General features: G+C 70.4%; 47 protein-coding genes, 1 tRNA gene and 1 rRNA gene (1 of these 49 running past the window's edge). 32 read left to right on the plus strand and 17 right to left on the minus strand.

Annotated elements, in window-relative coordinates:
• From rrf to IG99_RS37165, 3 genes are all read left to right on the plus strand, one after another.
• Positions 1 to 96, plus strand: a 5S ribosomal RNA gene (gene rrf / locus IG99_RS44505); the annotation flags it as partial.
• A 114-nt stretch (positions 97 to 210) separates the two neighbouring features.
• A complete protein-coding gene (locus IG99_RS37160; RefSeq protein ID WP_037682246.1) occupies positions 211 to 873 on the plus strand; it encodes a DegT/DnrJ/EryC1/StrS family aminotransferase in 663 nt (220 codons plus the stop codon).
• A 74-nt stretch (positions 874 to 947) separates the two neighbouring features.
• Positions 948 to 1,023: transfer RNA gene (locus IG99_RS37165), tRNA-Thr, on the plus strand.
• A 46-nt stretch (positions 1,024 to 1,069) separates the two neighbouring features.
• Here the strand turns inward: IG99_RS37165 and IG99_RS37170 are convergent.
• A complete protein-coding gene (locus IG99_RS37170) occupies positions 1,070 to 3,820 on the minus strand; it encodes a SpoIIE family protein phosphatase (RefSeq protein WP_037682248.1) in 2,751 nt (916 codons plus the stop codon).
• Positions 3,821 to 4,207: 387 nt separating this feature from the next.
• Between IG99_RS37170 and IG99_RS37175 the strand changes: the two genes are divergently transcribed.
• From IG99_RS37175 to IG99_RS37215, 9 genes are all read left to right on the plus strand, one after another.
• Positions 4,208 to 9,688, plus strand: a complete 5,481-nt coding sequence (locus IG99_RS37175; protein ID WP_107056120.1) for a HAMP domain-containing protein — start codon at positions 4,208 to 4,210, stop codon at positions 9,686 to 9,688.
• A 340-nt stretch (positions 9,689 to 10,028) separates the two neighbouring features.
• Entirely contained in the window at positions 10,029 to 10,709 is a 681-nt protein-coding gene (locus IG99_RS37180; protein WP_037682251.1) for a response regulator, read from the plus strand.
• A gap of 124 nt (positions 10,710 to 10,833) precedes the next feature.
• Positions 10,834 to 13,629 carry a DNA translocase FtsK gene (locus IG99_RS37185; protein ID WP_107056122.1) on the plus strand — a complete coding sequence of 932 codons (2,796 nt, stop codon included), beginning with the start codon at positions 10,834 to 10,836 and terminating at the stop codon, positions 13,627 to 13,629.
• A gap of 269 nt (positions 13,630 to 13,898) precedes the next feature.
• Positions 13,899 to 14,738 (plus strand): helix-turn-helix domain-containing protein, encoded by an 840-nt coding sequence (locus IG99_RS37190; protein WP_037682252.1) that lies wholly within the window; start codon positions 13,899 to 13,901, stop codon positions 14,736 to 14,738.
• An 84-nt stretch (positions 14,739 to 14,822) separates the two neighbouring features.
• Positions 14,823 to 16,316 (plus strand): 30S ribosomal protein S12 methylthiotransferase RimO, encoded by a 1,494-nt coding sequence (gene rimO / locus IG99_RS37195; protein WP_037682253.1) that lies wholly within the window; start codon positions 14,823 to 14,825, stop codon positions 16,314 to 16,316.
• Complete coding sequence (gene pgsA / locus IG99_RS37200; RefSeq protein ID WP_037682255.1) at positions 16,313 to 17,080, plus strand: CDP-diacylglycerol--glycerol-3-phosphate 3-phosphatidyltransferase; 768 nt, start codon at positions 16,313 to 16,315, stop codon at positions 17,078 to 17,080. Before rimO ends, pgsA begins: the two co-directional genes overlap by 4 nt.
• Positions 17,077 to 17,622, plus strand: a complete 546-nt coding sequence (locus IG99_RS37205; protein ID WP_037682256.1) for a CinA family protein — start codon at positions 17,077 to 17,079, stop codon at positions 17,620 to 17,622. The genes pgsA and IG99_RS37205 overlap by 4 nt, the downstream gene beginning before the upstream one ends.
• Before the next feature lie 109 nt (positions 17,623 to 17,731).
• The gene (locus tag IG99_RS37210; protein ID WP_030178264.1) at positions 17,732 to 18,106 is read left to right on the plus strand and encodes a helix-turn-helix domain-containing protein; all 375 of its coding nucleotides are present in this window, start codon (positions 17,732 to 17,734) and stop codon (positions 18,104 to 18,106) included.
• Between the two features lie 166 nt (positions 18,107 to 18,272).
• Positions 18,273 to 18,743 (plus strand): Dps family protein, encoded by a 471-nt coding sequence (locus tag IG99_RS37215; protein ID WP_037682258.1) that lies wholly within the window; start codon positions 18,273 to 18,275, stop codon positions 18,741 to 18,743.
• A gap of 511 nt (positions 18,744 to 19,254) precedes the next feature.
• Here IG99_RS37215 and IG99_RS37220 read toward each other — a convergent pair.
• Genes IG99_RS37220 through IG99_RS37230 form a run of 3 tightly spaced genes read right to left on the minus strand, consistent with a single transcriptional unit; the run spans position 19,255 to position 25,899 of the window.
• Positions 19,255 to 20,019 (minus strand): SDR family NAD(P)-dependent oxidoreductase, encoded by a 765-nt coding sequence (locus IG99_RS37220; RefSeq protein WP_037682262.1) that lies wholly within the window; start codon positions 20,017 to 20,019, stop codon positions 19,255 to 19,257.
• A gap of 48 nt (positions 20,020 to 20,067) precedes the next feature.
• Complete coding sequence (locus IG99_RS37225; RefSeq protein ID WP_037682264.1) at positions 20,068 to 20,910, minus strand: Fpg/Nei family DNA glycosylase; 843 nt, start codon at positions 20,908 to 20,910, stop codon at positions 20,068 to 20,070.
• A gap of 39 nt (positions 20,911 to 20,949) precedes the next feature.
• The gene (locus IG99_RS37230; protein WP_037682266.1) at positions 20,950 to 25,899 is read right to left on the minus strand and encodes an ATP-dependent helicase; all 4,950 of its coding nucleotides are present in this window, start codon (positions 25,897 to 25,899) and stop codon (positions 20,950 to 20,952) included.
• Positions 25,900 to 26,237: 338 nt separating this feature from the next.
• Here IG99_RS37230 and IG99_RS37235 point away from each other — a divergent pair, with 338 nt between their 5' ends.
• Genes IG99_RS37235 through IG99_RS37245 form a run of 3 tightly spaced genes read left to right on the plus strand, consistent with a single transcriptional unit; the run spans position 26,238 to position 28,146 of the window.
• Positions 26,238 to 27,188: an AraC family transcriptional regulator gene (locus IG99_RS37235; RefSeq protein WP_037682268.1), complete on the plus strand. Its 951-nt coding sequence runs from the start codon at positions 26,238 to 26,240 to the stop codon at positions 27,186 to 27,188.
• A complete protein-coding gene (locus IG99_RS37240) occupies positions 27,101 to 27,838 on the plus strand; it encodes an AzlC family ABC transporter permease (RefSeq protein WP_051866368.1) in 738 nt (245 codons plus the stop codon). The genes IG99_RS37235 and IG99_RS37240 overlap by 88 nt, the downstream gene beginning before the upstream one ends.
• Complete coding sequence (locus tag IG99_RS37245) at positions 27,835 to 28,146, plus strand: AzlD domain-containing protein (protein WP_037682271.1); 312 nt, start codon at positions 27,835 to 27,837, stop codon at positions 28,144 to 28,146. The genes IG99_RS37240 and IG99_RS37245 overlap by 4 nt, the downstream gene beginning before the upstream one ends.
• A gap of 8 nt (positions 28,147 to 28,154) precedes the next feature.
• Here the strand turns inward: IG99_RS37245 and IG99_RS37250 are convergent, their stop codons facing one another.
• Positions 28,155 to 29,099: a hypothetical protein gene (locus IG99_RS37250; protein WP_037682273.1), complete on the minus strand. Its 945-nt coding sequence runs from the start codon at positions 29,097 to 29,099 to the stop codon at positions 28,155 to 28,157.
• A gap of 80 nt (positions 29,100 to 29,179) precedes the next feature.
• On the opposite strand from IG99_RS37250, the gene IG99_RS37255 reads away from it, so the two are divergent.
• Both IG99_RS37255 and IG99_RS37260 read left to right on the plus strand, forming a co-directional pair.
• Positions 29,180 to 29,374: a DUF3046 domain-containing protein gene (locus IG99_RS37255; RefSeq protein WP_037682274.1), complete on the plus strand. Its 195-nt coding sequence runs from the start codon at positions 29,180 to 29,182 to the stop codon at positions 29,372 to 29,374.
• 60 nt (positions 29,375 to 29,434) lie between these two features.
• Entirely contained in the window at positions 29,435 to 30,694 is a 1,260-nt protein-coding gene (locus tag IG99_RS37260; RefSeq protein ID WP_078948140.1) for an AI-2E family transporter, read from the plus strand.
• Between the two features lie 58 nt (positions 30,695 to 30,752).
• Here the strand turns inward: IG99_RS37260 and IG99_RS37265 are convergent, their stop codons facing one another.
• Positions 30,753 to 31,541, minus strand: a complete 789-nt coding sequence (locus tag IG99_RS37265) for a hypothetical protein (RefSeq protein ID WP_234312085.1) — start codon at positions 31,539 to 31,541, stop codon at positions 30,753 to 30,755.
• Between the two features lie 357 nt (positions 31,542 to 31,898).
• Between IG99_RS37265 and recA the strand changes: the two genes are divergently transcribed.
• Entirely contained in the window at positions 31,899 to 33,032 is a 1,134-nt protein-coding gene (gene recA, locus IG99_RS37270; protein WP_037682275.1) for a recombinase RecA, read from the plus strand.
• 3 nt (positions 33,033 to 33,035) lie between these two features.
• Entirely contained in the window at positions 33,036 to 33,863 is an 828-nt protein-coding gene (gene recX / locus IG99_RS37275; RefSeq protein WP_037682276.1) for a recombination regulator RecX, read from the plus strand.
• An 88-nt stretch (positions 33,864 to 33,951) separates the two neighbouring features.
• On the opposite strand, the gene IG99_RS37280 is transcribed toward recX, so the two are convergent.
• The 7 genes from IG99_RS37280 to IG99_RS37305 all read right to left on the minus strand — a co-directional run bounded on the left by IG99_RS37280 (position 33,952) and on the right by IG99_RS37305 (position 39,847).
• Positions 33,952 to 34,494, minus strand: coding sequence for a cupin domain-containing protein (locus IG99_RS37280; protein WP_037682277.1), 543 nt, complete (start codon positions 34,492 to 34,494; stop codon positions 33,952 to 33,954).
• A gap of 79 nt (positions 34,495 to 34,573) precedes the next feature.
• Positions 34,574 to 34,621 (minus strand): hypothetical protein, encoded by a 48-nt coding sequence (locus tag IG99_RS52160; protein ID WP_309506048.1) that lies wholly within the window; start codon positions 34,619 to 34,621, stop codon positions 34,574 to 34,576.
• Positions 34,622 to 34,739: 118 nt separating this feature from the next.
• A complete protein-coding gene (locus IG99_RS37285; RefSeq protein ID WP_037682278.1) occupies positions 34,740 to 36,341 on the minus strand; it encodes an FAD-dependent monooxygenase in 1,602 nt (533 codons plus the stop codon).
• Positions 36,342 to 36,515: 174 nt separating this feature from the next.
• A complete protein-coding gene (locus tag IG99_RS37290; RefSeq protein WP_037682279.1) occupies positions 36,516 to 37,412 on the minus strand; it encodes an amino acid ABC transporter permease in 897 nt (298 codons plus the stop codon).
• Positions 37,409 to 38,077: an amino acid ABC transporter permease gene (locus IG99_RS37295; RefSeq protein WP_037682280.1), complete on the minus strand. Its 669-nt coding sequence runs from the start codon at positions 38,075 to 38,077 to the stop codon at positions 37,409 to 37,411. Before IG99_RS37295 ends, IG99_RS37290 begins: the two co-directional genes overlap by 4 nt.
• 77 nt (positions 38,078 to 38,154) lie before the next feature.
• Positions 38,155 to 38,991, minus strand: coding sequence for a glutamate ABC transporter substrate-binding protein (locus tag IG99_RS37300; protein ID WP_037682282.1), 837 nt, complete (start codon positions 38,989 to 38,991; stop codon positions 38,155 to 38,157).
• 79 nt (positions 38,992 to 39,070) lie between these two features.
• Positions 39,071 to 39,847, minus strand: a complete 777-nt coding sequence (locus IG99_RS37305; RefSeq protein WP_037682283.1) for an amino acid ABC transporter ATP-binding protein — start codon at positions 39,845 to 39,847, stop codon at positions 39,071 to 39,073.
• Between the two features lie 296 nt (positions 39,848 to 40,143).
• Between IG99_RS37305 and IG99_RS37310 the strand changes: the two genes are divergently transcribed.
• Both IG99_RS37310 and IG99_RS37315 read left to right on the plus strand, forming a co-directional pair.
• On the plus strand, positions 40,144 to 40,830 hold the full coding sequence (locus IG99_RS37310) for a response regulator transcription factor (protein ID WP_037682284.1): 687 nt from the start codon (positions 40,144 to 40,146) through the stop codon (positions 40,828 to 40,830).
• 184 nt (positions 40,831 to 41,014) lie between these two features.
• A complete protein-coding gene (locus IG99_RS37315) occupies positions 41,015 to 42,421 on the plus strand; it encodes a sensor histidine kinase (protein WP_037682286.1) in 1,407 nt (468 codons plus the stop codon).
• A gap of 21 nt (positions 42,422 to 42,442) precedes the next feature.
• Here the strand turns inward: IG99_RS37315 and IG99_RS37320 are convergent, their stop codons facing one another.
• Complete coding sequence (locus IG99_RS37320; protein ID WP_037682289.1) at positions 42,443 to 43,441, minus strand: TAXI family TRAP transporter solute-binding subunit; 999 nt, start codon at positions 43,439 to 43,441, stop codon at positions 42,443 to 42,445.
• 330 nt (positions 43,442 to 43,771) lie between these two features.
• On the opposite strand from IG99_RS37320, the gene IG99_RS37325 reads away from it, so the two are divergent.
• The gene (locus tag IG99_RS37325) at positions 43,772 to 44,179 is read left to right on the plus strand and encodes a pyrophosphohydrolase domain-containing protein (protein ID WP_037682291.1); all 408 of its coding nucleotides are present in this window, start codon (positions 43,772 to 43,774) and stop codon (positions 44,177 to 44,179) included.
• A gap of 84 nt (positions 44,180 to 44,263) precedes the next feature.
• On the opposite strand, the gene IG99_RS37330 is transcribed toward IG99_RS37325, so the two are convergent.
• Together IG99_RS37330 and IG99_RS37335 are read right to left on the minus strand one after the other, a co-directional pair.
• On the minus strand, positions 44,264 to 45,505 hold the full coding sequence (locus IG99_RS37330; protein WP_037682292.1) for a cation:proton antiporter: 1,242 nt from the start codon (positions 45,503 to 45,505) through the stop codon (positions 44,264 to 44,266).
• A 4-nt stretch (positions 45,506 to 45,509) separates the two neighbouring features.
• Entirely contained in the window at positions 45,510 to 45,995 is a 486-nt protein-coding gene (locus IG99_RS37335; RefSeq protein WP_037682294.1) for a cation:proton antiporter regulatory subunit, read from the minus strand.
• A gap of 273 nt (positions 45,996 to 46,268) precedes the next feature.
• Here IG99_RS37335 and IG99_RS37340 point away from each other — a divergent pair, with 273 nt between their 5' ends.
• From IG99_RS37340 to IG99_RS37365, 6 genes are all read left to right on the plus strand, one after another.
• Positions 46,269 to 47,213, plus strand: coding sequence for a sensor histidine kinase (locus IG99_RS37340; RefSeq protein WP_037682296.1), 945 nt, complete (start codon positions 46,269 to 46,271; stop codon positions 47,211 to 47,213).
• Entirely contained in the window at positions 47,210 to 47,641 is a 432-nt protein-coding gene (locus IG99_RS37345) for a TrbL/VirB6 family protein (RefSeq protein WP_158973315.1), read from the plus strand. The genes IG99_RS37340 and IG99_RS37345 overlap by 4 nt, the downstream gene beginning before the upstream one ends.
• Positions 47,638 to 48,309, plus strand: a complete 672-nt coding sequence (locus IG99_RS37350; RefSeq protein WP_037682300.1) for a response regulator — start codon at positions 47,638 to 47,640, stop codon at positions 48,307 to 48,309. The genes IG99_RS37345 and IG99_RS37350 overlap by 4 nt, the downstream gene beginning before the upstream one ends.
• Before the next feature lie 98 nt (positions 48,310 to 48,407).
• A complete protein-coding gene (locus IG99_RS37355) occupies positions 48,408 to 49,157 on the plus strand; it encodes a PP2C family protein-serine/threonine phosphatase (RefSeq protein WP_037682302.1) in 750 nt (249 codons plus the stop codon).
• 107 nt (positions 49,158 to 49,264) lie between these two features.
• A complete protein-coding gene (locus tag IG99_RS37360; protein WP_037682304.1) occupies positions 49,265 to 49,639 on the plus strand; it encodes a VOC family protein in 375 nt (124 codons plus the stop codon).
• Between the two features lie 35 nt (positions 49,640 to 49,674).
• Complete coding sequence (locus tag IG99_RS37365; RefSeq protein WP_037682305.1) at positions 49,675 to 49,953, plus strand: hypothetical protein; 279 nt, start codon at positions 49,675 to 49,677, stop codon at positions 49,951 to 49,953.
• Positions 49,954 to 50,019: 66 nt separating this feature from the next.
• On the opposite strand, the gene IG99_RS37370 is transcribed toward IG99_RS37365, so the two are convergent.
• Positions 50,020 to 51,477, minus strand: coding sequence for an FG-GAP repeat protein (locus tag IG99_RS37370; protein WP_037682307.1), 1,458 nt, complete (start codon positions 51,475 to 51,477; stop codon positions 50,020 to 50,022).
• A 461-nt stretch (positions 51,478 to 51,938) separates the two neighbouring features.
• Between IG99_RS37370 and IG99_RS37380 the strand changes: the two genes are divergently transcribed.
• From IG99_RS37380 to IG99_RS37395, 4 genes are all read left to right on the plus strand, one after another.
• Positions 51,939 to 53,873, plus strand: coding sequence for a CHAT domain-containing protein (locus tag IG99_RS37380; protein WP_158973316.1), 1,935 nt, complete (start codon positions 51,939 to 51,941; stop codon positions 53,871 to 53,873).
• Positions 53,870 to 55,072 (plus strand): hypothetical protein, encoded by a 1,203-nt coding sequence (locus tag IG99_RS49205; protein ID WP_158973317.1) that lies wholly within the window; start codon positions 53,870 to 53,872, stop codon positions 55,070 to 55,072. The genes IG99_RS37380 and IG99_RS49205 overlap by 4 nt, the downstream gene beginning before the upstream one ends.
• Positions 55,073 to 55,507: 435 nt before the next feature.
• Positions 55,508 to 57,037, plus strand: a complete 1,530-nt coding sequence (miaB, locus tag IG99_RS37390) for a tRNA (N6-isopentenyl adenosine(37)-C2)-methylthiotransferase MiaB (protein ID WP_051866370.1) — start codon at positions 55,508 to 55,510, stop codon at positions 57,035 to 57,037.
• Between the two features lie 153 nt (positions 57,038 to 57,190).
• Positions 57,191 to 57,671 carry the 5' portion of a class III extradiol dioxygenase subunit B-like domain-containing protein gene (locus tag IG99_RS37395; RefSeq protein ID WP_037682315.1) on the plus strand. The gene runs 233 nt beyond the window's last position, so only the first 481 of its 714 coding nucleotides appear in the window; it begins with the start codon at positions 57,191 to 57,193; the stop codon falls past the right edge of the window.

A 57,671-nucleotide genomic window follows, 5' to 3' on the forward strand; every position in this document is an offset into this window, starting at 1 on the left:
GAAACGCCCGGTTACATTCCGAACCCGGAAGCTAAGCCTCACAGCGCCGATGGTACTGCAGGGGGGACCCTGTGGGAGAGTAGGACGCCGCCGAACAATCATTCAAGGGTTGGACCCCGAACCTTAGGTTCCGGGTCCAACCCTTTTTTGTTTTCCGTTACTTGAAGTTCATGTTGCGCAACCAGCATCCACAGCATGGGTACTGCTGCAATGCTCAGGGCCGCCGGCATAGGTGTCGGCGACGAAGTGGTCGTGCCGGCCTTCGGCAACGTGGAAGTCGCCGAGGCGGTGACCCTGGCCGGGGCGCTTCCGGTGTTCGCCGACATAGACGCGGTGACCTACTGCCTTGATCCCGCCGCTGTCGAAGCGGTCATAACTCCGCGGACGGCGGCCGTGGTTGCCGTACACCGCTTCGGGCGGCCCGCCGACATCCTGCGGCTGCACGGTGTGGGGCAGCGGCACGGGCTGCTCGTGCTGGAGCAGGCGGAGTCCGAGGCGCCGTACGACGAGGTCGCTCAGCGCAGGGAGCGGGCCTCGTACCTCGATGCCAAACTGCGTGGCGTACGCACGCCCGATGGTGGGGACGGGCACACCTACCAGCAGTACGTCGTGCGGGTGCCGGGGAACGGGCGGCCGGATCGGGACGCGTTCGCGCGGGCCGTGCGGGGCAAGGGGGTTGACTGCCGGGTACCGGTGAAGACGCCCGTGCATCGCTTGCCCGAATTCCGGCGGTGTGTGTCCCTGCCGGAGACCGAGAGGGCCGCCGACGAAACGCTCGCGCTGCCGGTGGACGCCTTGCTGACGAAGCGGGACATGCAGCGGACCGTGGCCGCGTGCAACGCGCTCGGCGGGCTGTTGCAGCCGGCCTTCTGAACGGTTTGGGAGTACGGGTCTGTTCGGGGTACGATCTATTCCGTTGCCGCGAGGGAAACCTCAAAAGGCGACAGGCCCCTATAGCTCAGTCGGTAGAGCGTCTCCATGGTAAGGAGAAGGTCAACGGTTCGATTCCGTTTGGGGGCTCCAGAAAAAAGGCCTCGCCCTTTCGGGCGGGGCCTTTCTCATGTCTTCGTCAGTCCTTGTGGAGGCCCGGAACGCGCATCGCCAGGATCGCCATGTCGTCGGAGGGGGCGTCCGACGCGAAGCGTTCCACGGCGCGCATGATGCGGGCCGCCACCGCACCCGCCGTCAGGCCCGTGCAGGTGGTGAGGACGTCGGCGAGGCCGTCGTCGCCCAGCATGCGGGTGCCCTCACGGCGCTCGGTGACGCCGTCCGTGACGCACAGGAGGACGTCGCCGGGGTCGAGGGTGACCGTCTGCTCGTAGAGCTCCAGGTCGTCCATGACGCCGAGGAGCGGCTGGGGTTCGGCGGCCGCCTCGACCGTGCCGTCCTGGCGCAGCCGGAGGGGGAGGGGATGTCCGGCGCAGACCACCTTCAGTTCGGCGCTGCCGTCCTCCTGGGGGCGCAGTTCGCCGTAGAGGAGGGTGAGGAAGCGGCTGCGGGCGCCCTCGTCGAGGATCGCGGAGTTCAGGCGCTCCAGGACGGCCGGGCCGCTGAGGCCCTCGCGGGCCAGGAGGCGCAGGGCGTGCCGGGCGAGGCCGGTGACCGCCGCCGCGTTCGGGCCCGTACCGCAGACGTCGCCGATGGCGAAGCCGTACGCGCCGTCGCGGATGGGGAAGACGTCGTAGAAGTCGCCGCCGACCTCGTTGCCCTCGCCGGCCGCGCGGTAGATGACCTCGACCTCGACGCTGTCGATCTCGGGGAGCTCCGGCGGCAGGAGGCTGCGCTGGAGGGACTGGCTGATCGCCGTGCGCTCCGAGTAGAGGCGGGCGTTGTCCAGGGCCAGGGCGGCCCGGCGGGAGAGGTCCTCGGCGAGTTCCAGGATCTCCTGGCGGAAGTGCTCGTCCGTGGGCTTGCCGAGCGTGAGCATGCCGATCACGCGGTTGCGGGCGACCAGGGGGAGGACGACGGTCTCGCCGCCCACGGCGGAGGCGGTCGCCAGCGTGGGGCCGATACCGGAGCTGACCGTCGTGGGCTCGCCGAGGCCGAGGCTGCGCATGGAGGTGCGCAGGGCGGCCTGGTGGGCGGCCTCCGCGGGAGCCGGCCAGACGCGGGCGCCGGGGGTGGGGACCGGGTCGGGCGGTGAGATCTTCGACAGCAACGACTTGATGCCGTCGATGAGTTCCTCGTCCTCGTGCAGGACGTACGACAGGTAGGGCTCGGTGGCCTGGTCGGCGATCGTGTAGACCGCGCACCAGGTGGCCAGGGTCGGGACGGTCATCTGGGCCATCAGCGCCAGGGTCTGGTCGCGGTCCAGGGTGCCGGCGAGGAGGTCGGAGGCCTCGACGAGGAAACTCAGGGAGCCTCGGCGCAGGCGTTCCAGCTCGCCCAGGCGGGCCGACTCGACGGCCAGGGCGATGCGGTCGGCCGCGAACTGCAGCCTCAGGGCTTCCTCGTTGGAGTAGCGGCCGGGGCCCTCGGCGGCCACCCCGAGGGAGCCGGTGAGGCGGCCCTCCACCTTGAGGGGGACCGTCACCACCGAGCGCATGCCGGTGCCGTTCAGCAGGGGGACCGCGCCCGGAACGGCCGTCAGGTCCTCGTGGACGGCCGGCATACGGGCCGAGCCGTAGCGGCCGGGGCCCGCTTCGACGGGCACGCGGGCGAAGCGCTGGCGGGCGGAGGGCAGGCCGGTGGAGGCGCGGACCTCCAACTCGGTCTCGTCGTCGGTCGCGAGGAGCAGGAAGGCGGAGTCGCCGTCGAGCATGTCGCGAGCGCGTTCGACCGTGCGCTGGAGGAGGCCGTCGAGGTCGTCCGGCGCCGGGGAGCCGATGAACACCTCGAAGGGGTCACTGTTCGGGCCGTCGGAGGTGGGTGTCGCGTCGGAGGACGGGACGCGCAACGGGGTCTGCAGAACAGCCCGTTCGTGGTCACGTACGAGGAGGCACACGGTTGACGGCTCGCCACCGGTGTCGCGGACGCGCAGGTGGGAGGCGTACACGGGAGTCACGCGGCCGTTGGCGCCGCGAATGCCGTAACTGCCCTCCCAGCGGGAGAGTTGGAGGGCCTCGGCGATGCCGGTGCTGGTGCCCGGGGTGTGCGGCCAGGCAGCGAGGTCGGTGAGGGGCTTGCCGACGACCTGGTCGGCGGCGTAGCCGAAGAGTTCCTCGGCGTCCTCGTTCCAGGCGGAGACGGCGCCCTTGCGGTCGATCTGGACGACGGCGACGCGGACGCGGCTGTCGGCGAGCGGGAGCAGGTCGGCGGGCAGGGACGGGCCGGCCGCGCGCGTGCCCACCGGGCGTTCGGGGAGGTCGAGTCGGAACCACACGTGCTTGTGGGTGGGGGTGTACTCGACGCCCCAGCGGCCGGCGATGGCCGCGCACAGCTGGAGGCCGCGCCCGCCCTCTCTGTCCAGGTTGCCCATGCTGAGGAGCGAGCCCTGGAGCGGGATCTCGCGCTCGGGATACCGGTCGGCGACCTCGATGCGTACGCCGTCGTCGCTGCGCAGACACAGGACGTCGGCGTGTGTACCGGCGTGCACCACCGCGTTGGTCACGAGCTCGCTGGTGAGGACGACGGCGTCGTCGACGATGTCGCCGAAGCCCCACCCCTGGAGGGTGTCGCGGACGAACGAGCGGGCGGTCGCGACCGATCGCCCGACGGGCTCGAAGCTGGCGGCCGCGCGCGCGGTGATCACAGAACTCCTCGACCGGTTGTCGACGTACTGGGCTGCCTGGCCGGCCCGCTCGCACCGCTGGGGCGGTGGCAGCGTGCTCGTCGGCCTGGGTTCCGGGGTCTGTCCCCCCGGGATCAGTCCGGTGGTCATGTGTGCGGCCGCCCCTCCGATGCCCGCTCGTTCTCGTGCCACCGCCCATGCCGGACGGGCCGGCACGGCTGGACAGCCGCATGCAAGGTTACTTACCTTCCCCCACCGCGCGGATGCCGGTCGCCTGTGATTCCGTCCCCCGGGTGTGCGGACCGTGTGCGAAGCTGCCGAACTGTTATGGCCTGGTTGGGTGAGGGTGAAACACTGGGCAAGCTTCCTGTGAAGGTCCGGGCAGGTGGCGTGTCTTCTGTGGATGTCGGGAAGCAGCCCCTTGGCCCGGGCTGATTACATCGGGCATGAATACGCGGCAGTAGCACCAGCAACCGGTACGTCGAGCAGCACTACCCCAGTACAGCAGTAACGGTCGAGCCCTGCGGGAGGGACACAGTGGAGTCTGGCGCAGCGACGCGAAGCACGAAGGCGCGCGCGAAAGGCGGACAGTCCCCCAGCAAGCAGCGCACGTCCCGGAGTGGCACCACCGTTGTGGACACGGCGGCCCTGAACCGGCTGCTGGCGGCCCTGGTGTCCATGCGTGACGGGAACTTCCGCAAGCGGCTCACGGTGTCCGGGGACGGCGTGATGTCGGAGATCTCGGCGGTCTTCAACGAGGTCGCCGACCGTAATCTGCAGTTGACGGGCGAGCTCTCGCGGGTGCGGCGCATGGTGGGGCGTGAGGGAAAGCTCACGGAACGGCTTGAAACGGGCGCCTGTGAGGGTGCCTGGGCGACGGCGATCGACAACGCCAACGCGCTGGTGGAGGACCTGGCGCGGCCTGTTTCCGAGGTCAGCCGGGTGCTGTCGGCGGTGGCCGAAGGTGATCTGTCGCCGCGCATGGAGCTGCGGACGCACACTCCGGAGGGGCCCGGGCATCCGTTGCGCGGGGAGTTCCTGAAGGTCGGGCGGACCGTCAACAACCTCGTCGATCAGCTCTCGACGTTCACCGACGAGGTCACGCGTGTGGCCAGTGAGGTCGGTACGGAGGGCAAGCTGGGCGGTCAGGCCCAGGTGCGCGGGATGTCGGGTTCGTGGAAGGACCTGACGGACTCCGTCAACACGATGGCGGACCGGCTCACGGCCCAGGTGCGTGACATCGCGCTGGTGACGACGGCGGTCGCCAAGGGTGATCTGTCACGCAAGGTGACCGTTCATGTCGCCGGTGAGATGCTGGAGCTGAAGAACACCGTCAACACGATGGTGGACCAGCTCTCCGCTTTCTCGTCCGAGGTGACGCGCGTCGCCCGAGAAGTGGGTACCGAGGGCATCCTGGGCGGCCAGGCGCAGGTGTCGGGTGTCGACGGTGTGTGGAAGGAACTCACCGATTCGGTGAACACCATGGCCGGCAACCTGACGGCCCAGGTGCGAGGCATCGCCCAGGTGACCACCGCGGTGGCCAACGGTGACCTGTCACAGAAGGTGACCGTTCCGGCGCGTGGTGAGGTCGCACAGCTCGCCGACACGATCAACCAGATGACCGAGACGCTGCGGATCTTCGCGGACGAGGTCACGCGCGTGGCCAACGAGGTCGGGTCCCAGGGGGCTCTGGGCGGGCAGGCGAACGTGCCGGGCGCGGCGGGGACCTGGAAGGACCTCACCGACTCGGTGAACACCGTGTTCCGGAACCTGACCACGCAGGTGCGGGACATCGCCGCGGTGACGACGGCGGTGGCCAACGGTGATCTGTCGCAGAAGGTCACCGTGGACGTGGCCGGCGAGATGCTGGAGCTGAAGAACACCGTCAACGGGATGGTCGACCAGCTGTCCGCGTTCGGTGCCGAGGTGACGCGCGTGGCGCGGGAGATCGGTGTCGAGGGTGAGCTGGGCGGTCAGGCGCAGGTGTCCGGGGCGGCCGGTACGTGGAAGGACCTCACCGACTCCGTCAACACCGCGTTCCGCAACCTCACCGGACAGGTGAGGAACATCGCGCAGGTGACGACCGCGGTGGCCAACGGTGACCTGTCGCAGAAGGTGACCGTCGACGTCTCCGGCGAGATGCTCCAGCTGAAGAACACCGTGAACACGATGGTGGACCAGCTGTCGAGCTTCGCCGACCAGGTGACCCGGATGGCCCGTGACGTGGGCACGGAGGGCCGGCTGGGCGGTCAGGCCCGGGTGGACGGGGTGTCGGGCACATGGAAGGAGCTCACCGACTCCGTCAACTTCATGGGTGGCAACCTCACCTCTCAGGTGCGGCAGATCGCCCAGGTGACGACGGCGGTCGCGCGGGGTGACCTGTCGCAGAAGATCGACGTCGACGCGCGCGGCGAGATCCTCGAGCTGAAGAACACGATCAACACGATGGTCGACCAGCTGTCCGCCTTCGCCGACCAGGTGACCCGGGTCGCCCGTGAGGTGGGTACGGAGGGCCGGCTGGGCGGCCAGGCGCAAGTGCCCGGTGTGGCCGGTGTGTGGCGCGACCTGACCGACTCCGTGAACGGCATGGCGTCCAACCTGACCGGCCAGGTGCGCAACATCGCCCAGGTGGCGACGGCGGTGGCCCGCGGTGACCTGTCCCAGAAGATCACCGTGGACGCGCGCGGGGAGATCCTGGAGCTGAAGAACACCCTGAACACGATGGTGGACCAGCTGTCGTCGTTCGCCGAGGAGGTCACGCGTGTGGCCCGCGAGGTGGGCACGGAGGGCATCCTCGGTGGTCAGGCCGAGGTGCAGGGTGTCTCGGGCACCTGGAAGGACCTCACGCAGTCCGTGAACTTCATGGCGAACAACCTGACCATCCAGGTCCGCAACATCGCCGAGGTCACGACCGCGGTCGCCAAGGGCGACCTGTCGAAGAAGATCACCGTCGACGCCAAGGGCGAGATCCTCGAACTCGTCACCACCGTCAACACGATGGTGGACCAGCTGTCGTCGTTCGCCGAGCAGGTGACCCGGGTGGCCCGTGAGGTGGGCACCGAGGGCATCCTGGGCGGTCAGGCGCACGTGCCGGGTGTCACGGGCATCTGGAAGGACCTCAGCGACAACGTCAACCTGATGGCCAAGAACCTGACCGTCCAGGTGCGCAACATCTCCCAGGTTGCCGCCGCGGTCGCCAACGGTGACCTGACGCGGACGGTGACGATCGAGGCGCGCGGTGAGGTCGCGCAGCTCGCCGACACGTTCAACACGATGGTGAAGACGCTGAGTTCGTTCGCCGACCAGGTCACCAAGGTGGCCCGTGAGGTGGGCACGGACGGGATCCTCGGCGGTCAGGCGCACGTACCCGGTGTGGCCGGTACGTGGAAGGACCTCACCGAGTCGGTGAACCAGATGGCGTCCAACCTGACGGGCCAGGTGCGCAACATCGCCATGGTCACGACGGCCATCGCCAAGGGTGACCTGACGAAGAAGATCGACATCGACGCGCGCGGGGAGATCCTCGAGTTGAAGACGACCATCAACACGATGGTCGACCAGCTGTCGAGCTTCGCCGAGGAGGTCACCCGGGTCGCCCGCGAGGTGGGCACGGAGGGGCAGCTCGGCGGTCAGGCACGCGTGCGTGACGTCGACGGCACCTGGCGCGACCTGACGGAGTCGGTGAACGAGATGGCCGGGAACCTGACCCGGCAGGTGCGTGCCATCGCGCGCGTGGCGACCGCGGTGACCCGTGGTGACCTGAACCTGAAGATCGACGTGGACGCGTCCGGGGAGATCCAGGAGCTCCAGGACTACATCAACAAGATGATCGCCAACCTGCGTGACACCACGATCGCCAACAAGGAGCAGGACTGGCTCAAGGGCAACCTGGCCCGTATCTCCGCGCTGATGCAGGGCCGCCGGGACCTGGAGGACGTGGCCTCGCTGATCATGAGCGAGCTGACGCCGGTGGTCTCGGCGCAGCACGGCGCGTTCTTCGTGGCGGTGTCGTCGGCCGACGACACCGCCGGGGACCCCTACGAGCTGCGGATGCTGGGCTCGTACGGCTATTCGATGGGGTCGATGCCGACGTCGTTCCGGCCGGGTGAGGCGCTGGTGGGGACGGCCGCGGAGGAGAAGCGCACGATCCTGGTGGAGAACGCGCCGAGCGGTTATCTGAGGATCTCCTCGGGGCTCGGCGAGGCGCCGCCCGCGCAGGTGATCGTGTTGCCGGTGCTGTTCGAGGGCAGTGTGCTCGGGGTGATCGAGCTGGCGTCGTTCACGCCGTTCACGCAGATCCAGAAGGACTTCCTCAACCAGATCGCCGAGATGATCGCGACCAGCGTCAACACGATCTCCGTCAACACCAAGACGGAGCAGCTGCTGAAGCAGTCTCAGGAGCTGACCGAGCAGCTGCGTGAGCGGTCGGCGGAGTTGGAACAGCGGCAGAAGGCCCTCCAGGCGTCCAACGCGGAGCTGGAGGAGAAGGCCGAGCTGCTGGCCCAGCAGAACCGCGACATCGAGGTGAAGAACACCGAGATCGAGGAGGCGCGGCAGGTCCTGGAGGAGCGCGCCGAACAGCTCGCGGTGTCGATGCGCTACAAGAGCGAGTTCCTGGCGAACATGTCGCACGAGCTGCGGACACCGCTGAACTCGCTGCTGATCCTGGCCAAGCTGCTCGCCGACAACGCCGAGGGCAATCTCTCGCCGAAGCAGGTCGAGTTCGCCGAGACCATCCACGGCGCCGGGTCCGACCTGCTGCAGCTGATCAACGACATCCTCGACCTGTCGAAGGTCGAGGCGGGCAAGATGGACGTCTCCCCGACGCGTATCGCGCTGGTGCAGCTCGTGGACTACGTGGAGGCCACCTTCCGGCCGCTGACCGCGGAGAAGGGCCTGGACCTGTCCGTGCGGGTGTCGCCGGAGCTGCCGGCCACGCTGCACACCGATGAGCAGCGGCTGCTCCAGGTGCTGCGCAACCTCTTGTCGAACGCGGTGAAGTTCACCGACTCCGGATCGGTGGAGCTGGTCATCCGGCCGTCGGGGTCGGACGTGCCCGTCGGCATCCGGGAGCAGCTCCTGGAGGCCGGCTCGCTCACGGAGGCGGACGCGCCGCTGATCGCGTTCTCGGTGACCGACACCGGTATCGGCATCGCGGCCAGCAAGATGCGGGTGATCTTCGAGGCGTTCAAGCAGGCCGACGGCACCACCAGCCGCAAGTACGGCGGTACGGGCCTCGGGTTGTCCATCTCGCGGGAGATCGCGCAGCTGCTCGGTGGTGAGATTTACGCGCAGAGCGAGCCGGGGCGCGGTTCGACGTTCACGCTGTACCTGCCGCTGCACCCGAGCGAACTGCCCCCGCAGGGCTACCAGCAGCTCGTGTCGGCCCTGGCGCCGGGGGAGCTGGTGGCGGCGGCGGAGAGGCGGGCGGCCGATCTGACCGAGCTGTCGGACGCGGACATCGAGACGCCGGCCGAGGTGAAGTCGTACCGGGAGACGCAGAACGGCCCGGCCGCGCTGTTCCGGCGCCGACGCAGGTCGCTGCCGAGCAGCGCTCAGCACCGGCCCGCACAGCCGGAGCAGCAGCCGTGGTCGGTCGCCGAGCATGAGCCGGCGCCGCAGGCGCACCCCGGGATCCGGTTCGGCGGCGAGAAGGTGCTGATCGTCGACGACGACATCCGTAACGTGTTCGCGCTGACCAGCGTCCTGGAGCAGCACGGTCTGTCGGTGCTGTACGCCGAGAACGGCCGTGAGGGGATCGAGGTGCTGGAGCAGCACGACGACGTGGCGGTCGTGCTGATGGACATCATGATGCCCGAGATGGACGGGTACGCGACGACCACGGCGATCCGTCGGATGCCGCAGTTCTCCGGGCTGCCGATCATCGCCCTCACCGCGAAGGCGATGAAGGGCGACCGGGAGAAGGCGATCGAGTCCGGTGCCTCCGACTATGTGACGAAGCCGGTCGACCCCGATCACCTGCTCGCGGTGATGGAGCAGTGGATGAGGGTCGAGTGACCGAAGCGGCGGGACTTGTCGAGGCTTCGTTCAGGGTTGGTGCCGATGTGGCGGGAACCCTCGGGGTGCGCGACGAGTTGCTGGTGAAGTTGCTGACTGAGTGTGGTGGAAGCCGTGTAGAGACACGGGGTTCGGGGAACCTTCTGGTCTCCCGCTACGTTTCTGCTACGTGCACAGTGACATCACGGTGACAGGGTGTGGCGACGGGCGGGGTGCGGCTACGATGACCGGCACGAGGACGGGCGGCGCAAGGGAGTCGTCCCCTGGGGCGGCACCGGGCGGTGTCACCCCAAGTCCTGCGGACAGGGGAGGCCCCATGCCGGGGCGAGGAGGGCGGGCCATGGTGCAGAAGGCCAAGATCCTCCTGGTCGATGACCGGCCGGAGAATCTGCTGGCGCTGGAGGCGATCCTCTCTGCGCTCGATCAGACGCTGGTACGGGCATCGTCCGGGGAAGAGGCACTCAAAGCACTGCTGACCGACGACTTCGCGGTCATTCTGCTGGATGTGCAGATGCCGGGAATGGACGGCTTCGAGACGGCGGCTCACATCAAGCGGCGGGAGCGGACGCGGGACATCCCGATCATCTTCCTCACCGCCATCAACCACGGCCCCCATCACACCTTCCGGGGGTACGCGGCGGGTGCGGTCGACTACATCTCCAAGCCGTTCGACCCGTGGGTGCTGCGGGCCAAGGTCTCCGTGTTCGTCGAGCTGTACATGAAGAACTGTCAGCTGCGTGAGCAGGCGGCGCTGTTGCGGCTGCAGTTGGAGGGCAATGGCGGCAAGGCGGCCGACGGTGCCAAGGAGCCCGCGGGACTGCTCGCCGAGCTCTCGGCGCGGCTCGCGGCCGTCGAGGAGCAGGCCGAGGCGCTCTCCAAGCAGCTCGACGACGAGTCGGCGGACGCGGCGGCGGTGGCCACGGCGGCCCATCTGGAGCGCAAACTGACCGGGCTGCGCCGGGCGCTGGACGCCCTGGAGCCGGGCACGGGCGGCAGCGCGTCGGTGCCGTCACAGAACTGACGCATGCCGCGCACGCTGTTGCGGATGAGCGCGCGTCAGTTTCACGCCCCGATCGGGGCGACACGAACGGGTGAAGCAGCGGGCACACGTGTCCGCTGTCCTCTTCACCGGTAATCTCACACCCATGGCCTCACGTCCCTCCGCAGCCAAGAAGCAGCCAGCCAAGAAGGCAGCCGCTCCGGCGAAGGCTCCGACGAAGAAGGCCGCTGCGAAAAGGGCCCCGGCGAAGAAGGCTCCGGCGAAGAAGGCGCCCGCCCGGAAAGCCGCGGCCAAGAAGCCCGTGCCCCCGCCGGCTCCCAGCCCCACCGGGGGCGTGTACCGCCTGGTGCGCGCCCTGTGGCTCGGGCTCGCCCACGCCGTCGGCGCGGTGTTCCGCGGCATAGGGGCCGGTGCGAAGAACCTCGACCCGGCCCACCGCAAGGACGGCGTCGCGCTGCTGCTGCTGGCCATGGCGCTGATCGTCGCCGCGGGGACCTGGGCCGATCTGCGCGGGCCCGTCGGTGACCTCGTCGAGATCCTGGTGACCGGCTCCTTCGGGCGTCTGGACCTGCTGGTGCCGATACTGCTCGCGGTCATCGCCGTCCGGTTCATCAGGCATCCCGAGCAGCCCGAGGCCAACGGCCGCATCGTGATCGGCCTGTCCGCGCTCGTCATCGGCGTGCTCGGCCAGGTCCACATCGCCTGCGGCGCGCCCGCCCGCAGCGACGGCATGCAGGCCATAAGGGACGCCGGCGGCCTCATCGGCTGGGGTGCGGCGACCCCGCTGACGTACACCATGGGCGAGGTCCTCGCCGTACCGCTGCTGGTGCTGCTGACGATCTTCGGGCTGCTGGTCGTCACGGCCACCCCGGTCAACGCCGTCCCGCAGCGGCTGCGGCTGCTCGGCGTGAAGCTGGGCATCCTGCACGACCCGGCGGAGGACGCGTACCCGGAGTACCCCGAGTACTCCGCGGACGACGAGCGCTACGACGACCAGTGGCGCGAGGCGCTGCCCGCGCGCTCCCGCCGGCGCTCGAGCGCCCCCCAGGCCTACGACCCCGACAACGCCGAGCAGGAGGCCCTCTCGCAGCGCCGCGGCCGGCCTCGACGCTCCGCCGTGCCGCAGCCCGACATGGGGCGGCCGATGGACGCCGTGGACGTCGCCGCGGCGGCCGCTGCCGCGCTCGACGGCGCCGTCCTGCACGGCATGCCGCCCTCGCCGGTCGTCGCCGACCTCACCCAGGGCGTCAGCGTGGGAGACCGCGAGGACACCACGCCGACGCCCGTCCCGGCCCCGGCCGCGCGCCCCCGGCAGGAGAAGCCCCAGCAGGACGGGCCTCAGCAGGACAAGCCGAGGTCCAGGCAGGAGAAGCTCAGCTCCGGAGAGGTCCCCGACCTCACCAAGGCGCCGCCCCCGCAGGAGCGCGACCTGCCGCCGCGTGCCGAGCAGCTCCAGCTCTCCGGCGACATCACCTACTCACTGCCTGTCCTTGACCTCCTCACGCGCGGGGGCCCCGGCAAGTCGCGCAGCGCCGCCAACGACGCCATAGTCGCCTCGCTCACCACCGTCTTCACCGAGTTCAAGGTGGACGCCGCCGTCACCGGCTTCACCCGCGGGCCGACGGTCACGCGCTACGAGGTCGAGCTCGGCCCCGCCGTGAAGGTCGAGCGGATCACCGCGCTGACGAAGAACATCGCCTACGCCGTCGCCAGCCCGGACGTACGGATCATCAGCCCGATCCCCGGCAAGTCGGCGGTCGGCATCGAGATCCCGAACACCGACCGGGAGATGGTCAACCTCGGTGACGTGCTGCGCCTCGCGGAGTCCGCGGAGGACGACGACCCGATGCTCGTCGCGTTCGGCAAGGACGTCGAGGGCGGCTACGTCATGCACTCGCTGGCGAAGATGCCCCACATGCTGGTCGCCGGTGCCACCGGATCCGGCAAGTCGTCCTGCATCAATTGCCTGATCACCTCGGTCATGATGCGGGCGACCCCCGAGGACGTCCGCATGATCCTCGTCGACCCCAAGCGCGTCGAGCTGACCGCCTACGAGGGCATCCCGCACCTGATCACACCGATCATCACCAACCCCAAGCGGGCCGCCGAGGCGCTCCAGTGGGTCGTACGGGAGATGGACCTCCGGTACGACGACCTGGCGGCGTACGGCTACCGGCACATCGACGACTTCAACCGTGCCGTGCGCGAGGGCAAGGTCAAGCCGCCCGAGGGCAGTGAGCGTGAGCTCCAGCCGTACCCGTACCTGCTGGTCATCGTCGACGAGCTCGCCGACCTGATGATGGTGGCGCCGCGGGACGTCGAGGACGCCATCGTGCGCATCACGCAGCTCGCGCGCGCGGCCGGCATCCACCTGGTGCTCGCCACACAGCGGCCGTCCGTCGACGTGGTCACCGGTCTGATCAAGGCGAACGTGCCCTCGCGGCTCGCCTTCGCCACCTCCTCCCTCGCCGACTCCCGCGTCATCCTCGACCAGCCCGGCGCCGAGAAGCTGATCGGCAAGGGCGACGGGCTGTTCCTGCCGATGGGGGCCAACAAGCCCACCCGTATGCAGGGCGCGTTCGTGACCGAGGAGGAGGTCGCGGCGGTCGTCCAGCACTGCAAGGACCAGATGGCGCCCGTCTTCCGGGACGACGTCACCGTGGGCACCAAGCAGAAGAAGGAAATAGACGAGGACATCGGCGACGACCTCGACCTGCTGTGCCAGGCGGCCGAGTTGGTGGTCTCGACGCAGTTCGGGTCCACCTCGATGCTCCAGCGCAAGCTGCGCGTCGGGTTCGCGAAGGCGGGCCGGCTGATGGACCTCATGGAGTCGCGGGGGGTCGTCGGCCCCAGCGAGGGATCCAAGGCTCGTGACGTTCTCGTGAAGCCTGACGACCTGGATGGTGTGCTCGCGGTGATCCGCGGGGAGGCCGAAGGGTAAGGGAAAACGGGAGCGCGACGGTCGTCTCGCGGGTGGAAGCGCAACCGGGTGATGTCCGGATCGTGACCCACCCGTAAGCGATCATTGAGCAACCGTTTCCCTTCGGCATACGTCAAGTTGAGGGAAGTACCAAGCGCGTACCCGACCGTCGGAGTGTCCGGCCATTCCGATTGGCGTACAAAGCCCCGCCGTCCGGTTGCCCCACCCTTTTGCACCACCCCTAGACTGAACCTCCAGCACAGGTGGCTACACCCTCGAAAGGCGCCCCCGTGTCCATCGGCAACTCTCCTGAAGACGAGCGTCCGTTCGAAGACGTTTCCGAGGAAGCCCGCCCCTCCATCGGCCGTACGCTGCAGCAGGCGCGTATCGCGGCCGGGCTGACCGTCGACGACGTCAGTACCGCCACCCGCGTCCGCCTGCCGATCGTGCACGCGATCGAGGCGGACGACTTCGCGCCCTGTGGCGGCGACGTCTACGCCCGAGGGCACATCAAAACGCTGGCCAGGGCTGTCCATCTGGATCCGGAGCCGCTGCTCGAACAGTACGCGGCCGACCACGGCGGCCGGCCGGCGCCCACCCCGGCCGCGCCCCTGTTCGAGGCCGAGCGCATTCGCCCGGAACGGCGCGGGCCGAACTGGACCGCGGCCATGGTCGCCGCGATCGTCGCTGTGGTCGGGTTCGTCGGGTTCACCGTGTTCAAGGGCGGCGACGACGGCGGTACGAAGGAGCAGGTCGCCGACGGCACCACGCCCTCCGCCACCGACTCCGCCTCGCCCACCACGAAGACCACGAAGCCCGCCGACGAGAAGGCCGACCCCACGGACAGCGCCATCGCGGCCGCGCCCCAGGACAAGGTGACCGTCCGGGTGAGCGCCGTCGACGGCCGCAGCTGGATCTCCGCCCAGGACCACAACGGCCGGCTGCTCTTCGACGGGCTGCTCAAGAAGGGCCAGTCCAAGACGTTCCAGGACAGCACCAAGGTGAAGCTGGTCCTCGGCGACGCCGGCGCCATCCAGCTCTACGTCAACGGCAAGAAGATCGACGACGACTTCCGGTCCGGAGCCGTGGAGCGCCTGACCTACACCAAGGGCGACCCGCAGGTCGGCTGACCGGAGGACGCGTGTTCGGGGGCGGTCGGGCCGGGCCAACCCCGTCGACGTGGGGTGTCGGCGGGACGAAGTAGTCTTGAGCCCATGCCTGAACGCCGTACCGTCGCACTCGTCACCCTTGGCTGCGCCCGTAACGAGGTGGACTCGGAGGAGCTCGCAGGCCGTTTGGAGGCGGACGGCTGGCAACTCGTGGAGGACGCCGCGGACGCCGACGTGGCCGTCGTCAACACCTGCGGCTTCGTCGACGCCGCCAAGAAGGACTCCGTCGATGCCCTCCTCGAGGCCAACGATCTCAAGGGGCAGTCGAGAACGCAGGCCGTCGTGGCGGTGGGCTGCATGGCCGAGCGGTACGGCAAGGAACTGGCCGAGGCCCTCCCCGAGGCCGACGGTGTGCTCGGCTTCGACGACTACGCCGACATCTCCGACCGCCTCCAGACCATCCTGTCCGGTGGCGTCCACGCCGCCCACACCCCGCGCGACCGGCGCAAGCTGCTGCCGATCAGCCCTGCGGAGCGCCAGGACTCGGCGGCCGAGGTCGCACTGCCCGGGCACGGCCCGGCCGAGCCGACCGTCGCGCCGGCGGATCTCCCCGAAGGCCTCGCCCCGGCCTCCGGCCCCCGCGCGCCCCTGCGCCGCCGCCTCGACGGCGCCCCGGTCGCCTCGGTGAAGCTCGCCTCGGGCTGTGACCGGCGCTGCTCCTTCTGCGCCATCCCGTCCTTCCGTGGCTCCTTCATCTCCCGCCGTCCGAGCGACGTCCTCAACGAGACGCGCTGGCTGGCCGAGCAGGGCGTCAAGGAGATCATGCTGGTCTCCGAGAACAACACCTCCTACGGCAAGGACCTGGGCGACATCCGTCTGCTGGAGTCGCTGCTGCCCGAGCTCGCCGAGGTCGACGGCATCGAGCGGGTGCGCGTCAGCTACCTCCAGCCTGCCGAGATGCGGCCGGGCCTCATCGACGTGCTGACCTCCACCCCCAAGGTCGCGCCCTACTTCGACCTGTCCTTCCAGCACTCCGCCCCTGGCGTGCTGCGCGCGATGCGCCGCTTCGGCGACACCGACCGCTTCCTGGAGCTGCTCGACACCATCCGGAGCAAGGCCCCCGAGGCCGGTGTGCGCTCCAACTTCATCGTCGGCTTCCCCGGCGAGTCCGAGGGCGACCTGGCCGAGCTGGAGCGCTTCCTGGACGGCGCGCGGCTGGACGCCATCGGAGTCTTCGGCTACTCCGACGAGGAGGGCACGGAAGCGGCGACGTACGACAACAAGCTCGACGCGGACGTCGTCGCCGAGCGGCTCGCCCGCGTCTCCCGGCTCGCCGAGGAACTCGTCTCGCAGCGCGCCGAGGAGCGCCTCGGCGAAACGGTGCGCGTCCTCGTGGAGTCGGTCGACGACGAGGACGGCGCCTACGGCCGCGGTGCGCACCAGGCTCCGGAGACGGACGGCCAGGTGCTGCTCACGAGCGGCGAGGGTCTGAGCGTCGGTCGTATGGTCGAGGCGAAGGTGGTCGGCACGGAGGGCGTCGACCTGGTGGCAGAGCCGCTGAGTGACGCGATCGCGTGGAGTGAGGAGGCGGGCAGATGACGGGTGTTCCGGCATCAGCCGCGGGTGGCTCCTCCCAGGCGAAGGGGGCGGGTTCCACGGCCGCCGCGGCAGGTGCGCCGGGTTCGGACTCCGGTGCCGCGCCCGATGCCGGTTCCGCGGCCCAGGACGGCGCCAGGCCGCCGCGGGGCGCGAAGATCGCGGCCGCCGCCGTCAACCAGGCCAGCGTCTGGAACATCGCCAACCTGCTGACCATGCTCCGGCTCCTGCTGGTGCCGGGCTTCGTGGCGCTGATGCTGGCCGACGGCGGATACGACCCGGCCTGGCGCTCGCTCGCCTGGGCCGCCTTCGCCATCGCCATGATCACGGACCTGTTCGACGGCCACATCGCGCGGACGTACGACCTCGTCACGGACTTCGGGAAGATCGCCGACCCCATCGCCGACAAGGCGATCATGGGGGCGGCGCTGATCTGTCTCTCCGGGCTGGGCGACCTGCCGTGGTGGGTGACGGCCGTCATCCTCGGCCGGGAGCTCGGCGTCACGCTGCTGCGTTTCTGGGTCATCCGCTACGGCGTCATCCCGGCGAGCCGGGGCGGCAAGCTCAAGACACTCACCCAGGGCATCGCGGTCGGGATGTACGTGCTGGCGCTGACCGGATGGCTGGCCACCCTGAGGTGGTGGGTGATGGCCGTGGCGGTCCTGTTGACCGTGGTGACCGGCCTGGACTATGTGAGACAGGCCATTGTGCTGCGCAGGCAGGGAATCGCCGAGCGCAAGGCCGCGTTGGAGGAGACGGAAGCGTGAGTTCCACGGCCATCGACGTGGTGCGGCTACTCACGGTGAGGGGCCAGACCCTCGCCGTGGCGGAGTCGCTGACCGGAGGCCTGGTCGCGGCGGAGATCACATCGGTCCCCGGGGCGTCCCAGGCCTTCCGAGGGTCCGTGACGGCGTACGCCACCGAACTGAAGCACGAGATGCTCGGTGTCGACGCCACCCTGCTTGCCGACCGTGGAGCGGTGGACGCGCAGGTCGCGGCAGAGATGGCAGCCGGAGTGCGCACAGCACTGGGCGCCGACTGGGGCCTCGCGACCACCGGCGTCGCCGGCCCGGAACCGCAGGACGGACAGCCCGTCGGGACGGTCTTCGTGGCGGTCGCCGGGCCCACGGGGCCGGAATCCGGTTCCGCCGCCGGCGGAAAAGTGGAGGCGCTGCGGTTGAACGGCGACCGCGCGGAAATTCGTATGGAGAGTGTACGGAGCGTGCTCACACTGCTTCTGGCAGAGCTTGTGAGCGAACACACTGGGAATGAGCGGGCACAGGATACGGAACGGAACGGGGGGTTTTGATGTTTGCAGCCCTGAGTGAACACGACATCGCTCCCCGCACGGCCGCGGCGCGAGGCGGTACGGTGGGGCGAGAAGGATGCGGCTACGCGGTCCGAGGAGGGAGCCACCGATGATTCTGCTCCGTCGCCTGCTGGGTGACGTGCTGCGTCGGCAGCGCCAGCGCCAGGGCCGTACTCTGCGCGAAGTCTCCTCGTCCGCCCGAGTCTCACTCGGCTATCTCTCCGAGGTGGAGCGGGGGCAGAAGGAGGCTTCCTCCGAGCTGCTCTCCGCCATCTGCGACGCGTTGGACGTACGGATGTCCGAGCTCATGCGGGAAGTGAGCGACGAACTCGCTCTCGCCGAGCTGGCTCAGTCTGCTGCAGCCACCGAGCCCGTACCCACGCCGGTTCGTCCGATGCTGGGTTCCGTGTCGGTGACCGGCGTGCCACCGGAAAGGGTGACCATCAAGGCACCCGCCGAAGCGGTGGACGTGGTCGCCGCGTGAGGTTCACGCACGTGCGTGTGTGAACCGACGTGTACGTATGAGGCCCCGGCCAGGGCTTCTCCGGGTGGTTCCCGGGGGAGTGCGGTCGGGGTTTTCGCGTTGCCGGGGTGGGGTGCGGCGGTCATCGTGGAGTGACGTGTGGGGGGCCGACCCACGGAGGCTGTGCATGTACGTCGTGAAGAGCCCGCTGCCGGAAGCCGCCCTGAAGACCGTGTCCGAGGCGCTGCAGGGCGCGCTCGTCGACCTGATCGATCTCTCGCTGGTCGCGAAGCAGGTCCACTGGAACGTCGTCGGACCCCGGTTCCGCTCCGTCCACCTCCAGCTCGACGAAGTCGTGGACAGCGCGCGTACGCACTCCGACACCGTGGCCGAGCGCGCTTCGGCGCTGGGCGTCCCGCCGGACGGTCGGGCCGCGACGGTCGCCTCGGGGAGCGGCATCGGCGCGGTGCCCGACGGGTGGGTGAAGGACACGGACGCGGTGGGGACGCTGGTGAAGGCGCTGGGGGCCGTGATCACCCGGATGCGGGCGCGGGTGGAGGCGACGGGGGAAGCGGATCCTGTCAGCCAGGACATCTTCATCGGGATCACCGCGGATCTGGAGAAGCATCACTGGATGTTCCAGGCGGAGAACGGGTGAGGGTGGGGGTGGGATCGGGCGGGGTGCCTCACCGTGCCGCTTGTGCGCCCTGTGCGGGTGCGGGGGCCTCGCTCTAGCGTCCGGCTGGAGGTGGCGGCCATGACGGGGCGGACAGGGCGTAGGGGCGCGAGTGGAGCGGATGAGTTGTGCCGGGCCCACGGGGGCTGGGGAGCACGGGGGGCCGGTCTGGGGCTCGGGGTTCTGTGGTGGTGGGCCGTGCTGCGCATCGCGCTGGTGCCGGACGCCGGGGTGCTGGAGGGGGCGGTGGCGGTCGGGGGGTGGGGGCTGAGTCTGTTGCCGGTGCACTGTGTGGCCAGGTCGCGGGCGGTCGGAGCGCTCGGGGCGGGGCGGTGGGTGGAGGCGTGGCGGGGGAGCGGGGGCGTCCGGGAGGGCGCTGAGGGGCGTATGGGGGGCGGTGAGGGGGCGCGCGGCGTCGATGGCGGGAGGGGGTGCGCCGAGAGCGTCACCAAGGCGCGCGGCGTCGATGGCGGGAGGGGGTGCGCCGAGAGCGTCACCAAGGCATCGCCACGCCGCCGTTGGGGCGGAGGATCTGGCCCGTCGTGAAGGAGGACGCGTCGGACGCGAGGTGCAGGACGGCGTGGGCGATGTCCTCCGGTTCGCCGACGCGGCCCAGCGGTGACATGCGGGACATGAGCGCCTCGGCGCGCGCCTGGGCCTCCCCGTCGTGGCGGTCGGTCATGGGGGTGCGGATCCAGCCCGGTGCTACCGCGTTGACACGGATGCCGTGCCGGCCCAGTTCCGTCGCGAGCGTCTTCGTCAACTGCACGACGGCCGCCTTCGCCGCGCCGTAGCAGAGCAGGCCGGGCCCTGCGGTGTCCACGGCGCCTGAGGCCATCGTGACGATGCTGCCCCGGATCCTTCCGGCGAGCATGAGGCGGGCCGCTGCCTGGCAGGCGTACAGCACGCCCTTGAAGTTGACGTTCAGCACCCGGTCGAGGTCCTCGTCACGGGTCTCCAGGACCGGGCTGCTGTGCATGATCCCGGCGATCGCGGCCATCACGTCCAGGCGCTCGCAGCTCGCGACGGCCCGGCCCACCTGGGCCCGGTCGGTGACGTCGAGGTGGTGGGTGTGGGCGGTGCCGCCCCGGTCCTTGATCAGGGTCGCCGTCTCGTGCAGACCTGGCGCGTCACGGTCGGCGCAGTGCACGTCGGCGCCCGCCTCCGCGAGCAGGACGGCACTGGCGCGGCCGATGCCGCTCGCGGCACCGGTGACGAACGCGGTGCGTCCGGTGAGGTCGTACGCCTTGACGGCCATGACACGACGGTACGAGCGTTTCTGACGGTCCGTCAATTGTGGTGTCGTTCAGCCGGTCGTGCGGGGGCGGAACCGCTGCGCCGCGGGGCTGCCCGGGGCCGGGGCCGGGCCCGTCTGGCAGGCCCAGCACCAGTACGTGGGGCGTTCGCGGGAGCCGTCGCCCTGGTCGGCCACCCGGATCGGCGTACGGCAGCGCAGGCAGGGGCGCCGCGCGCGTCCGTACACGAACAGGTCCTGTCCGCGCAGGCCCGTCGTGGCGCGGATCGGGCGGTCGCGGTTGGCCTCGAGGAGCTTCTTCGCGAGGGCGGGCAGCTTCGCCGTGCGGTCGGCGGGCAGGTCACCGACGGGCAGCCACGGGGTGGCGCCCAGCAGGAAGCAGAGTTCGCTCTTGTAGACGTTGCCGATGCCGGCGAGGTTGCGTTGGTCGAGCAGTGCCTCGCCGAGGGGGCGGGCGGGGTCCGTGAGGAGGTTGGCGAGGGCCAGCTCCGGGTTCCAGTCCGGGCCCAGCAGATCCGGGCCCAGGTGCCCGACCACCCGGTCCTCCTCGGTGGTGCGGAGCAGCTCAAGGACGGGGAGGCGGTAGCCGACGGCCGTGCGGTCGGTGTTGCCGAGGATCACCCGGATCTGGTGGCCCGGGCCGCCGCTCCAGCGCTGGTCGGCGGCGTACACCTTCCAGGAGCCGTCCATCCGCAGATGAGAGTGGAGCGTCAGGCCGCCCTCGATGCGGGTGAGGAGGTGCTTGCCGCGCGGTGTGACGTCCAGAACGGCGCGGCCGGTGAGGTCGGCGGTGGCGTACTTGGGCACCCGGAGGTCGGAGCGGGTCAGCACCTTGCCGGCCAGCGCGCCGTGCAGACGCTTGGCGGTCTGCCAGACCGTGTCTCCCTCGGGCATGGGTCAAGGGTGGCACGCGGGGGGGGCGTGGAGCTGGGGTCACGCCCGTAGGCGCAGTCCGCGGGGGGTCGCGATGAAGCCCGCTCCCTCCAGGAGGGTGCCGAGGGGGGAGGTCAGGGCCGAGGCGCCGTTGACGCGCTCCACGGTGACCGTGCCGAGGGAGCCCGCTCGTGCGGCCTCCGCGAGGGCCTCGGCGGCCGCCCGCAGGCGTGGGTCATCGGTGGCCGTGGCGTCTGGCTCGGCGGGCCAGGCCAGGAGCGTCTTGCCGCCGCGCTCCATGTAGAGGGCGAGTTCACCGTCGACGAGCACCACCAGGGAGCCCGCCTTGCGGCCGGCCTTGTGCCCGGCGCCGGTCGGCGGCTCGGGCCAGGCGAGGGCCGCGCCGTACGCGTTCGCAGGGTCGGCGGCGGCGAGGACCACGGCTCGGGACGCGGGGGTGGGGCGGGTGCGGTGCGGAGGGAAGGCGGGGGTGTACGGGGAGGCCTGCTGGGCGTGGTCGCGGGGCGAGATGTAGTCGCCCGGTGCGGGGCGGCCCTGGGGCCAAGGGCGGGCGCCCGGCACGGTGGGGACGTCCAGGAAGTCGCCGTCCAGGAAGGTGCCGTCGAGGCCGGGGAAGTCATCGGGGAAGGGCGCGCCGGAGCCGTCGGGGCTGCCGAAGCCGTCGGGATTGCCGAAGCCCTTGGTGTTGCCGAAGCCGTCGGGCGTGCCGTTTCCGAACGTGGCGGGTGGCGCGTCGCCCCGGTCGCGGGCGTTGGCGACCGCGCGGAGGCGGTCCACGGCGCCGTCCATCGCGAACTGTGCGGCGCCGAGCCCCTCCACCACGTAGCCGCGACGGGCCTGGCCGGTCTCCTCGAAGGCGGACAGGACGCGGTACGTCGCCGAGAACCCGCCCTCGACGCCCTCGGCGGAGACAGCTCCCCGGGTCACCACGCCATGACGGTCGAGGAGGGTGCGGGCCAGCGCGTGGGCCCGCACGGTGGGGTCCGGCTCGTGCGCCGGCAGCAGCGACCAGCGGCCGGCGACGGTGGGCGGGCCGCTGCGGGACGCGGGGCGGGCGGCGCCTGTCAGGGAGCCGTAACGGCCCCGCGGGACCGTGCGCTTGGCGCGGTGGGCCGTGGAACCCGCGGTGCGGCCCGAGCCCAGGAGGGAACGCATCGGCGCGAGAGTGTCGTTGGTGAGCCGGCCGGACCAGGCCAGATCCCAGAGCGCGTCCGTCAGTTGGGGATCCGTGACGTCGGGGTGGGTGGTGGCGCGGACTTGGTCGGCGATCTGACGGAAGAACAGGCCGTAGCCTCCGCCGAGGGCGTCCACGACGGACTGGTGCAGGGCCGTGAGCTCCAGGGGATGCGGGGGCGGCAGGAGCAGCGGGGCCGCGTCCGCCACGTACAGCGAGACCCAGCCGTCCTTGCCCGGGAGCGCGCCCGCCCCGGCCCACACCACCTCTCCGGCGGCGGTCAGCTCGTCGAGCATCGCCGGGGCGTAGTCCCGCACGCGGGACGGCAGGACGAGCTTCTCAAGGGCGGACGCGGGCACGGACGCGCCCTGCAACTGCTCGATGGCGCGGACCAGGCCGTCCACACCCCGCAGGGAGTGGCCCTTGCCGATGTGCTGCCACTGGGGGAGGAACTGGGCGAGCGCCGCCGGGGGCACCGGTTCCAGTTCGTGCCTGAGGGCGGCGAGGGAACGGCGGCGCAGTCGGCGCAGTACAGCCGCGTCACACCACTCCTGGCCGATCCCGGCCGGGTGGAACTCGCCCTGTACGACGCGACCGCTCGCCGCGAGCCGCTGCAGCGCGCCGTCGGTGACCGCGACCCCGAGACCGAAGCGGGCCGCCGCCGTGGCCGACGTGAACGGGCCGTGGGTGCGGGCGTAGCGTGCGAGGAGGTCGCCCAGCGGATCCTTGACCGGCTCGGTGAACGCCTCCGGGACGCCGACCGGCAGCGCGGTGCCGAGCGCGTCGCGCAGTCGGCCCGCGTCCTCGACCGCAGCCCAGTGGTCGGTGCCGGCGACGCGGACACGGATCGCACGACGGGCCCCGGCCAGCTCCTGCGCCCACTGCGGCTCGGCGCCCCGCTCGGCCAGTTCGGCGTCCGTGAGCGGGCCGAGGAGGCGCAGCAGGTCGGCGACGCCCTCGGCGTCCTTGACGCGGCGGTCCTCGGTGAGCCACTGCAGTTCCCGCTCCAACTCGGCCAGCACCTCGGCGTCGAGCAGCTCGCGCAGCTCCGCCTGGCCGAGCAGCTCGGCCAGCAGCCGGGAGTCCAGGGAGAGGGCGGCGGCGCGGCGCTCGGCGAGCGGTGAGTCTCCCTCGTAGAGGAACTGGGCGACGTAACCGAAGAGGAGGGAACGGGCGAAGGGCGAGGGCTCGGGGGTGGTGACCTCGACGAGGCGCACCTTGCGGGACTCCAGGTCGCCCATCAGCTCGACGAGCCCGGGCACGTCGAAGACGTCCTGGAGGCACTCGCGGACCGCTTCCAGGACGATCGGGAAGGAACCGAACTCGCTCGCCACCTGGAGCAGCTGGGCGGCCCGCTGGCGCTGCTGCCACAGCGGGGTGCGCTTGCCGGGGTTGCGGCGCGGCAGCAGCAGGGCGCGGGCCGCGCACTCGCGGAAGCGGGACGCGAACAGGGCCGAGCCGCCGACCTGGTCGGTGACGACCTGGTCGACCTCGCCCTTGTCGAAGACGACGTCCGCCGCGCCCACGGGGGCCTGGTCCGCGTCGTACTCCGTGCCGGCCCTGGCCGGCTCCCGGTCGAGCAGGTCCAGGCTCATCAGGTCCGCGTCGGGCAGGCGCAGGACGATGCCGTCGTCGGCGTGCATGACCTGGGCGTCCATGCCGTACCGCTCGGAGAGCTTGGCGCCGAGCGCGAGCGCCCACGGGGCGTGGACCTGGGCGCCGAAGGGCGAGTGCACCACGACCCGCCAGTCGCCGAGTTCGTCGCGGAACCGCTCCACCACGATCGTGCGGTCGTCCGGGACGTGGCCGCAGGCCTCCCGCTGCTCGTCCAGGTACGACAGCACGTTGTCCGCCGCCCAGGCGTCGAGTCCCGCGGTCAGCAGGCGCAGGCGGGCGTCCTCCTTGGTGAGCGATCCGACCTCACGCAGGAACGCGCCCACCGCGCGGCCCAGTTCGAGCGGGCGGCCCAGCTGGTCGCCCTTCCAGAAGGGGAGCCTGCCGGGGACACCGGGGGCGGGGGAGACCAGGACACGGTCGCGGGTGATGTCCTCGATGCGCCAGGAGCTGGTGCCGAGCGTGAAGACGTCCCCCACACGGGACTCGTAGACCATCTCCTCGTCGAGCTCGCCGACCCGGCCGCCGCCCTTCTTGGGGTCGGCGCCGGCGAGGAAGACCCCGAACAGGCCGCGGTCGGGGATCGTGCCGCCGGAGGTGACGGCGAGGCGCTGGGCGCCGGGGCGGCCGGTGATCGTGCCGGCCACACGGTCCCACACCACGCGCGGGCGCAGCTCCGCGAACGCGTCGGAGGGGTAGCGGCCGGCCAGCATGTCGAGGACGGCCGTGAAGGCGGATTCGGGGAGCGAGGCGAAGGGGGCCGCGCGGCGGACCGTGGTGAGCAGGTCGTCGAACTGCCAGGTGTCCAGGGCCGTCATGGCGACGAGCTGCTGTGCCAGTACGTCGAGGGGGTTGGCGGGGACCCTCAGGGACTCGATGGAGCCCGTGCGCATGCGTTCGGTGACGACGGCTGCCTGGACGAGGTCGCCCCGGTACTTGGGGAAGACCACGCCGGTGGAGACCGCGCCGACCTGGTGGCCCGCGCGGCCGACGCGCTGGAGGCCGGAGGCCACGGAGGGGGGTGACTCGACCTGGACGACGAGGTCCACCGCGCCCATGTCGATGCCGAGTTCGAGGCTGGAGGTGGCCACGACGGCGGGGAGACGGCCGGCTTTGAGGTCTTCCTCGACGAGGGCGCGCTGCTCCTTCGAGACCGAGCCGTGGTGGGCCCGCGCGATGACCTGCGGGGCGCCCTGGGCGGCGCCGGAGCCGCCCATGAGCTGGGCGGGGGCGTGGTGCTCGTCCAGGGGTTCGCCGGTGGCCCGCTCGTAGGCGATCTCGTTGAGGCGGTTGCACAGGCGTTCCGCGAGGCGGCGGGAGTTCGCGAAGACGATCGTGGAGCGGTGGGCCTGGACGAGGTCGGTGATGCGCTCCTCGACGTGCGGCCAGATCGAGGGGCGCTCGGCGCCGTCGGCGCCGTCCTTGGCGTCCGTGGCCGGGGAGCCGCCGAGTTCGCCCAGGTCCTCGACCGGGACGACGACCGAGAGGTCGAACTCCTTGCCCGATTTCGGCTGGACGATCTCCACCTTGCGGCGCGGGGAGAGATAGCGGGCGACCTCGTCGACGGGGCGCACGGTGGCGGAGAGGCCGATGCGGCGGGCCGGCTTCGGCAGGAGCTCGTCCAGGCGCTCCAGGGAGAGGGCGAGATGCGCGCCGCGCTTGGTCCCGGCCACGGCGTGGACCTCGTCGAGGATCACCGTCTCGATGCCGGTCAGCGCGTCGCGCGTGGCCGACGTCAGCATCAGGAACAGGGACTCGGGAGTGGTGATCAGGATGTCCGGCGGACGGGTGGACAGCGCGCGGCGCTCCGCTGCGGGGGTGTCGCCGGAGCGGATGCCGACCTTGACCTCGGGCTCGGGCAGACCCAGGCGGACGGACTCCTGGCGGATGCCGGTCAGGGGGCTGCGGAGGTTGCGCTCGACGTCCACGGCGAGGGCCTTGAGCGGGGAGACGTACAGGACGCGGCAGCGTTTCCTGGGGTCGGCGGGGGGTGGGGTGGAGGCGAGCTGGTCCAGCGCGGCGAGGAAGGCGGCGAGGGTCTTGCCGGAGCCGGTCGGGGCGACCACCAGCACGTCCGAGCCCTCGCCGATGGCCTGCCACGCACCTGCCTGGGCCGCGGTGGGCGCGGAGAAGGCGCCCGTGAACCAGCCGCGGGTCGCGGGGGAGAAGCCGTCCAGGGCTCGGTGTGCGGAGCTGACCATGCGTCCATCCTGCACCCGGGGACTGACAAACGGGGTGACCTGCGGGTTTGTGGGGTGCGGGTGAGGTGGGGTGCGGTGATGCGGGGTCGCTCGCTTTCGGTGCGTCGTGGGTCGGGGCCGCGGTGGTGCGTCGCAGCCCGCCGCGGGTCGCGCCCTTCTGCCTGTTGCCGCAGTGGGCGGCGTGGAGACCGGCTGAGCGGCGGGCTGCGACGCACCACCGCGGCCCGTTCCCGTGCGTCGGCGGTCGTCCCGCCGTTGCGGTGCGTCGGCGGCCGTCCCGCCATTGTGGTGCGGCTGATCGCCGCGGTGTGTCGGTCTCCGTGGCGGAGAATGGGGGTATGGCGAGGTCGGGTGAGCGGGCGCGGCACTGGCGGTACGAGGAGCTGCCGGGGGTTGATCTGTTGCGTGCCCGGTATGTGCGCAAGGCGTTCGTGCGGCATACGCACGAGAACTTCGTCATCGCGGCCATCGCCGAGGGGGTGGAGGTCTTCCACCATGGCGGGGGTGACCAGTACGCGGGGGCCGGGGCGCTCGCGTTGGTCAATCCGGACACGCCGCACACGGGGCGGGCGGGGGTGCCCGAGGGGTGGCGATACGGGGCTGTGTATCCGTCTCCCGACGTGGTGGCCGCGATCGCTGCCGAGACGACGTCCTTGCGCGGTGTTCCGGGGTTCGTCAGTCCCGTGCTCGACGATCCGTACAGCGCCGGTCTGGTGCACCAGGTGCTCCGGGCCACGGAGGAGGGGAACGCGTTGGCGGCGGACACGCTGTTGCGGGTCGCCGTGACGCGGCTGCTGCGGTTGAACGGGGGTGTACTGCCGCGGCGGGAGGTGCGGACGGCGGGGCAGCGGATCGCGGCACGGGCGCGCGGGGTGCTGGAGGAGCGGATGGCCGCTCCGCCGACCTTGGAGAGGCTCGCCGGGGAGCTGGGCACCAGCCCGTTCGCGCTGCTGCGGGCGTTTCGGGAGACGTACGGAATGCCGCCGCACGCATGGCTCACCAATGCGCGGGTGCGCCGGGCGAGGAGGTTGCTGGACGAGGGGGTGCTGCCCGCGGAGGCCGCCCTGGTGGTGGGGTTCACCGATCAGCCGCACCTCAATCGGCACTTCGCCCGCATCGTCGGGGTGCCACCGGGCGCTTACCAGCGGGAGCGCAAGAACGTACAAGACGTGCGGCGGAGGCCGGACCTACCGTCCGAGGCGTGGAAGAGCAGACAACTTTCGTGGACACGCGCGACGACAGCCGAGGGAGGCCGGACACCGCCGTCGTACGGGACGCCCTTGGGGTAGGGGTCGCCGTAGGACTGTCGGGGTTCGCCTTCGGGGTGACCTCGGCCGGCAGTGGGCTCACGATCTGGCAGACCTGTGCGCTCAGTCTTCTGGTGTTCACAGGGGCGTCCCAGTTCGCGCTCGTGGGGGCGCTGGCGGCGGGCGGCAATCCGCTCACGGCCGCCGCGGGGGCCTTCTTCCTGGGGGTGCGCAACGCGTTCTACGGGTTGCGGCTGTCGCAGTTGCTGGCCCTCCCGCGCGCGGTGCGTCCGTTCGCCGCGCAGTGGGTCATCGACGAGACGTCGGCCGTCGCGGTGGCGCAGCCCACGCGGCGGGCCGCACGGCTCGGCTTCGCCGTGACCGGGCTCAGCCTGTACGTGCTGTGGAACCTGACGACGCTGCTGGGGGCCCTGGGTGCCGAGGCCCTCGGGGACACCGACGCCTGGGGCCTCGACGCGGCCGGGCCCGCGGTGTTCCTGGCCCTGCTGGCGCCGATGCTGAAGACCGCCACGGAGCGGGCCGTCGCCGGGCTCGCGGTCCTTCTGGGGCTCGGCCTGCTGCCCGTGCTGCCCGCCGGTATGCCGGTTCTGGTGGCCGCTCTCGCGGCGCCGGTCGCCCTCTGGGTGGAAGGGCGCCGGCGGGAAGACCGGCTTGAGGAGGGAGATCGTTGAACGTCTGGATCGCGATCGGTGCGACTGCTCTCGGTTGCTACGCCGTCAAGCTCGTGGGACTTCTGGTCCCGGCGGGGGCGCTCGAGAAGCCTCTTGTGAAGCGGCTGGCCGCGCTGCTGCCGGTGGCGCTGCTCGCCGCCCTCACGGCCCAGCAGACGTTCGCCGAGGGGGGCACGCTGGTGCTGGACGCCAGGGCCGCGGGGATCGGCGCGGCCGCCGTCGCGCTGGTGCTGAGGGCACCGTTCCTGGTGGTCGTGGCGGCGGCCGTGGTGGTGACGGCGGGGGTGCGGGCCGTCGTGGGCGGCTGACGCGCCGGTCAGCCGATGGCGCGGCCGTAGGCCCTCAGGGTGCGCAACGCCTCGATCGTCACCATGGGGCGGGCCTCCAGGGCGGTGCCCGGGGCCCACTGGCGCCATCGGATCGGCCAGCCGCCGTCCTCCTGCTGCTCGCTCGCCAGGAAGTCCAGGGAGCGGGTGATCTCGTCGTCGGTGAACCACGCGCGCGCGAGGGAACGCGGTCTCCTGGCGTAGTCGTGCGGGAAGTGGTGCTCGCCGGGGGCGTATCCGGGCGCGACCGGGTAGGCGTCCAGGTCGTCGGGGTCCAGCGCAGCGAGCCGGTGTTCGCGTACCAGTCGGCCCAGGCGGTCGGCGGCGGCCTCCGCGCGGGAGCGGTCGGGGGCGGAGTCCAGGAAGGCCACGGCGGCCTCGATCTCGTACGGGTGGGACTGCTTCAGCGACTCGACCCGCTCCCAGCAGAAGTCCGTGGCCCGGAACAGCCACGCGTGCCACACCTCGTTGCGGTGCAGCAGACCCACCACCGGGCCGGTGGCGAGGAGTTCGCCGGGCGGCTCGTCCACGACCGGGATGAAGGGCGCCGCCGGGTAGCCGCGCTGGCTGGGATGGATCGCCGGCAGGGCGCCGTCCGTCGTGGAGACGGAGGTGAGATAGCGGCACACACGCTCCACGCGCTGTCCTCCGCAGCGTCCGACGGCGTCCAGGACGCGCAGGGCGTGAGCGGTGTGCAGCGGCTGGCTGACCGGGCCGCGCAGATCGGGCTCCAGCGCGTGGCCGTACCCGCCGTCGGCGTTGCGGTAGGCGTCCAGTGCCGTCTCCACCGGGTCGGCGGCGCCGTTGAGGAAGAGGTGGGCGAAGAGACGCTGCTCCAGCACGCGCGCGGTGAGCCAGACGAAGTGCTCGGCTCGGAAGAGCGGGGAGTGCGCCGAGGGCGCGGGAGGGAGTGGGGATGCTCCGGTTTCGGCCATGCGACAGACCGTAGGGCGGAAAGCGGTCTCGGTACGCCGTCCCGGCCAGGGCCCACTCGCAGGGGCGGGATACTGGTGTCATGCGGTTGACGGTCTTCTGGCAGCGGATGGCGGAACACTTCGGAACGGGGTACGCCGAGACCTTCGCTCGTGATCACGTGATGTCCGAGCTCGGCGGGCGCACGGTGCAGGAGGCGCTGGCGGTCGGCTGGGACGCGAAGGACGTGTGGCGTGTGGTCTGCACGGTGATGAACGTTCCGCAAGAGAAGCGCTGATCTGTCACGAAGATCGACCCAGGTCGGCCGATTGTCGGTGGCTTGGGTGAGACTTGGTGCGTGGCACCCACCGATGAGACCGGGCAGGTCTCCCAGCACGCATCCTCCTCCGGCACGACGCCGCCCGACCGGCCGCCCGCGGGCCACGGCGCCGCCGCGCCGGGCGCCGGCATGCCGCGCTGGCTGCCGCGCGCCATGGTGCTCGCGCTCGCGCTCATCGCCGCTTTCCAACTGGGCACTTGGGCCTTCCACCAGTTGATCGGGCTGCTGATCAACATCCTCATCGCGTTCTTCCTGGCCCTCGCCATAGAGCCCGCGGTGAGCAGGATGGCCGCTCACGGCATACGCCGGGGCTTCGCGACCTTCCTGGTCTTCCTGGGGCTGCTGATCGCCGTCGCCGGATTCGTCACCCTGCTCGGCTCGATGCTCGCCGGGCAGATCATCAAGTTGATCGAGGGTTTCCCGGAGTACCTCGACTCCGTCATCAACTGGGTCAACACGACGTTCCACACCGACCTCAGACGCGTGGACATCCAGGACAGCCTGGTGCACTCCGGCTGGCTGAGAAAGTACGTCCAGAACAGCGCCACCGGCGTCCTCGACGTCTCCGCACAGGTCCTGGGCGGCCTCTTCCAGCTGTTGACGATCGCGCTGTTCTCGTTCTACTTCGCCGCCGACGGACCACGGCTGCGGCGGACGCTGTGTTCCGTACTGCCGCCCAGCCGGCAGGCCGAGGTACTGCGCGCGTGGGAGATCGCCGTCGACAAGACCGGTGGCTATCTGTACTCACGCGGGCTGATGGCACTGATCTCGGGTGTCGCTCACTACATACTGCTGGAGGCGCTGGGCATCCCGTACGCGCCCGTGCTCGCCCTGTGGGTGGGCGTCGTCTCGCAGTTCATCCCCACCATCGGCACCTATCTCGCGGGCGCCCTGCCGATGCTGATCGCCTTCACGGTCAACCCCTGGTACGCGCTGTGGGTGCTGATCTTCGTCGTGGTCTACCAGCAGTTCGAGAATTACATGCTGCAGCCCAAGCTCACCTCGAAGACGGTCGACATCCACCCCGCCGTCGCCTTCGGTTCGGTCATCGTCGGAACCGCCCTGCTGGGCGCCGTCGGCGCGCTGATCGCCATCCCGGCGGTCGCCACGCTCCAGGCGTTCCTCGGGGTGTATGTGAAGCGGTACGACGTCACGGACGACCCCCGCGTGCACGGCCACCGCATCCGGGGAACCGGGAAGAACCTGCTCACGCGCGCGCGGCGGCTCTTCGAGAAGGGGCGGTCGGCGGGGTCGGAGGAGGACTCGTCCCGAGGGTGACCTCGTCGCGGACGCCGGCGCGCGTCCGCCCTCCTCAGCAGGTGCGTGCCTGCCCTCCTCAGAAGGTCAGGGTGGCCCATGCGCCGGCGGCGACGACCGCGGCCGAGTAGCAGAGGACCGCTCCGGTCAGGATCCGTCGCTGTACCGGCCCGCTCCAGGACGTCCGGGACAGCAGCCAGGCCAGCGCGGGCAGCACCAGCACGGCGTGCAGGCTCACGCCGTGCAGTGGCTTGAGCGGGGCCGTCGAGTGGTAGGCGGCCTCCTGGTGACCGGCACGGGTGAGCGCGACACCGCGCGCGATCATGGCGGCGCCCGAGGCGAGAGCCACCAACAGGATCGCGAACCCGGAACGCACCGCGAGTGCCATTCCGGCGGGGCCCGTGGGCCGGTGCCGGAACGACGCCACCGCGAACACGGTGAGCAGCACGACGAGGACACCGCCGCCCACCGCCAGGGTCATGGACACCGCGGTGTCGAAGGGCGTCTCCATGTCGAGGTGCGAGGGCACCCCGCGCCAGGCCTGGAGCGTGATGCCGCCGACCTCCACCACGCAGTCGGCGGCGAACACCGTGAGCAGTACGGTGCGCAGCCGCGGGGTGATCCGCAGATACGACGTGACCCAGGCGACCGCGAGGAGTGTCACCCCGAAGGAGAGCCCGAAGGTCACCGGCTTGCGCCACGAGACGGGCCCGCCCCACGGACCGTCGTCCACGGCGAACACCAGCAGATGGGCGAGGCCGGAGAGCACCAGGAGGAGGCCGGTCGCCCGGCAGAGGCGGTCCACGAGCGGAGGGCGGATCGTGTCGCGGCCCGGCTGGGCTGTCTCGACGTCCTTCACATCGTCCATGGAGCGAGCCTCGCGGGAACGGCCGTGCGCTGTCGTCGTCCGGTTGGAGGCGGGCGTCGTACGCCGGAGGAAGTAGGCCGAGTACCGCACCGCCAGGCCCGGTTGGGCCCGGTATCAGACTTTTTGTCGGGCCCCGAGCGTAGTCTCGGTTGTGCCGCGTGGTGCGCTTGACACAAAAATCGAACATCCATTCTTATGGAGGCTCCGGCGGGGCTCTCGCGGGGCGTTTCAACCCGGTTTCGTGGGTTTTGCACCCGAGTTGTCCACAGGCCGGACCTACGTCAGGACGCATTGTCAGTGGCAGGCGTTAGCGTCTTTGACGTGAAGCGATCGACTCAAGCAAATCGGGTGGAACCCATGGCAGGAACCGACCGCGAGAAGGCCCTGGATGCCGCGCTCGCACAGATTGAACGGCAATTCGGCAAGGGCGCGGTCATGCGCATGGGCGAGCGGCCGAACGAGCCCATCGAGGTCATCCCGACCGGGTCGACCGCGCTCGACGTGGCCCTCGGCGTCGGCGGCCTGCCGCGCGGCCGCGTCGTCGAGGTCTACGGCCCGGAGTCGTCCGGTAAGACGACCCTGACCCTGCACGCGGTGGCGAACGCCCAGAAGGCCGGCGGCCAGGTGGCCTTCGTGGACGCCGAGCACGCCCTCGACCCCGAGTACGCGAAGAAGCTCGGCGTCGACATCGACAACCTGATCCTCTCCCAGCCGGACAACGGCGAGCAGGCCCTGGAGATCGTGGACATGCTGGTCCGCTCCGGCGCCCTCGACCTCATCGTCATCGACTCCGTCGCCGCGCTCGTACCGCGTGCGGAGATCGAGGGCGAGATGGGCGACTCGCACGTGGGTCTGCAGGCCCGTCTGATGAGCCAGGCCCTGCGGAAGATCACCAGCGCGCTCAACCAGTCCAAGACCACGGCGATCTTCATCAACCAGCTCCGCGAGAAGATCGGCGTGATGTTCGGCTCCCCGGAGACCACGACCGGTGGCCGGGCGCTGAAGTTCTACGCCTCGGTGCGTATCGACATCCGCCGCATCGAGACCCTCAAGGACGGCACGGAGGCGGTCGGCAACCGCACCCGCTGCAAGGTCGTCAAGAACAAGGTCGCACCGCCCTTCAAGCAGGCCGAGTTCGACATCCTCTACGGCCAGGGCATCAGCCGCGAGGGCGGCCTGATCGACATGGGCGTGGAGCACGGCTTCGTCCGCAAGGCCGGCGCCTGGTACACGTACGAGGGCGACCAGCTCGGCCAGGGCAAGGAGAACGCGCGCAACTTCCTGAAGGACAACCCCGACCTGGCCAACGAGATCGAGAAGAAGATCAAGGAGAAGCTGGGCGTCGGCGTACGGCCGGCGGAGACGCCCGCCGAGCCGGGTGCGGACGCGGCGGTCGCCACGGCCGGTGCCGCGGACGAGGCCGCGAAGGCCGTGCCCGCCACCGCGGCGGCCAAGGCGGCCAAGACCAAGGCCGCTGCTGCCAAGAGCTGATCCGTGACACGACGAACCGACTGGGCCGAGCACACCTACTCCGATGCCCCGGAACGCCCGGGGCCGGAGGACGATGCGGGCTCCTACCTGGACGGCGAGAGCCGGCCGGACGGCGGCTCGTACCACGAGGGCGGCGGCTCGTACGACGGCGACCCCCACCAGGGTGGTGGGGGCGCGAGCGGTGACGGTCGGCGCCGGGGAGATCGCAGGCGGCGTGGCGAGGGCGGTTCACGGGGCGGACGCGGGCGCCGTCGGCGTGGCTCCGGAGAACCGTCCGGTGAGGACGGGGCTGCGCTCTCCTCGTCGAGGGCCGAGCAGGGGGCACCCCCAGGGGACCCGGCTGAGCGGGCACGGGCGATCTGCCTGCGTCTGCTCACCGGGACCCCGCGCACCCGAAAGCAGCTCGAGGACGCCCTGCGCAAGCGGGAGATCCCGGACGACGTCGCCGAGGAGGTGCTGTCCCGGTTCGAGGAGGTCGGGCTGATCAACGACAGCGCGTTCGCCGACGCCTGGGTGGAGTCCCGGCATCACGGCCGGGGGCTGGCGCGGCGCGCCCTCGCCCAGGAGCTGCGGACCAAGGGCGTCGACTCGACACTGATCGACGAAGCCGTGGCCCAGCTCGACTCCGAGCAGGAAGAGACGACCGCACGCGAGCTGGTCGCCCGCAAGCTACGGGCCACCCGTGGCCTCGACCGCGACAAGCGCCTGCGCCGCCTCGCCGGCATGCTCGCCCGCAAGGGCTACTCCGAGGGCATGGCCCTGCGCGTGGTCCGGCAGGCGCTGGAGGAGGAGGGGGAGGAGACGGAGTTCCTCGACGGCCAGGTGAATTGATCACGAGCGTCGACCGCGTCAGGACTCAGATGGGGTGGCCCTGGTGCTCCCGCGCTCTCCTCGCTCCAGTCCTCTCACCGCCTCTTGCCTACTGCCAGTCCTCCGGACGCTCCACCTGCTCCAGCCGCAGGACCTGACCCGTACGGCTGTAGCGGCGGATCTGCGGCAGGGGCGGGTAGTAGGCGTGGACGGAGATGGCGTGCTGGTCGGGGGACTCGTTGAGGACCTCGTGGACGTGGTGGTGCCCGAAGGCACGGCCGTGGCCCGCCGACAGCAGGCGTTCCCGGTCCACGCCGTCCTCCAGCTCCAGGGTCTTCCAGCCGTCGGTGGGCAGCCGCGTGGCGAGCGAGTTCTCCCGCAGCTCACCTTGCGCGGTGAGGAAGGCGCCCACCGAGTCGGCGTGGTCGTGCCAGCCGGTGCCCGTGCCGGGCGGCCAGCCGATCAGCCAGGCCTCGCTGCCACCGGGCCCCTCGAGGCGCACCCAGGTGCGGCCCTCGGGATCGAGGGGGAGCGAGGAGATCAGCTCGGCGTCGGCAGCGGTGCGCCGTACGAAGTCGAGGAGGTCCGCCTGCGTGGGCGCGGCGGGCGTGGAGACAGGGCTGGAGGCGGGGAGAGACGCAGAGAGGGACACGGCACCGTCCTGAGGAGTGTTCGCGTGGGAGCGCGCACAGCACAGGGGCGTCGCGCGCGGAGAAAGAGGGGATGCGAATTCAGCAGGACGGGCGACACACGCAGCCCGCATAGCGGACGAGGTCCATATGGACCCTCCGCCACAGGCGCACATCGGTGTCGGTCACGATCCGGAGTACACCATGTCGGTGCGAACCGGTCAACAGATAGTCACCATGTGGACCGCAGGGTGACAGTCCGTACGAACTACTTCACCCCGGATCCCACCGCCGCCTCCGTCTTCACCGGTCCACCCAGCGTCGCCTCCGCCGCCGCGTACAGATCGGCCGGACGCACCCCGTTCAGTGCCGTGACCAGATGGCCGTCGGGCCGGACGAGGAGGACGGTGTGGGCGGCGGCGCCGGGGTAGCTCTCCGCGACCAGCAGCTCGGCGGGGTGCGGCAGCGCCGTCACCGCCGCCGCGAGGCGGGGCATGATCCCGGCGGACACCCAGTGCCTGCGCTCCCACACTCCCGTGCCGGGCGCGATCAGCACGACGAGCAGCGCGCCGCGCCCGAGCCGGTCGCGCAGTTGAACGAAGGTACCGTCCTCCGCCGTCACCCGTACGTCCTCCACCGGGGCGCCGGGCGAGGTGCCCACCGGGACCTCCGCCTCCAGGGGCGGGGGTGCGAGCACGGATTCCGCGTACGTGCCGGGCGTGCCCAGCGGACCGCGCCCCAGGTGACCGTCGGCGAGCAGCGTGTCGTGTCCCCGGGCCGATCCGGGGACGTACGCACGGAGCCCCCCGCCACCGCGCAACAGGGGCAGCGCCTGGTCGGCGGCGCGCAGCCGGGCGGAGACCAGGGCACGCCGCTCCGACTGGTAACTGTCGAGCAGCGCCTCGTGCGGCCCGTGGTGCCAGGCAGTGGCCAGCTTCCAGGCGAGGTTGTCGGCGTCCCGCAGGCCCTCGTCGAGCCCCTGGGTGCCGAGCGTGCCCAGCAGGTGCGCCGCGTCCCCGGCGAGGAAGACCCGGCCCTCGCGCCAGCGGCGGGCCAGCCGGTGGTGAACGGTGTGGACGCCGGTGTCGAGAAGCTCGTACGGCGGGGTCGGGCCCTCGCTCCAGCCGGCCAGGGTCTCGCGTACGCGGGCCACCAGCTGCTCGGGCGTGACCAGGTCCTTGCCGGGCGGGAGCAGCCAGTCCAGGCGCCAGACGCCGTCCGGGAGCGGGCGGCCGGTGATCTCCTGGGTGGAGGGGCCGGACGTCCGCCACGGCGGCATCCGGTGCAGCAACGCCTGGTCGATCCAGGGGAGTTCCGTGCGCAGCGCGGCGACGGCGTGTCGTTCCACCGCCGTACGGCCGGGGAAGCGGATGTCCAGGAGCTTGCGCACGGTGGAACGGGGGCCGTCGCAGCCGACCAAGTAACTGCCGCGCCACCAGGTGCCCTGGGTGCCGCGGGTGTGGGCGTTGATGCCTGAAAATTCCTGCTCGACGGTGTCCAGGCGGCTGTCCACGGCGACCTTGACGAGCCGTTCGCCGACGAGAGCCGCGCGCAGGGCGCCCGTCACCACGTGTTGCGCGATGTGCAACGGGGCCGGCTCGGTGTCGTCGAACGCGACCTCGCGCATCACCTGCCTGCGCCGCATCGACCGCCATCCGGCCCAACGGACACCGGCCTCCGCGAGCGGCAATCCGGTCAGCCGCTCCAGCAGGGCGGTGGTGTCCTCACGCAGCACGACCGTGCGCGCGAGCCGCGGCTCGTCCTTGCCCGGTCCCTCGTCGAGCACGACCGAGGGCACCTCCTGGCGCGCCAGAGCCAGCGCGAGCGTGAGCCCGACGGGGCCCGCTCCGACGATGATCACCGGATCCACGGTGTGGCGCCCCCTGCCTGTGACGTTGTCATCGGGGACATGGGTGAGCAAAGGGTTGGAGCAGGGTGCACGATCACAGAACGTATGCAACCCATTGCCGGTTCCCGCGTCAAGCGACGAAGGGCAGTGGCGATCATGCCACTGCCCTCCCTGTACCCGCCGGGTGAATGTCCGTCAGGCGTTGGCTCCGCCTGCTCCGGTTCCGAAGGTTCCACCCACCGCCGCGTCGTCAGCCTTGAGCACAGCACCTGTCGACTTCTTGCCGCGCCGCAGCCGTCGCTCCAGCCAGCTCGCGAACGTCGTTATGGCGAAGTTGACCGCGATGTAGATCAGCGCCACGATCGTGAAGCTCGCGATGACGTTCGCGCCGTAGTACGAACTCATCGGCGAGACGGCGGCCAGCATGTCGGGGAAGGTGAGGACCGCTCCGCCGAGGGCCGTGTCCTTCACGATCACGACGAGCTGGCTGACGATCGCCGGGAGCATCGCGGTGACCGCCTGCGGGAGCAGGATCGATGTCATGGTCTGGGTCTTGCGCAGACCGATCGCCTGCGCGGCCTCAGTCTGCCCCTTCGGCAGGGCGAGGATGCCCGCGCGGACGATCTCCGCGAGCACCGAGGCGTTGTAGAGGACCAGGCCGGTGACGACGGCGTACAGGGGACGGTCGTCCGAGCTGATGCCGGTGTACTCGGAGTACAGGGCCAGACCGAAGATCATCAGGATCAGCACCGGGATGGCGCGGAAGAACTCCACGATCGCCCCGGCCGGGATCCTGACCCACGCGTGGTCGGACATACGCGCGATGCCGAAGACGGCACCCAGCGGCAGCGCGATGACCATCGCCAGGGCGGCCGCGATCAGCGTGTTCTTCAGGCCGGGCAGGATATATGTCGTCCACGACTCGGACTTGGTGAAGGGCTCCCACTTCGCCCACTCGAGCTGGCCCTTGTCGTCCAGGCTCTTGTAGACCCACCACAGCACCGCGACGAGGGCGGCCAGGAACACCACCGTGATGAGGACGTTGCGTCGTTTGGCCCGGGGCCCCTGGGCGTCGTACAGAACGGAACTCATCGCTTCACCGCCACCTTCTTGCCCACCCAGCCGAGGATCAGACCGGTCGGCAGCGTCAGGCACACGAATCCGAACGCGAAGATCGCGGCGATCAGCAGCAGTTGGGCCTCGTTCTCGATCATCTCCTTCATCAGCAGCGCCGCCTCGGCCACGCCGATCGCGGCAGCGACCGTGGTGTTCTTGGTGAGGGCGATGAGGACGTTGGCCAGAGGGCCGACCACGGCGCGGAATGCCTGAGGGAGCACGATCAGTGTCAGGACCTGGGTGAAGTTCAGCCCGACAGCCCGGGCCGCCTCCGCCTGGCCGACCGGCACCGTGTTGATGCCGGCACGGATCGCCTCGCAGACGAAAGCCGAGGTGTAGAGGATCAGACCCAGGACGGCGAGCCGGAAGTTGATGGTGTCGAAGTCGTCCCCGCCGCCGAGAGTGATGCCGAGGGTCTGGTTCAGGCCCAGCGAGGTGAAAAGGATGATCACCGTCAGCGGGATGTTCCGCACGATGTTGACGTAGGCGGCGCCGAAGCCGCGCATCAGGGGCACCGGGCCGACGCGCATGGCCGCCAGCATCGTTCCCCAGATCAGGGAGCCGACGGCCGAGAGCAGCGTGAGCTGCACCGTCACCCAGAAGGCGCCCAGCAGGTCGTAACCTTCAAGAAAGTCGAACACGATCTCCCGCGCTTCCGCGTGTGGGTTGGCCCCGGTGCGCCGCCCTCACCGGGGCGGCGCACCCGTCGGGCGCTGACTCAGCTCTTGACGTCGCCGATCTTCGGCGCGGGCTCGCTCTTGTAGTTGGCCGGGCCGAAGTTCTTCTTCACGGCCGCGTCCCAGGAACCGTCGGCGACCATGTCCTCAAGGGCTTTGTTGATCTTGGCCTTGAGGTCACTGCCCTTCTTGACTCCGATGCCGTAGTTCTCGTTGGTCATCTTCAAGCCGCCGAGCTTGAACTTGCCCTTGAACTGGTCCTGGGACGCGTATCCGGCGAGGATCGAGTCGTCCGTGGTGAGCGCGTCGATGGCCCCGTTCTGGAGACCCGACAGGCAGGCCGAGTACGTCGGGTACTTCTGCAGGTTGGCGTTGGGAGCCAGCTTGTCCTTGACGTTCTGCGCCGAGGTCGAGCCGGTCACGGAACACAGCTTCGCCTTGTTGAGGTCCGCCGGAGACTTGATCTTGGTGTCGTCGGCGCGGAGCAGGACGTCCTGGTGAGCGAGGAGGTACGGGCCGGCGAAGTCGACCTTCTTCTCGCGCTCCGGGTTGATGGAGTACGAAGCGGCGATGAAGTCGACGTCACCGCGCTGGAGCATGGTCTCGCGGTCGGCGCTCTTCGACTCCTTCCACTCGATCTGGTCCGCCTTGTAGCCCAGCTTCTTCGCGACGTACGTGGCGACGTCGACGTCGAAGCCGGCGTAGCCCTGCGGGGTCTTCTGGCCGATACCGGGCTGGTCGAACTTGATACCGACAGTGATCGTCTTGCCACCGCCCGAGGAGCCGCCGCTGTCCTTGTCGTCCGAACCGCACGCGGTGGCGGTCACGGCGAGGGCGAGGACGGCGGCCGAGGCGGCGGTGACCTTGCGGAGCTTCATGTGAACATCCTTTGAGTGGTGACGATCCGGTCCGTCAGGAGCGGGTGACGCAGGCGACTTGGGGGCGCGCGGCGCGCCGTCAGTGGTGCAGGATCTTCGAGAGGAAGTCCTTGGCGCGGTCGCTGCGCGGGTTGCTGAAGAACTGGTCGGGCGCGGCCTGTTCGACGATGCGGCCGTCCGCCATGAACACCACGCGGTTCGCGGCCGAACGTGCGAAGCCCATCTCGTGGGTGACGACGACCATGGTCATGCCCTCGCGGGCGAGCTGCTGCATGACCTCCAGGACCTCGTTGATCATCTCCGGGTCGAGCGCGGAGGTCGGCTCGTCGAAGAGCATGACCTTCGGGTCCATGGCCAGGGCGCGCGCGATGGCGACGCGCTGCTGCTGACCGCCGGAGAGCTGCGCGGGGTACTTGTCGGCCTGGGTGCCCACGCCGACCCGGTCGAGGAGGGCGCGGGCCTTCTCCTCGGCCTTCTTCTTGTCGGTCTTGCGGACCTTGATCTGGCCCAGCATCACGTTCTGGAGCACGGTCTTGTGCGCGAACAGATTGAAGGACTGGAAGACCATGCCGACGTCGGCGCGCAGCCGGGCCAGCTCCTTGCCCTCCTGGGGCAGGGGCTTGCCGTCGATCGAGATCGCGCCGGAGTCGATCGTCTCCAGGCGGTTGATGGTGCGGCACAGGGTGGACTTGCCGGACCCTGAGGGGCCGATGACCACGACGACCTCACCTCGTGTGATCGTCAGCTCGATGTCCTGGAGAACGTGCAACGCGCCGAAGTGCTTGTTGACGCTCTCCAGGACGACCAGGTCTCCGGTAGGGGCCGCGTCCTCCTTGGCCACCGATACATTGGTCATCGCTCGGGCTCCGTCCTCCTCGGTTTCGCAGGACAGTAGTAACCCCGTACAACCAGCGTCATTACATCTGAGGGGAATCTGAGCATCACGATCCGATAGCAATCGGACACGTGTCGTAGCACTTGTGACCTGGGCGCAATCAGTGCGCGTATCGGCCGGATAACGGAAGTCCCGCGGAACCGGAACCCACTTGACGGCGTCGTCCTGAATCAGTGTGACTGCCATGGTGCACGCGCGCGTGTGCGCGTATTTGTACAGACCGACACCATACGGCGGATGAATCGGAGGGGGCCTGGATGCGACTGCTCCTCGTCGAGGACGACAACCACGTCGCCGCGGCTCTGTCCGCGGTGCTGAAGCGTCACGGTTTCGAGGTCACCCACGCCCGCAACGGCGAGGAGGCCCTCCAGGCACTCGTCCCGGAAGGGCCCGGCTTCGGAGTGGTGCTCCTCGACCTGGGCCTGCCCGACCAGGACGGTTACGAGGTCTGCGGCAAGATCCGCAAGCGCACCGCGACCCCGGTGATCATGGTCACCGCGCGCTCGGACGTGCGCTCCCGCATCCACGGCCTCAACCTCGGCGCCGACGACTACGTGGTGAAGCCCTACGACACCGGGGAACTGCTCGCCCGTATCCACGCGGTCAGCCGCCGCACCCTCCACGAGGACCCCGCCGCGGCCGTCGAGACCGCGCTGCGCCTCGGCTCGGTGCTCATCGAGTTGCCGACGCGGCAGGTCACCGTGGACGGTTCGGTCGTCCAGCTGACCCGCAAGGAGTTCGACCTCCTCGCCCTGCTGGCGCAGCGGCCCGGGGTGGTCTTCCGCCGGGAACAGATCATCAGCGAGGTGTGGCGCACCAGCTGGGAGGGGACCGGCCGCACCCTGGAGGTGCATGTCGCGTCCCTGCGGGCCAAGCTGCGCATGCCTGCCCTCATCGAGACCGTACGAGGCGTGGGCTACCGGCTTGTCGCCCCAGCCGCGTAGGGTCTGACCGGCGGATCGGTGCGGCAGATCGGTGCGGCAGATCGGTGCGGCGGATCGGTGCGGCGGATCGGTGCGGCGGATCGGTGCGGCGGATCGGGTCGGCGGATCGGGCCGGCGGGTCGCGAAAGGAAGGAAGCAGCGGCGGCTCATGAACACAGGTGAGCGGGGATAGGGCGGAAACGGCTTGCGCACACGTCTGCTGCCGCTGCTCATCGTCCTGATGGCGGCCGTGCTGCTCGCCCTCGGCGTACCGCTGGCCATCAGCGTGGCCGGGGCGCAGCAACAGAAGGTGGTCGTCGACCGGATCGACGACACCGCGCGGTTCGCTGCCCTCGCCCAGTTCGTCGGCGACGCCTCCAGCGAGTCCGCCGGCACGCCGGTGGACGAACGCCGGGAGACGCTCGGCCGCGAACTCCTCAGCTACTACGAGGTCTACGGCATTCGTGCCGGGGTCTTCTACCGCAGCGATTCGCCCATGGCTCACGCGCCGGAGGACTGGTACCTCCCCGAAGAGGGCGAGGTGCGGGACGCCTTCGACGAAGCGTTCCTCAGCCGTCGTAGCCACGACCCCCGGCAGGTGTGGCCCTGGCAGCGTGGCCGTCTCGTCGTCGCCTCGCCCGTCATCCGGGACGGCGACGTCGTCGCGGTCGTCGTCACCGACTCGCCGACGGGACAGATGCGTTCGCGGATCCTGCACGGATGGCTGGTCATCGGGGCGGGCGAGATCGCCGCGATGCTGCTCGCCGTCGGCGCGGCCCTCCAGCTGACCGGCTGGGTACTCAAACCCGTACGCGTGCTGGACACGACGACCCACGCGATCGCGAGCGGTCGCCTGAAGTCGCGGGTCGCGGTCGCCAGCGGGCCGCCGGAACTGCGACGGCTCTCCCGGTCGTTCAACGAGATGGCCGACAACGTCGAGGACGTGCTGGAGCAGCAGCGCGCCTTCGTCGCCGACGCCTCGCACCAGTTGCGCAACCCGCTCTCGGCGCTGCTGCTGCGCATCGAGCTCCTCGCCCTCGAACTCCCCGAGGGCAACGAGGAGATCGCCTCCGTGCAGACGGAGGGCAAGCGTCTCGCGCAGGTCCTGGACGATCTGCTCGACCTCGCGCTGGCCGAGCACACCGAGGCCGACCTGCGGATCACCGACATCGGCGCGCTGAGCGCCGAGCGGGTCGCGGCCTGGGCGCCCACCGCCGAGGCCAAGGGCGTACGGCTGGTGGGCACCTGCCCGCCCACCACCGCCTGGGCCGACCCGGTCGCCCTGTCCAGCGCCCTGGACGCGGTGATCGACAACGCCGTGAAGTTCACGCCCGAGGGGGAGAGCGTCGGGGTCAGCGTCGGGACCGACGGGTCGATGTCGACCGTCGTGGTCACCGATCACGGGCCCGGCCTCACCGACGAGGAACTGGCCCGCGTCGGCGACCGCTTCTGGCGCGCCGGCCGCCACCAGAACATCAAGGGCTCCGGCCTCGGCCTCTCCATCTCCCGGACCCTGCTCGCCGCGGGCGGCGGCTCCATCGCCTACGACCACAACGAACCGGGCGGTTTGCGCGTGACGGTGAGTGTGCCGAGGTCGGCGCCCGCGGGGTGACGGGACGCCCGCTGGTGGGCCCTACGGCTTCACGGAGCGGTAGTAGCGGCGGGCGCCCGCGTGCAGCTGGAGGGGGTCTGTGTAGATGGCGGTGCGCAGGTCGACGAGCTGGGCGGAGTGGACGTGGGTGCCGATGCCGTCCCGGCTTCTGATCACGGTGCGGGTCACCCACTCGGTGAGCCGGGGGTCCATGTTCGCGCGGGTGATGAGCAGGTTGGAGACCGCCATGGTCGGTACGGTGACACCGTTCTGGATGGCGGGGTAGGCCGACTCCGGCATGTTGGTGGCCCGGTAGTAGCGCGTGGCGTCGCCCTCCCGGTGCAGCTTCGCGACGACGGAGGCTTCGATCGGCACGAACCGGAAGGCGAAGTGGTTGGCGAGCTCCTTCACACCGGCGGTCGGCAGCCCTCCCGACCAGAAGAACGCGTCGATCTCGTTCCGCCGCAACCGGCCCGGCGCCGTGCCGATGCCGTCGCCCTGCGGCTTGATGTCCTTCTCCGCGTTGATGCCCACCGCGCCGAGCAGCCGGTCGGCGATCAGACGCACCCCCGACTCCGGCGGCCCTATGGCGACCCGCTTGCCCCGTAGGTCTCGGAGGGACTTGATGGCCGAGTCGCGCGGCACGACGAGCTGTACGTAGTCGTCGTAGAGGCGGGCGACCCCGCGCAGCCGGTCGGCACCGGGCCCGTTCCTCAGCTCGTACGTCTCCACCGCGTCGGCCGCCGCGATCGCGAAGTCGGCCTCTCCGGCCGCCACGCGCGCGACGTTCTCCTGCGAGCCCTCGCTGGTCTGCAGCCTCACGTTCAGGTCGGGCATGTCCTTGTCGAGCTCGTTGCGCAGCCGACGGCCGTAGTCCTGGTAGACGCCGCGCGGTGTCCCCGTCATGACCGTGATCGTCCCGCTCGGCGGCTCCTCGCCCAGCGGCAGCAGCCACCACAGCAGCAGCCCGAGGGCGACGAAACCGGCGGCAGCACCCTGCAGGGCCCGGCGCCTGCCGATCCGGGGGAAGATTCTGGACATGGGCGCGATCCTGCCAGCCGGGGCGGCCTGCTGACCAGGGGAGCCGGGTCTCTCACGGCCCGGGGCTGCGGGAGCGCGGGTTTCCCCCCGGCCCAGGGCTGCGGGGGGGCGCGGGTTTCCCACGGCCCAGGGCTGCGGGGGCGCGGGTTTCCCACGGTCCTGGCTGCGTGAGGGGGATCTGTCCGGGCCCTGGTCCCCGTGAGGGGGTCTCTCCCGGCCACCGGCCCCCGGCCACCGGCCCCCGGCTGCGGACGGGCGGTTCTCTCGCTGCCCGGCGCTGTGCGACAGCACCGGCGCGGCACCGTCCTGGGCGCTCGCTACAGTCGGCGGATGAGTTCCTCGCCCGCCGACCTGGTCCGTGAGTTCCATCTCGCCTTCGGTCTCGACGTCCGCGGTACGCCCACCGAGGTGTCCACCACGCTCGCCGCCCACCGCGGGGAGCTTCTCGCGGAGGAGGCCGCGGAGGTCGCCGAGGTGTCGGTGGACGGCCCGCTCGACCGGCTCGCGCATGAACTGGCCGATGTCGTGTACGTGGCGTACGGCACCGCTCTGGTCCACGGGATCGACCTCGACGCGGTGATCGCCGAGATCCACCGCTCCAACATGACCAAGCTGGGACCCGACGGCAGGGTGGCCCGCCGGGCCGACGGCAAGGTCCTCAAGGGGGAGCACTACGAGGCTCCGGATGTGTCGGCCGTACTGCGCCGCCAGGGATGGACGCCCGGCGGATCGGCGTGAGACGCAGAGTGCGTACGTAGGGAGGCCAGTGGTCGCACGGCTGCGGGCGGTCGCCGTGGGTCGGCGCCGCCCGCGCGCGTGCGCTCAGTCGTTCACCGACGCCTGGGTGCGTGAACCGGCGGTTTCGGTGGGCGGCGGAGCCGAGGGTGCGGCGTCCGCCGTGCCGTTCGCGCGTCGCCGTCCCCACCAAGCCACGAGCGGCTCCGTGTACCGCGCGGTGAGCGGGCCCACGATGACGAGGATCAGGACGTAGGCCGTGGCCAGCGGTCCCAGGGACGGCTCGATGCCGGCCGTGACGGCGAGACCGGCGATGACGATCGAGAACTCGCCGCGCGCCACGAGTGTGCCGCCCGTACGCCACCGACCCTTGACCGAGATCCCGGCCCGCCGTGCCGCCCAGTACCCGGTGGCGATCTTCGTCGCCGCGGTGACGACGGCCAGCGCGAGGGCGGGCAGCAGGACGGGAGGGATGCTCGCCGGGTCGGTGTGCAGCCCGAAGAAGACGAAGAACACCGCGGCGAACAGGTCGCGCAGGGGGCTCAGCAGGGTGTGCGCGCCCTCGGCGACCTCCCCGGACAGCGCGATGCCGACCAGGAACGCCCCCACCGCGGCCGACACCTGGAGCTGCTGTGCGACACCGGCGACCAGGATCGTCAGGCCGAGAACGACGAGCAGCAGCTTCTCCGGGTCGTCGCTGGAGACGAACCGCGAGATGACCCGGCCGTAGCGCACGGCCACGAACAGCACCAGGCCCGCGACACCCAGGGCGATCGCCAGGGTCACACTGCCCGCCGCGAGGCCGACGCCGGCGACCAGCGCGGTGACGATGGGCAGGTACACCGCCATCGCCAGGTCCTCCAGGACGAGGACGCTCAGGATCACCGGGGTCTCGCGGTTGCCCACCCGGCCGAGGTCGCCGAGGACCTTGGCGATGACTCCGGACGACGAGATCCAGGTGACGCCCGCCAGCACCACCGCGGCCACCGGACCCCAGCCCAGCAGCAGCGCGGCGGCGGCGCCGGGCAGGGCGTTGAGGGCGAAGTCGACCAGGCCGGACGGGTAGTGGGACTTGAGGTTGGAGACCAGATCGCTCGCCGTGTACTCCAGGCCGAGCATCAACAGCAGCAGGATCACGCCGATTTCCGCGCCGATGGCGACGAACTCCTCGCTCGCGCCGAGCGGCAGCAGACCGCCCTCGCCGAAGGCCAGACCGGCGAGGAGATAGAGCGGGATGGGCGAGAACTGGAGACGGGCGGCGAACCGGCCGAGCAGGCCGAGGCCGAGGATGATGGAACCGAACTCGATCAGCAGGACCGCGGAGTGCACGCGATCACTCCCGTCCGAGTATCGCGGCGGCCGCGTCGACGCCTTCGCGCGTGCCGATGACGATCAGGATGTCACCGCCCGCGAGACGGAAGTCCGGCGCCGGGGACGGAATCGCCTCCGCCCGCCGCAACACCGCGACCACCGACGCCCCGGTCTCCGTGCGCATCCGGGTGTCGCCGAGGACGCGCCCGTTCCAGCGGGAGGTGGCGGCCACCTCGACGCGCTCCGCGACCAGTCCCAGGTCCGTGGTGTAGAGCAGGCTCGCGCTGTGGTGCGACGGCTTCAGCGCGTCGATCAGCGAGCCCGCCTCGGCGCCGGTCAGCCGCAGGGACTGGGCGCAGGAGTCGGGGTCGTCGGCGCGGTACAGGCTCACCGTCCGGGTTCCGTCCCGGTGCGCCACCACGGACAGGTGGCGGTGTTCGCGCGTCTCGAGGTCGTACTGGACCCCGATACCCGGCAGCGGCGTCGCCCGGAGGCGTGGAGCAGACACGTTTCTTCCCCTTGCTGGTCGTCCATGTGACGCGTAGTCGATGTGACGCGTAGTCGATGTGACGCGTCGTGCGTCTGACGCGTCGTGCGTCTGACGCGCGTCGGTTCGGCGCGTCTTTCATCGGATGCCCGGAGTCGCCATGCTGCCATCCCCCCATACGGTGAGGACATGGGTGTCGTGACGGATGGACGGGGTGGGCAGGCGGAGGAGAGGCTGGTCAGGGCGGTGCCATGGACGAGATCGGCGAGGGCTGGGAAAGGAGGGGCCGGGCACGTGTCGCTGTTCTGGCGAATCTTCTCTCTCAACGCCGTCGGCCTGGTCGTGGCCGCCGCACTGCTGCTCGGTCCGGTGACCGTCTCGACCCCGGTCCTGCCGGGTGAGGTGCTGGTCGTCGTCGTGGGCCTCACCGCGCTGCTGGTCGTCAACGCGGTCGTGCTCCGCGTCGGTCTCGCGCCGCTCGGGCGGCTGGGCCGCGCCATGGCCACGGCCGACCTGCTGCGCCCGGGAGCGCGTCCGGTGGTCTCCGGTCCGGTGGAGACGGCGGAGCTGATCACGACGTACAACGCGATGCTGGACCGGCTCGAGACGGAGCGCGCCGAGAGCGCCGCCCGTGCGCTCTCCGCGCAGGAACGCGAACGCCGGCGCATCGCCAGGGAGTTGCACGACGAGGTCGGCCAGACCCTCACGGCGGTTCTCCTCCAGCTCAAACGCGTGGCCGACCGGGCCCCCGAGCCGCTGCGCCACGAGGTGAGCCAGGCGCAGGAGGCGACCCGAGCCGGCCTGGAAGAGATCCGCCGGATCGCGCACCGGTTGCGCCCGGGCGTGCTGGAGGAGCTCGGACTGCTCAGCGCCCTGCGCTCGCTCGCCGCGGAGTTCTCCGCGCACGGGCTGAGGGTGCGTCATGACCTCGCGGGGGACCTGCCCCCGCTGACCCGGGAGACGGAACTGGTGTTCTACCGCGTGGCCCAGGAGGGCCTCACCAACACGGCCAGGCACGCCCACGCCGACCGTGCCGAACTCCGGCTCACGGCCGCCCCCGACGGAGTCGGACTCCTCGTCCGCGACAACGGCAGGGGCCTCGGCGACGCGAGCGACGGCGCCGGCCTCACCGGCATGCGCGAACGCGCCCTCCTGATCGGCGCGACCCTCACCGTCGAACCGGCGCCGGGACGGGGAACGGACGTACGCCTGCACATACCGACGGAAGATCGAGCATGACCACATGTCCCTGCCCCCGGAAACTGGCGGGAGCCGTGGCCGGCGGCGGCCCGAGCGTGGCCACGGGTGTGCGTTCCTGGATGCCGGTGGGAGCCACGGCCTACGGCGGCCCGAACACGGCCACGGGCGCGCGCACCTGGATGCCGGTGGGAGCCGTGGCCGGCGGCGGCCGGAGCATGGCCACGGGCATGCGCACCTGGATGCCGGCGGGAGCCACGGCCGACGGCCGCCCGAGCATGGCCACGGGTCTCCGCCCCCAGACCTCGGCCGGAGCTGCCACCCACCGCCGCCCGTTCACGCAACCGGCCGGAGCCACCGCCGGCGGCCGCCCCTCCATACCGCCCGTAACCGCCGTCAGCCGCCCCTCCATGCCGCCCGAAGCCGCCACCGACCTCCGCCCCTCCACCTCGGCCGGGGACCCGCGGTGACCCCCGGCTCTGCGATACGCCCTCCGGTACGCGTCCTGCTCGCCGACGACCACACGCTCGTACGGAGAGGTGTGCGCCTGATTCTGGACGGGGAACCGGATCTCACGGTCGTCGCCGAGGCCGGGGACGGTGCGGAGGCGGTCGAGCGGGCCCGGGCCGGGGACATCGACCTGGCCGTCCTGGACATCGCCATGCCCCGTACGACCGGCCTCCAGGCGGCCCGCGAGCTCTCCCGGCGCCTGCCCGGCCTGGCGATCCTGATCCTCACGATGTACGACAACGAGCAGTACTTCTTCGAGGCCCTCAAGGCCGGCGCCAGCGGCTACGTCCTGAAGTCCGTCGCCGATCGCGACCTGGTCGAGGCGTGCCGGGCGGCCGTACGCGACGAGCCCTTCGTCTACCCCGGCGCGGAACGCACCCTCGTCCGCTCCTACCTCGACCGCCTCCACCGCGGCGACGGCCTGCCCGAGCGTGCCATCACCGAGCGCGAGGAGGAGATTCTCAAACTCGTCGCAGAGGGCCACACCTCCAGGGAGATCGGCGGCCTCCTCCACATCAGCGCCAAGACGGTCGAACGCCACCGCGCCAATCTCCTCCAAAAGCTCGGCATGCGCGACCGCCTGGAACTGACGCGGTACGCGATCCGGGCGGGCCTGGTGGACCCCTGAGGCACCCGGTCGCGGCCGCTCACCGCCTACCCTTGAGACATGGCTGCCGGGTGGCGGTGCAGAAGGCCGTCCGGGTTTCCGGAAGGCGGTGGCGCTGTATGCCGTACGTCGCTGTGAGCGCGCTGAGTCATCCCGGGATGCTTCGTGAGCGGAACGAGGACAGTCTCGTCGTCGGGCCGTGGACCCTGTGCGCCACGGTGACCGAGAACCCTCAGGCGCTCGTCTTCCCGCTCGGAACGCCCCTGGTCGTCGCCGTCGCCGACGGGCTCGGCGGGCATCCCCACGGCGAGGTGGCCAGCGCCCTGGTCGTCCGTCGGCTCGCGATGGTCGGTCCCGTGCTCGCCGGTGAGGACGACGTCAGTGACGCCCTGATCGACTGCAACCGCGCCGTGCACGAGGCCGCCGGCGGCGACGAGGAGAGCGAGCTCACCGCCATGGGGACGACGGTCGCCGGAGTCGTCGTACGGTCCGACTCGCTGCTGGCGTTCAACGTCGGCGACAGCAAGGTCCTCGCGCTCTCCGGCGACGGGATGCGGCAGCTGAGCGTCGACGACAGTCCTCCGCTGGAACCCGGGCGGCGCACCACGTCCCTCGTCACCCAGTGCCTGGGCGGCAGCACCGGCCGGCACGCCATCAGCCCCCATGTGACGGCCGTGCCCCTGACCCCCGGCGACCGCTACCTGATCTGCACCGACGGCCTGACCGATCCGGTGCCGCCGGACGTGCCCGCGAAGGTGATGCGGGAGCACGACGACGGGCGGGCGGCCTTCGAGCTGTGGAAGGCCGCCATGGAGGCGGGTGGTCCCGACAACATCACGCTCGCTCTCGTACGCGTCGCGGAGGACTGAGCCGGTCCGGGCGCGGCCGATGCGTCGTCGGCCGATGAGTCGTCGGCCGATGAGTTTCCGGCTCTCAGCCGGTCCACAACTCAAGGAACCCTGCCCGGGAGGCGATCATGTTCGGTACGACGAAGGCGTTCAGTGGCTTCGCGGTGGACGACATCGACGCGGCCAGAAAGTTCTACGGGGAGACGCTCGGGCTGCGGGTGTCCGAGGCGAACGGGCTTCTGACCCTGCACATCGCGGGGGACCGGGACGTCCTGGTGTACCCCAAGCCCGACCACGTCCCGGCGACGTACACGATTCTCAACTTCCCCGTCGACGACATCGAGGCGGCGGTCGACGAGCTGGCCGGCAGGGGCGTGCGCTTCGAGCGCTACGACCACCTGAAGGCCGACGAAAAGGGCATCTTCCGCGGCGGCGGCCCGCTGATCGCGTGGTTCACCGACCCCGCCGGCAATGTGCTCTCCGTCCTCCAGACACCCGCGTAGGCGGGCCACCGCGTCGGGACCCCTACGGTGGAGACATGAGCGAGATCGTCGTCTACGAACTCGACCAGCCGGCGGCCACGGGCTCCCCCACGGCAACGCCCGGCGGCGCGGAACGGCCGGTCCGCAAGGTGCACGCGGCACCCGTCGCGCCCGGAACACCCGGCACGACGGGACCGCGCACCCTCTGCGGCAAGGACACCTTCGCCATGGAGACAGCCCGCTGGAAACCCTCCGAACACCCCGAAGGGCCCTGGTATCCGAAGGAGCACGCGTCCGTGATCTGCCCGGACTGCGATGCCGTGATGGAGATCTGACCGGCTGTTCCAGTCTCTGTTCCAGTCTCTGTTCCGGCCGGGGGACGAGCCGGGGGACGAGGTGCGCTACTCGTCGATCGCCGCGCCGAAACGCGCGTCCGTGCCGGAGGCGCCGAGGGAGCCGCCGCCATACAGCCACGAGCCGTTGGCGGCGATGCCCGTGGTCGCCGCCGGGAAGGCGATCGCGACGCCGTCGCCGGTGTTCTCACCGGGCGCGGCGGCCAGTAGCTCGGCGCGGCCGTCGCGGTCGGTGTCGACCAGCCGGACCTGGGCGCCGAAGGCGTCGTCGGCCTCGGCCGAGCCGGGTACGTTCGCCGTGTTCTGGTTGAACGAGCGCACGCCGTCCGAAGTCCAGCCGCGCTGCTGGCCGCGGATCACCCATACGGCGCCCGCGTCGCGCACCGTCCCGATGTCCTCGCCGGGGGCGCCGATCGCGATGTCCGCGCGGCCGTCGCGGTTGGTGTCGGCGACCGACAGGTCGGTGCCCCAGCCGTCGCCCTCCTCGGCCGTGCCCGGGATCCCGGGGGAGTCCTGGGTCAGCTCGTCGGCGAGGTCGGTGAGGCCCTCCTCGCCGCCGTAGCGAATGGAGACGAGGCCGCCGGACTCGGCGCTCCCCTCCTCGCCGGTGACCAGCTCGTCGTATCCGTCGCCGTTGATGTCGCCGGCCGCGGCTGCCGGGCCGCCGGTCAGGTCACGGGCGTAGCTGAGGGCGTGCCGGCCGCCTTCGAACACCACCGAGCGGCCGCGGACCCCCTCGTCGTCCACCAGGCTGAACCCGGAGACGACGAGGTCGGCGTATGCATCGCCGTCGAAGTTGCCGGTGGTCAGGTTGAACGGGACGACGGACCGGTCGCCGGGGTCGTCGACTGTCTCCAGGCGGGTGACGCGGACCATGGGGCCCTCGTCGGAGTACAGGTCCACGCCGTCGTCGTCGGACACGGCGATCCCGTCGCCTGGGGTCGCCGCGGTGAAGTGGGCCGCGGCCACGGCGCCGCCGTATCCGGACTCCCGCTTCGGCCGCACGGCCTGCAGGGAGACACTGCCGGTGCCCCGCAGACCGCTCGCGGAGCCGTACAGCACACTCGCCCTGCCCGCGTCCACGACCCCGGCCAGGTCCTCGCCGGGAGAGCCGATGATCGCGTCGTCGTAGCCGTCGCCGTTCACGTCCCCAGTGGCGACGGCGGCACCGAAGGCGTCCCCGGGCTCCGCCGTCCCGGCCACCCCGGCCGTCGACTGGCTGAAGACGGCGGTACGCACCCTCGGACGCGTGTTCGTGGTTCCGATGCCGCTCGCCGAGCAGTACTGCACGGTGACGTAGCCCGCGCCCTTCTTGCCGCCGACGGTGCCGCCCGGGGCGCCGGTCAGGACATCGGCGTAGCCGTCGCCGTCGAAGTCGCTGTTGCGGTCATTGGCGTACGTTCCGCCCGGCGTGCCCGCGAACGCGGCGGGCGCAGCGCTGATGCCGGCTCCGCTCACGAGCAGGAAGGCCGCGGCGCCGAGCGAGAGGTTCTTACGGTTGATCATGGATTGCCCCCATTTCCGCGTTGGTCGGAGATTTCCCGTTTGTTACCGACGCCGAGTTCGACACGGGATGCCGTGCGGAAGTTGTGCGGCCGTGCCCGGCTGTGACAGGTCAGTGACAAACGGCGACGGGTCGCTCTGGTTCACCGTGGCACGCGGGGCCCGGGCGCCCTGTTGTCGGGCTCGTTCGTCCGCCTGTGGAGCCGCGGACCGACCTCGTGGCCGACCACTCCGCCCTCGTGCGCTCGCTGAGTTCGCGGCGCTGCTCTCTCCCAGGCGAACACTCCCGACCCTGAACCGGTGCCGCCGCGACAATGTCTGGGTGGGGTGGGAAAATAAGGCGTGGGGAGGTTCACCTAATCCCTGGCGCGGGAGCGGTGAATTTTCATGGGGCGGTCGAAGCCCGGGCACTCCATGGTAAGTCGCGTGTCATCCCCGGCACCTTGACGTAGGTCGTGGTCCCCATGCTTGCAATCAATGGGCCCTTTGACTCCGATGCGGACGATCTCGCAGGTCTCTCGCGTTCTTCCGTGGTGTACGGTCAGCGAGTTCTGGGACACATCAGTCATCTCTTGGTGGATCGAGAAACAGATAGGGCAGAATGGGCTCTGGTCACCGATGGGGCCGGTATTCATCGAGCTCTGCCGCTCCGCTTTCTGGAAGAGGAAGAAGGGCATATTCGTGCCTCCTTGGGGAGCGTGGACGTTGAGCGGATCCGAGTCGGTGAGCTGAACGAGAACCGACTGGTGCGTTTGCGTACAGATGTGAACGCGGTGGTTGCCGACTTCCGGGTCGCCGGTGTCGCCGATATGTATCCCATCGCCTCGGATGCAAGGCTGATCCCGATTGTTCGAGGCGCCCCGGACCTGACGCTCGGCACAGAAATTGCAGACGGAGCTCCGCCGGTGCAGCTGTCTGGTGCACCTCCTCGCGAACCTGCGGTTGTGGAGGTTCCCGAAAACGTCCGACGTGAGATGGTGGCAGAACTGCCAGAAGCTGTCCGTAGGCATCAGTGGATTCCCATCCAGGTGTCCATCCGTCAGACAACTGCATCCGAAGTGGCTACGGGCGTACCTCTCGACATCCCCGGCGGTGTGACGATCACGGTCGTCGCGACCGTCCCAGACTCCTTCGAGGTCCGGGGCGAACGCATCGTCGAGATTCATGTCCCTGAGCATGGTGACTCTCCGCCGGGGCTCTTCATGGTGCGGCCCGACGTCGTGGGCAGTTTTTCGCTGAGGTTCACCGCGTACCGGGGTGGAACCTTCTTGGGTGTGCTGGAAGTCCAGATTCAGGTGTCGGAGGAAACGGCTGATGTCGGCGCGACCCGTGAAGTGGGAAATTCCCTCGACGTTGGTGAAGCAGCTCAGGAAGAGGCCAGCCTTCAGATAATGTACGACGACATGAGCAGGACTTTCCGATTTCTGTTCATTACCGACGCGCAACGTCAAGAGGTCCCCAGCCGACCCATCGAAGGGGACCTCCGTGACCGTATCGAGTCACTGATCCCGCAGTTCGACTCGTACGCGTCCGCTTCGGGCCTCCTCGCGCCGGCCGCGGCGCGCAAACGAATGGAGAATGAGGGATTCCGTCTGTGGAAGGAACTGGTTCCCCATCCCATCCAAAAGGCGATCCTCGACAACGCGGACGCCATCAGTCACATGACGATCTTCAGTGACCGAGAAGTCGTGCCATGGGAACTTTTGTATCCGCTGGACGAAACCGGCTCTGGGCTCGGCCACTTCCTTGTCGAACACTTCCCGGTCGTGCGATGGGTCATGAACAGCACTCGTCGTAGGCGGCTGACCCTCCAGCGGCCCACTTTTGTCGTCCCGGACGGCTCCCCGCAGGAGGCCGAGTCCGAGGTCAGTGACATCGCTCTGAAGCTGCACCTGACCACGCCGAACAAGGTTCGCGATCGGCAGGTCCTGATCGACGCACTTGGGAATCCCTCGTTCGACTGCCTGCACTTCGCGTGCCACAACACCTACCGCGCGGCGCGTGGAAGTCGCATTCGCTTCGCTGACGGCGATTTCGAGCCGCAGGACATGGCCATAGCCACGGTGACATGCCCTCTCACGGCTACCAGCCCCCTTGTCTTCCTCAATGCCTGCCGCACTCAGGGAAGTGCCCCGAACTATACGAGCCTGGAGAACTGGGCCGATGTCTTCCTGCAAGCGGGAGCCGCCGCAGTCATCGGAACTTCCTGGGCCGTGCGCGATACCACAGCACGACTCTTCGCCGGGACGCTCTATGAGCGGCTGAGGGCGGGGCTGACACTGGGTGAATCGGTGAGTGAGGCGCGCTCCCTGGCGCGCGACAACATGCCAGGTGACTCGACCTGGTTGGCATACACGGTGTATGGGGACCCGCGTGCCAAGGCGGTGAATCCAGGATGACTACTCCGGTGTTCGTGATTCATGGCGTTGCCAACCGTGACCGCGACGGTTTTGAAGCAAGGGTCAAGACGCTGGGTGGCCGGCTCGCCCTCGCCGACATGGAGTTGCACCCGATTTTTTGGGGAGATCTCGGTGGCCGGGGTGATTTCCTGGACCAGGTGATTCCCGAACTCGGAGCGGCAGTCGGCACCCGAGCTGATGTGGCGCCCGGCACTGAGGCAAGACCGGCTCCTGCGGCGGATGATCCTGTTTGGGCACTCCTTACCGATCCGGGACTGGTCGCGGCGAGTCGGCCTGGCGCGGTACGGGACGGATCCGATTACTGGAAGGAAGGCTTCCAGGTCGTCGCCGAGGCTGCCGCCCGCGAGGGACAGGAGGGCAGAGCAGTTGTTCGAGGCCCCGAAGCTGTCTGGGGTTCTGAGCTCGAGGACGTGTGGGGCGAGCTGACGTATCTGCCTCGTGTCCGGGACGCGGTGGTCCTCTCCGAGATAGGTGTGGCGCTTGCCGGCAATGACACCGGGGCATTCGCTGAACAGGACGTGCGCGGTGCCGGGGACTGGCTGAGGCAGAGACTCCACGACATGGACCGTGCTGCGGGGGCCGTTATCGGCGCGGCGGCCGGCCGCCTCAACGCTTACCTCAGGACGGAGCTGAGCCCCGGCTTCGCTCGCTTTGCCGGTGACATCGCGGTCTACCAGCGCAACCAGCAGCAGATTCACGCACGTGTCCGAGAGGCTCTGGGCCGCTACGACGACGAAGCCGGCCTCGCAGGCCGACCCCCGGATCAGCGAACGGGCGGGGCGGACAACCCGGCGCGCTTCATCTGCCACAGCCTCGGAGGTGTCATCATGCTTGACCTCATGACGGCAGGTGACCACCCCGTTCACGCCCGGGGGCTTCTGACATTCGGCAGTCAGTGGCCGTTGTTCCAGCTGATGGATCCACGCAATGGCCTGAGCCCGTTCGGTGGGGAGACGCCGATAACCCTGCCCACCGCGGTGGGACGCTGGATCAACGTGTGGGAGCCGATGGACCCTTTGGCCTTCATCGCCAACAGGGTGTTCGTTCTGTCGGACGGGTCTCGCCCCGAGGACAGGAAGGCCCCTCACCTGGCCACATCCGGCCTGTGGACTCACTCGGCATACTGGGGCCTGGACGTCATCCGAAACGCCGCACGCGACCTTTTCCAAAGTGCATGACGGTCGGGCGGGGCAGGAGAAGTCGACGATCGGCATCGGACCGTGAGAATGCGGCGGTGGCGCGGACGCGGAGGCCCGACCGGCGGCGCCGACGGACCGGTCATCGCCCGCCCGAGGCGGACCGCCGCGCGTCCCGGGCCGGTGGCTGGTAGTCGAACCCGACTCTTCGCAGTCTCGGCCTCCGCGGCTTCAATGGCCTCCGCGCCTTCCATGGCCTCCGCGTCGCCCATGCCCCTGGCGGACCGAACCGGCGATGGACTGCGGCGAAGGCCACGTCTCGATCCGGGGGACGAAGTACGTCGGCGACCGGTTCCTGTTCGTTCGGCTCGCACCAGCCGCGGTCGCATGGCCGGCCGTCCCACGGAGCGATTCGAGAAACCCGCCCGCGAAGGAAGCCCTGGGCCCGGGTCTCCCAGGAGCACCTACTCTTGACCCATGACCAGCAGCAGCGACCGGAGCCTCGCAGTGGACGTTCAGGAAACCAAGACGTACGAAGTGCGCACCTACGGGTGCCAGATGAACGTCCACGACTCCGAGCGGTTGTCCGGGCTGCTCGAGGAGGCCGGGTACGTGCGCGCGCCCGAGGGCTCGGACGGTGACGCCGACGTCGTCGTCTTCAACACCTGCGCGGTCCGTGAGAACGCCGACAACCGGCTGTACGGCAACCTCGGCCGGCTCGCGCCGAAGAAGGCCTCGCGGCCCGGCATGCAGATCGCCGTCGGCGGTTGCCTGGCGCAGAAGGACCAGGACACCATCGTCAAGAAGGCGCCCTGGGTGGACGTCGTCTTCGGCACGCACAACATCGGCAAGCTGCCGGTCCTGCTGGAGCGCGCCCGCGTCCAGGAGGAGGCGCAGGTCGAGATCGCCGAATCCCTGGAGGCGTTCCCGTCCACGCTCCCCACCCGCCGCGAGAGCGCGTACGCGGCCTGGGTGTCGATCTCCGTCGGCTGCAACAACACCTGCACGTTCTGCATCGTCCCGGCGCTGCGCGGCAAGGAGAAGGACCGCCGCACCGGCGACATCCTCGCCGAGATCGAGGCCCTGGTCGACGAGGGCGTCTCCGAGATCACGCTGCTCGGGCAGAACGTGAACGCGTACGGCTCCGACATCGGCGACCGCGAGGCGTTCAGCAAACTGCTGCGGGCCTGCGGAAGGATCGACGGCCTGGAGCGCGTGCGCTTCACCTCACCGCACCCTCGCGACTTCACGGACGACGTGATCGCCGCGATGGCGGAGACCCCGAACGTGATGCCGCAGCTGCACATGCCGCTCCAGTCCGGCTCGGACACGGTGCTGAAGGCGATGCGCCGCTCGTACCGGCAGGAGCGTTACCTCGGGATCATCGAGAAGGTCCGCGCCGCCATCCCGCACGCCGCGATCACCACCGACATCATCGTGGGCTTCCCCGGCGAGACCGAGGAGGACTTCGAGCAGACGCTGCACGTCGTCCGTGAGGCGCGCTTCGCGCAGGCGTTCACCTTCCAGTACTCCAAGCGCCCGGGCACGCCCGCCGCGACCATGGAGAACCAGATCTCCAAGGAGGTCGTCCAGGCGCGCTACGAGCGTCTCGTCGCCCTCCAGGAGGAGATCTCCTGGGACGAGAACAAGAAGCAGGTCGGCCGCAAGCTCGACCTCATGGTGGCCGAGGGCGAGGGCCGCAAGGACGGCGCCACGCACCGCCTCTCCGGCCGTGCCCCCGACAACCGCCTGGTCCACTTCACCAAGCCGGAGCAGGAGGTGCGCCCCGGCGACGTCGTCACCGTCGAGGTCACGTACGCCGCCCCCCACCACCTCCTCGCCGAGGGCACCGTCCTCGACGTGCGCCGCACCCGCGCGGGGGACGCCTGGGAGAAGCGCACCGCCGAGAAGGCCGCCAAGCCGGCCGGAGTGATGCTGGGCCTCCCCAAGATCGGCGCCCCGGCCCCTGAGCCGGTGGCCGCGGGAAGCGGCTGCGGCTGCGACTGAGCGGACGCGGGAGTCGCGGGAGTGCTGCCGCGGCAGAGGCGGTGACCAGCGAGGTCACGGCTGAGCCGACCCCGGTGTCCGTGCCGACGCCGGGGGCCCGGGTCCATCGGTTCGGTTGCCCTCCGGCTCGGGTACGGGGTTACGCTGCCGATCATGCTTGTCGCCGCCGCAGTCTGCCCTTGCCCGCCCCTTCTCGTGCCCGAGGTCGCCGCGGGGGCCGCGCCCGAGCTGGACGTGGCTCGTGCCGCCTGCGTGGACGCGCTGGGTGTGCTCGCCGCCGCCCGGCCCGATCGGCTCGTCGTCGTCGGCCCCGCCGAGCAGAGCGGCCGGGGCCCGCACCCGGAGGGCACCCGGGGTTCGTTCCGGGGCTTCGGCGTGGACCTCGACGTACGGCTGGGCCGGGACCCGGGCGACGGGTCCGGGCGTGAGCTGCCGCCCTCGCTCGCCGTGGCGGCGTGGCTCCTCGAACGGGTCGGCTGGTCCGACGCGCCGATCGAGGGACTCGGGGTCGGGGAACCCCTCGCACCCGAGCGGTGTGCCGAGGCCGGCCGGGAGATCGGCGCCCGGGCCGACCGGGTGGCCCTGCTGGTGATGGGCGACGCCAGCGCGTGCCGGACTTTGAAGGCACCGGGCT

Source organism: Streptomyces griseus subsp. griseus, from assembly GCF_000720255.1.
In the GTDB taxonomy this organism is placed as follows: domain Bacteria; phylum Actinomycetota; class Actinomycetes; order Streptomycetales; family Streptomycetaceae; genus Streptomyces; species Streptomyces griseus_I.

Excerpts from the sequence above, each read along its gene's own strand:
- IG99_RS37160 (WP_037682246.1), top strand. The coding sequence starts at position 211 with ATGCTCAGGGCCGCCGGCATAGGTGTCGGCGACGAAGTGGTCGTGCCG.
- IG99_RS37170 (WP_037682248.1), bottom strand. The coding sequence starts at position 3,820 with ATGACCACCGGACTGATCCCGGGGGGACAGACCCCGGAACCCAGGCCG.
- IG99_RS37180 (WP_037682251.1), top strand. The coding sequence starts at position 10,029 with ATGGTGCAGAAGGCCAAGATCCTCCTGGTCGATGACCGGCCGGAGAAT.
- IG99_RS37185 (WP_107056122.1), top strand. The coding sequence starts at position 10,834 with ATGGCCTCACGTCCCTCCGCAGCCAAGAAGCAGCCAGCCAAGAAGGCA.
- rimO (WP_037682253.1), top strand. The coding sequence starts at position 14,823 with ATGCCTGAACGCCGTACCGTCGCACTCGTCACCCTTGGCTGCGCCCGT.
- pgsA (WP_037682255.1), top strand. The coding sequence starts at position 16,313 with ATGACGGGTGTTCCGGCATCAGCCGCGGGTGGCTCCTCCCAGGCGAAG.
- IG99_RS37210 (WP_030178264.1), top strand. The coding sequence starts at position 17,732 with ATGATTCTGCTCCGTCGCCTGCTGGGTGACGTGCTGCGTCGGCAGCGC.
- IG99_RS37215 (WP_037682258.1), top strand. The coding sequence starts at position 18,273 with ATGTACGTCGTGAAGAGCCCGCTGCCGGAAGCCGCCCTGAAGACCGTG.
- IG99_RS37220 (WP_037682262.1), bottom strand. The coding sequence starts at position 20,019 with ATGGCCGTCAAGGCGTACGACCTCACCGGACGCACCGCGTTCGTCACC.
- IG99_RS37225 (WP_037682264.1), bottom strand. The coding sequence starts at position 20,910 with ATGCCCGAGGGAGACACGGTCTGGCAGACCGCCAAGCGTCTGCACGGC.
- IG99_RS37230 (WP_037682266.1), bottom strand. The coding sequence starts at position 25,899 with ATGGTCAGCTCCGCACACCGAGCCCTGGACGGCTTCTCCCCCGCGACC.
- IG99_RS37235 (WP_037682268.1), top strand. The coding sequence starts at position 26,238 with ATGGCGAGGTCGGGTGAGCGGGCGCGGCACTGGCGGTACGAGGAGCTG.
- IG99_RS37250 (WP_037682273.1), bottom strand. The coding sequence starts at position 29,099 with ATGGCCGAAACCGGAGCATCCCCACTCCCTCCCGCGCCCTCGGCGCAC.
- IG99_RS37255 (WP_037682274.1), top strand. The coding sequence starts at position 29,180 with ATGCGGTTGACGGTCTTCTGGCAGCGGATGGCGGAACACTTCGGAACG.
- IG99_RS37265 (WP_234312085.1), bottom strand. The coding sequence starts at position 31,541 with ATGGACGATGTGAAGGACGTCGAGACAGCCCAGCCGGGCCGCGACACG.
- recA (WP_037682275.1), top strand. The coding sequence starts at position 31,899 with ATGGCAGGAACCGACCGCGAGAAGGCCCTGGATGCCGCGCTCGCACAG.
- IG99_RS37290 (WP_037682279.1), bottom strand. The coding sequence starts at position 37,412 with ATGAGTTCCGTTCTGTACGACGCCCAGGGGCCCCGGGCCAAACGACGC.
- IG99_RS37300 (WP_037682282.1), bottom strand. The coding sequence starts at position 38,991 with ATGAAGCTCCGCAAGGTCACCGCCGCCTCGGCCGCCGTCCTCGCCCTC.
- IG99_RS37305 (WP_037682283.1), bottom strand. The coding sequence starts at position 39,847 with ATGACCAATGTATCGGTGGCCAAGGAGGACGCGGCCCCTACCGGAGAC.
- IG99_RS37310 (WP_037682284.1), top strand. The coding sequence starts at position 40,144 with ATGCGACTGCTCCTCGTCGAGGACGACAACCACGTCGCCGCGGCTCTG.
- IG99_RS37320 (WP_037682289.1), bottom strand. The coding sequence starts at position 43,441 with ATGTCCAGAATCTTCCCCCGGATCGGCAGGCGCCGGGCCCTGCAGGGT.
- IG99_RS37325 (WP_037682291.1), top strand. The coding sequence starts at position 43,772 with ATGAGTTCCTCGCCCGCCGACCTGGTCCGTGAGTTCCATCTCGCCTTC.
- IG99_RS37345 (WP_158973315.1), top strand. The coding sequence starts at position 47,210 with ATGACCACATGTCCCTGCCCCCGGAAACTGGCGGGAGCCGTGGCCGGC.
- IG99_RS37355 (WP_037682302.1), top strand. The coding sequence starts at position 48,408 with ATGCCGTACGTCGCTGTGAGCGCGCTGAGTCATCCCGGGATGCTTCGT.
- IG99_RS37360 (WP_037682304.1), top strand. The coding sequence starts at position 49,265 with ATGTTCGGTACGACGAAGGCGTTCAGTGGCTTCGCGGTGGACGACATC.
- IG99_RS37365 (WP_037682305.1), top strand. The coding sequence starts at position 49,675 with ATGAGCGAGATCGTCGTCTACGAACTCGACCAGCCGGCGGCCACGGGC.
- IG99_RS37370 (WP_037682307.1), bottom strand. The coding sequence starts at position 51,477 with ATGATCAACCGTAAGAACCTCTCGCTCGGCGCCGCGGCCTTCCTGCTC.
- IG99_RS37380 (WP_158973316.1), top strand. The coding sequence starts at position 51,939 with ATGCTTGCAATCAATGGGCCCTTTGACTCCGATGCGGACGATCTCGCA.
- IG99_RS49205 (WP_158973317.1), top strand. The coding sequence starts at position 53,870 with ATGACTACTCCGGTGTTCGTGATTCATGGCGTTGCCAACCGTGACCGC.
- miaB (WP_051866370.1), top strand. The coding sequence starts at position 55,508 with ATGACCAGCAGCAGCGACCGGAGCCTCGCAGTGGACGTTCAGGAAACC.